Source organism: Streptomyces sp. AJS327 (assembly GCF_013450295.1).
GTDB lineage: Bacteria > Actinomycetota > Actinomycetes > Streptomycetales > Streptomycetaceae > Streptomyces.
This window is the reverse complement of record NZ_SKBR01000001.1, coordinates 417,671-475,341: the sequence shown is the minus strand read 5'-3', so window position 1 is coordinate 475,341 and position 57,671 is coordinate 417,671. Positions and strand designations below refer to the sequence as shown.

The 57,671-nt window shown below is 73.7% G+C and carries 41 protein-coding genes, 2 tRNA genes and 1 pseudogene (1 of these 44 cut by a window edge); 24 read left to right on the top strand and 20 right to left on the bottom strand.

Annotation, left to right across the window (positions count from 1 at the left end):
* Positions 1 to 190, bottom strand: partial view of a sugar phosphate isomerase/epimerase gene (locus E0L36_RS01835; RefSeq protein ID WP_180927089.1) — the start only. 635 nt of this gene lie to the left of the window's left edge; 190 of the gene's 825 nt are visible here — the first part of the coding sequence; it begins with the start codon at positions 188 to 190; its stop codon lies beyond the left edge, outside the window.
* Entirely contained in the window at positions 187 to 1,377 is a 1,191-nt protein-coding gene (locus E0L36_RS01830; RefSeq protein ID WP_180927088.1) for a Gfo/Idh/MocA family protein, read from the bottom strand. The genes E0L36_RS01835 and E0L36_RS01830 overlap by 4 nt, the downstream gene beginning before the upstream one ends.
* A gap of 299 nt (positions 1,378 to 1,676) precedes the next feature.
* Between E0L36_RS01830 and E0L36_RS01825 the strand changes: the two genes are divergently transcribed.
* The 3 genes from E0L36_RS01825 (at position 1,677) to E0L36_RS01815 (ending at position 4,979) form a co-directional block, all read left to right on the top strand.
* Positions 1,677 to 2,834, top strand: a complete 1,158-nt coding sequence (locus E0L36_RS01825) for a LacI family DNA-binding transcriptional regulator (RefSeq protein WP_180927087.1) — start codon at positions 1,677 to 1,679, stop codon at positions 2,832 to 2,834.
* A 241-nt stretch (positions 2,835 to 3,075) separates the two neighbouring features.
* Positions 3,076 to 3,900, top strand: a complete 825-nt coding sequence (locus tag E0L36_RS01820; protein ID WP_180927086.1) for a sugar phosphate isomerase/epimerase — start codon at positions 3,076 to 3,078, stop codon at positions 3,898 to 3,900.
* A gap of 350 nt (positions 3,901 to 4,250) precedes the next feature.
* Positions 4,251 to 4,979, top strand: a complete 729-nt coding sequence (locus tag E0L36_RS01815) for a hypothetical protein (RefSeq protein ID WP_258015864.1) — start codon at positions 4,251 to 4,253, stop codon at positions 4,977 to 4,979.
* Positions 4,980 to 5,232: 253 nt separating this feature from the next.
* Here E0L36_RS01815 and E0L36_RS01810 read toward each other — a convergent pair whose 3' ends face one another.
* On the bottom strand, positions 5,233 to 6,654 hold the full coding sequence (locus E0L36_RS01810; protein WP_180927085.1) for a S28 family serine protease: 1,422 nt from the start codon (positions 6,652 to 6,654) through the stop codon (positions 5,233 to 5,235).
* Positions 6,655 to 6,942: 288 nt separating this feature from the next.
* On the opposite strand from E0L36_RS01810, the gene E0L36_RS01805 reads away from it, so the two are divergent.
* Positions 6,943 to 7,437 (top strand): NUDIX hydrolase, encoded by a 495-nt coding sequence (locus E0L36_RS01805; protein ID WP_180927084.1) that lies wholly within the window; start codon positions 6,943 to 6,945, stop codon positions 7,435 to 7,437.
* A gap of 120 nt (positions 7,438 to 7,557) precedes the next feature.
* Here the strand turns inward: E0L36_RS01805 and E0L36_RS01800 are convergent, their stop codons facing one another.
* Together E0L36_RS01800 and E0L36_RS01795 are read right to left on the bottom strand one after the other, a co-directional pair.
* Positions 7,558 to 11,442 (bottom strand): ABC transporter ATP-binding protein, encoded by a 3,885-nt coding sequence (locus tag E0L36_RS01800; protein WP_180928528.1) that lies wholly within the window; start codon positions 11,440 to 11,442, stop codon positions 7,558 to 7,560.
* Between the two features lie 813 nt (positions 11,443 to 12,255).
* Positions 12,256 to 12,540: a helix-turn-helix domain-containing protein gene (locus E0L36_RS01795; RefSeq protein ID WP_180927083.1), complete on the bottom strand. Its 285-nt coding sequence runs from the start codon at positions 12,538 to 12,540 to the stop codon at positions 12,256 to 12,258.
* A 71-nt stretch (positions 12,541 to 12,611) separates the two neighbouring features.
* Between E0L36_RS01795 and map the strand changes: the two genes are divergently transcribed.
* A complete protein-coding gene (map, locus tag E0L36_RS01790) occupies positions 12,612 to 13,379 on the top strand; it encodes a type I methionyl aminopeptidase (protein ID WP_180927082.1) in 768 nt (255 codons plus the stop codon).
* A 738-nt stretch (positions 13,380 to 14,117) separates the two neighbouring features.
* Positions 14,118 to 14,927: a phosphatase gene (locus tag E0L36_RS01785; protein ID WP_180927081.1), complete on the top strand. Its 810-nt coding sequence runs from the start codon at positions 14,118 to 14,120 to the stop codon at positions 14,925 to 14,927.
* A 135-nt stretch (positions 14,928 to 15,062) separates the two neighbouring features.
* Here E0L36_RS01785 and E0L36_RS01780 read toward each other — a convergent pair whose 3' ends face one another.
* The 3 genes from E0L36_RS01780 to E0L36_RS01770 form a co-directional block, all read right to left on the bottom strand.
* On the bottom strand, positions 15,063 to 15,950 hold the full coding sequence (locus tag E0L36_RS01780) for an acyl-CoA thioesterase II (RefSeq protein WP_180927080.1): 888 nt from the start codon (positions 15,948 to 15,950) through the stop codon (positions 15,063 to 15,065).
* Between the two features lie 145 nt (positions 15,951 to 16,095).
* The gene (locus E0L36_RS01775) at positions 16,096 to 17,253 is read right to left on the bottom strand and encodes an acyl-CoA dehydrogenase family protein (protein WP_180927079.1); all 1,158 of its coding nucleotides are present in this window, start codon (positions 17,251 to 17,253) and stop codon (positions 16,096 to 16,098) included.
* A gap of 260 nt (positions 17,254 to 17,513) precedes the next feature.
* The gene (locus tag E0L36_RS01770) at positions 17,514 to 18,191 is read right to left on the bottom strand and encodes a TetR/AcrR family transcriptional regulator (protein ID WP_374705477.1); all 678 of its coding nucleotides are present in this window, start codon (positions 18,189 to 18,191) and stop codon (positions 17,514 to 17,516) included.
* A gap of 102 nt (positions 18,192 to 18,293) precedes the next feature.
* Between E0L36_RS01770 and E0L36_RS01765 the strand changes: the two genes are divergently transcribed.
* The 7 genes from E0L36_RS01765 to glmS all read left to right on the top strand — a co-directional run bounded on the left by E0L36_RS01765 (position 18,294) and on the right by glmS (position 28,228).
* Positions 18,294 to 19,958 (top strand): carboxyl transferase domain-containing protein, encoded by a 1,665-nt coding sequence (locus tag E0L36_RS01765; protein WP_180927077.1) that lies wholly within the window; start codon positions 18,294 to 18,296, stop codon positions 19,956 to 19,958.
* A 73-nt stretch (positions 19,959 to 20,031) separates the two neighbouring features.
* Positions 20,032 to 22,218 (top strand): biotin carboxylase N-terminal domain-containing protein, encoded by a 2,187-nt coding sequence (locus E0L36_RS01760; protein ID WP_180927076.1) that lies wholly within the window; start codon positions 20,032 to 20,034, stop codon positions 22,216 to 22,218.
* Positions 22,215 to 23,180, top strand: coding sequence for a hydroxymethylglutaryl-CoA lyase (locus E0L36_RS01755; protein WP_180927075.1), 966 nt, complete (start codon positions 22,215 to 22,217; stop codon positions 23,178 to 23,180). The genes E0L36_RS01760 and E0L36_RS01755 overlap by 4 nt, the downstream gene beginning before the upstream one ends.
* 5 nt (positions 23,181 to 23,185) lie before the next feature.
* Positions 23,186 to 24,352, top strand: a complete 1,167-nt coding sequence (locus tag E0L36_RS01750; protein ID WP_180927074.1) for an acyl-CoA dehydrogenase family protein — start codon at positions 23,186 to 23,188, stop codon at positions 24,350 to 24,352.
* Positions 24,353 to 24,465: 113 nt separating this feature from the next.
* Positions 24,466 to 25,371: a DUF4429 domain-containing protein gene (locus E0L36_RS01745; RefSeq protein WP_180927073.1), complete on the top strand. Its 906-nt coding sequence runs from the start codon at positions 24,466 to 24,468 to the stop codon at positions 25,369 to 25,371.
* A 272-nt stretch (positions 25,372 to 25,643) separates the two neighbouring features.
* Positions 25,644 to 25,922 (top strand): hypothetical protein, encoded by a 279-nt coding sequence (locus tag E0L36_RS01740; protein ID WP_180927072.1) that lies wholly within the window; start codon positions 25,644 to 25,646, stop codon positions 25,920 to 25,922.
* A gap of 479 nt (positions 25,923 to 26,401) precedes the next feature.
* Positions 26,402 to 28,228 (top strand): glutamine--fructose-6-phosphate transaminase (isomerizing), encoded by a 1,827-nt coding sequence (gene glmS / locus E0L36_RS01735; protein ID WP_180927071.1) that lies wholly within the window; start codon positions 26,402 to 26,404, stop codon positions 28,226 to 28,228.
* Between the two features lie 831 nt (positions 28,229 to 29,059).
* On the opposite strand, the gene E0L36_RS01730 is transcribed toward glmS, so the two are convergent.
* Positions 29,060 to 29,581, bottom strand: a complete 522-nt coding sequence (locus E0L36_RS01730; protein WP_180927070.1) for a universal stress protein — start codon at positions 29,579 to 29,581, stop codon at positions 29,060 to 29,062.
* Positions 29,582 to 31,028: 1,447 nt separating this feature from the next.
* On the opposite strand from E0L36_RS01730, the gene E0L36_RS01725 reads away from it, so the two are divergent.
* The 3 genes from E0L36_RS01725 to E0L36_RS01715 all read left to right on the top strand — a co-directional run bounded on the left by E0L36_RS01725 (position 31,029) and on the right by E0L36_RS01715 (position 33,153).
* Complete coding sequence (locus E0L36_RS01725) at positions 31,029 to 32,315, top strand: helix-turn-helix domain-containing protein (RefSeq protein ID WP_180927069.1); 1,287 nt, start codon at positions 31,029 to 31,031, stop codon at positions 32,313 to 32,315.
* An 18-nt stretch (positions 32,316 to 32,333) separates the two neighbouring features.
* Positions 32,334 to 32,948, top strand: a complete 615-nt coding sequence (gene orn / locus E0L36_RS01720) for an oligoribonuclease (protein ID WP_180927068.1) — start codon at positions 32,334 to 32,336, stop codon at positions 32,946 to 32,948.
* A 132-nt stretch (positions 32,949 to 33,080) separates the two neighbouring features.
* A tRNA-His gene (locus E0L36_RS01715) sits at positions 33,081 to 33,153 on the top strand.
* Between the two features lie 969 nt (positions 33,154 to 34,122).
* Here the strand turns inward: E0L36_RS01715 and E0L36_RS01710 are convergent.
* The 7 genes from E0L36_RS01710 to E0L36_RS01680 all read right to left on the bottom strand — a co-directional run bounded on the left by E0L36_RS01710 (position 34,123) and on the right by E0L36_RS01680 (position 43,875).
* The gene (locus E0L36_RS01710; RefSeq protein ID WP_180927067.1) at positions 34,123 to 34,887 is read right to left on the bottom strand and encodes a heme ABC transporter ATP-binding protein; all 765 of its coding nucleotides are present in this window, start codon (positions 34,885 to 34,887) and stop codon (positions 34,123 to 34,125) included.
* Complete coding sequence (locus E0L36_RS01705) at positions 34,884 to 35,996, bottom strand: iron ABC transporter permease (RefSeq protein WP_180927066.1); 1,113 nt, start codon at positions 35,994 to 35,996, stop codon at positions 34,884 to 34,886. The genes E0L36_RS01710 and E0L36_RS01705 overlap by 4 nt, the downstream gene beginning before the upstream one ends.
* Positions 35,993 to 37,018 carry an ABC transporter substrate-binding protein gene (locus tag E0L36_RS01700; protein WP_180927065.1) on the bottom strand — a complete coding sequence of 342 codons (1,026 nt, stop codon included), beginning with the start codon at positions 37,016 to 37,018 and terminating at the stop codon, positions 35,993 to 35,995. Before E0L36_RS01700 ends, E0L36_RS01705 begins: the two co-directional genes overlap by 4 nt.
* 819 nt (positions 37,019 to 37,837) lie before the next feature.
* Positions 37,838 to 40,048, bottom strand: a complete 2,211-nt coding sequence (locus tag E0L36_RS01695; protein ID WP_180927064.1) for a serine/threonine-protein kinase — start codon at positions 40,046 to 40,048, stop codon at positions 37,838 to 37,840.
* 249 nt (positions 40,049 to 40,297) lie between these two features.
* Complete coding sequence (locus E0L36_RS28430; RefSeq protein ID WP_219636072.1) at positions 40,298 to 41,158, bottom strand: M23 family metallopeptidase; 861 nt, start codon at positions 41,156 to 41,158, stop codon at positions 40,298 to 40,300.
* A gap of 423 nt (positions 41,159 to 41,581) precedes the next feature.
* The gene (locus E0L36_RS01685) at positions 41,582 to 43,063 is read right to left on the bottom strand and encodes a HAMP domain-containing sensor histidine kinase (RefSeq protein ID WP_180927063.1); all 1,482 of its coding nucleotides are present in this window, start codon (positions 43,061 to 43,063) and stop codon (positions 41,582 to 41,584) included.
* A gap of 77 nt (positions 43,064 to 43,140) precedes the next feature.
* On the bottom strand, positions 43,141 to 43,875 hold the full coding sequence (locus tag E0L36_RS01680; protein ID WP_180927062.1) for a response regulator transcription factor: 735 nt from the start codon (positions 43,873 to 43,875) through the stop codon (positions 43,141 to 43,143).
* 143 nt (positions 43,876 to 44,018) lie between these two features.
* Here E0L36_RS01680 and E0L36_RS01675 point away from each other — a divergent pair, with 143 nt between their 5' ends.
* Complete coding sequence (locus tag E0L36_RS01675; RefSeq protein ID WP_180927061.1) at positions 44,019 to 44,630, top strand: hypothetical protein; 612 nt, start codon at positions 44,019 to 44,021, stop codon at positions 44,628 to 44,630.
* A gap of 291 nt (positions 44,631 to 44,921) precedes the next feature.
* Here E0L36_RS01675 and E0L36_RS01670 read toward each other — a convergent pair whose 3' ends face one another.
* Complete coding sequence (locus tag E0L36_RS01670; RefSeq protein ID WP_180927060.1) at positions 44,922 to 45,815, bottom strand: spermidine synthase; 894 nt, start codon at positions 45,813 to 45,815, stop codon at positions 44,922 to 44,924.
* A 483-nt stretch (positions 45,816 to 46,298) separates the two neighbouring features.
* Positions 46,299 to 46,745 (bottom strand): hypothetical protein, encoded by a 447-nt coding sequence (locus tag E0L36_RS01665; protein WP_374705500.1) that lies wholly within the window; start codon positions 46,743 to 46,745, stop codon positions 46,299 to 46,301.
* 749 nt (positions 46,746 to 47,494) lie between these two features.
* Here E0L36_RS01665 and E0L36_RS01660 point away from each other — a divergent pair.
* The gene (locus E0L36_RS01660; protein WP_374705499.1) at positions 47,495 to 48,889 is read left to right on the top strand and encodes a tetratricopeptide repeat protein; all 1,395 of its coding nucleotides are present in this window, start codon (positions 47,495 to 47,497) and stop codon (positions 48,887 to 48,889) included.
* A gap of 64 nt (positions 48,890 to 48,953) precedes the next feature.
* On the opposite strand, the gene E0L36_RS01655 is transcribed toward E0L36_RS01660, so the two are convergent.
* A complete protein-coding gene (locus E0L36_RS01655) occupies positions 48,954 to 49,550 on the bottom strand; it encodes a histidine phosphatase family protein (protein ID WP_180927058.1) in 597 nt (198 codons plus the stop codon).
* A gap of 254 nt (positions 49,551 to 49,804) precedes the next feature.
* Here E0L36_RS01655 and E0L36_RS01650 point away from each other — a divergent pair.
* The 6 genes and pseudogenes from E0L36_RS01650 to E0L36_RS01625 form a co-directional block, all read left to right on the top strand.
* Positions 49,805 to 50,680: pseudogene (locus tag E0L36_RS01650) on the top strand (phosphatase PAP2 family protein); the annotation flags it as partial.
* 289 nt (positions 50,681 to 50,969) lie between these two features.
* Complete coding sequence (locus E0L36_RS01645; protein ID WP_258015863.1) at positions 50,970 to 52,277, top strand: hypothetical protein; 1,308 nt, start codon at positions 50,970 to 50,972, stop codon at positions 52,275 to 52,277.
* Positions 52,268 to 53,884, top strand: coding sequence for a hypothetical protein (locus E0L36_RS01640; RefSeq protein ID WP_180927057.1), 1,617 nt, complete (start codon positions 52,268 to 52,270; stop codon positions 53,882 to 53,884). Before E0L36_RS01645 ends, E0L36_RS01640 begins: the two co-directional genes overlap by 10 nt.
* Positions 53,881 to 55,293 carry an AAA domain-containing protein gene (locus E0L36_RS01635; RefSeq protein WP_180927056.1) on the top strand — a complete coding sequence of 471 codons (1,413 nt, stop codon included), beginning with the start codon at positions 53,881 to 53,883 and terminating at the stop codon, positions 55,291 to 55,293. Before E0L36_RS01640 ends, E0L36_RS01635 begins: the two co-directional genes overlap by 4 nt.
* 86 nt (positions 55,294 to 55,379) lie before the next feature.
* A complete protein-coding gene (locus tag E0L36_RS01630) occupies positions 55,380 to 55,742 on the top strand; it encodes a hypothetical protein (RefSeq protein WP_180927055.1) in 363 nt (120 codons plus the stop codon).
* A 190-nt stretch (positions 55,743 to 55,932) separates the two neighbouring features.
* Positions 55,933 to 56,006 (top strand) — tRNA-Lys (locus E0L36_RS01625).
* Positions 56,007 to 56,066: 60 nt separating this feature from the next.
* On the opposite strand, the gene E0L36_RS01620 is transcribed toward E0L36_RS01625, so the two are convergent.
* Positions 56,067 to 57,350 (bottom strand): M6 family metalloprotease domain-containing protein, encoded by a 1,284-nt coding sequence (locus tag E0L36_RS01620; RefSeq protein ID WP_374705474.1) that lies wholly within the window; start codon positions 57,348 to 57,350, stop codon positions 56,067 to 56,069.
* Positions 57,351 to 57,671: the final 321 nt, after the last annotated feature.

The window sequence follows — 57,671 nt, the reverse complement described above, 5'->3', positions numbered from 1 at the left end:
CGCCCCGGCAGAGGGAGGTCACCCGCAGCCCGGCGTCCCGCACCAGCCGGGCCGCTTCCTGGAGGCCGTACGCCCGCACCGGCTCGCGCCACAGGCCCACCCCGTTGATGCCCGACTCGCGGCAGACCGCGACGAGTTCGGGGAGAGAGAGCTGCTCGACGGTGCGCTGGTTGATGGAGAGCCGGTTCACCGGGCGGACTCCCCGGCCGTGTCGTCCAGCTCCTCCGGGACGGTGCGGCGCTGGCCGTCCGCCGAGGAGGCCAGGGCGAGTTCGGCCAGCCGGACGCCCCGGGCCCCGGAGAACAGGTCCCACGGGCAGGGCTCGCCGCGCGCGGCGAGCCGCAGGAACGCCTCCCACTGGGCGAGGAAGCCGTTGTCGAACTCCCCGTTGTCCGGCACCTCCTGCCACTGGTCGCGGAAGGACTCGGTGAGCGGCAGGTCCGGGTTCCACACCGGCCGGGGCGTGGTGGCCCGGTGCTGGATCCGGCAGCGGCGCAGCCCGGCGACCGCCGAGCCCTCGACGCCGTCCACCTGGAACTCGACCAGTTCGTCCCGGTGTACCCGCACCGCCCAGGAGGAGTTCAGCTGGGCGACCAACGGCCCGTGTGGGCCGTCCACTTCGAGGATTCCGTAGGCGGCGTCGTCGGCCGTCGCCGGGTAGTGCGCGCCCTGTTCGTCCCAGCGGTCGGGCAGGTGGGTGGCGGCCAGCGCCCACACCGAACGCACCTGGCCGAAGAGGCCACTGAGCACGTACTCCCAGTGCGGGAACATGTCGGCGACGATGCCGCCGCCGTCCTCCGCGCGGTAGTTCCACGAGGGCCGCTGGGCCTCCTGCCAGTCGCCCTCGAAGACCCAGTAGCCGAACTCGCCGCGCACCGAGAGGATTCGGCCGAAGAAGCCGGCGTCCACCAGCCGTTTGAGCTTCCGCAGCCCCGGCAGGAACAGCTTGTCCTGCACGATGCCGTGCGTCACCCCGGCCGCCTCCGCGAGCCGGGCCAGTTCCAGCGCGCCCTCGGAGGTGGTGGCCGAGGGCTTCTCCACGTAGACGTGCTTGCCCGCGGCGATGGCCTTACGGACCGACTCCTCTCGGGCGGAGGTGAGTTGGGCGTCGAAGTACACCTGGACGCGGTCGTCGGCCAGCACCGCGTCGAGGTCGGTGGAGACCGCCGAGGGGTCCAGTCCGTACCGTTCGGCCAGCGCCCTCAGCGCCTCGGGCCTGCGCCCCACCAGCACCGGTTCCGGCCACAGCACCCGGCCGTCGTCCAGGGGCACGCCGCCCCGCTCGCGCAGGGCCAGGATCGACCGCACGAGGTGCTGGCGGTGGCCCATCCGCCCGGTCACCCCGTTCATCGCGATCCGGATCGTCTCGCGTTCCATCAGCCCGCTTCCTCTCCCCATCAGCCGTCGCCCACCGCGACAGTAAGCGCTTACTGTCCGGGTAACCTAGCCGGGCCGGACACGGCCGAACAAGGCGCCGAACCACGCCCGTTCGCGGACGGCACACCCGCGTGACCGCGAACGCCGGTGCGGGGGCGGCACGGTGGGACCGGGCCCGGCGAACAGGGCCGGGCGGGACGGGCGATACCCGACCGGGCTGGGCAGGCAGGGGCGGAGCGGGTCCGAACGGCGGGGAACGGCCCCCGCCGGGGCCGAGCGCGGCGGTGACGGAGGGCGCGATGGCAGTGACACTGGCGGAGGTGGCGGCGCGGGCCGGGGTGTCCACCGCCACCGTCTCCCGGGTACTGAACGGCAACTACCCGGTGGCGGAGGGGACTCGGGAGCGGGTGTTGCGCGCCGTCGCCGAGCTGGAGTACGTCGTCAACGGCCCGGCGAGCGCGCTCGCGAACGCCTCCTCCGACCTGGTGGGCATCCTCGTCAACGACCTCGCGGACCCGTTCTTCGGCATCATGGCCGCCGCCGCGCAGCGCGCGATAGGCGACCCCGGTCCGTCCGCGCGGCACGGCGGCCCCGGCCCCCGGAAGCTCGCGGTCGTCTGCGGCACCGAGGGCTCCCCCGAACAGGAGCTGGACTGCCTGACGTTGCTGCGCCGGCAGCGCGCCGCCGCGGTCATCCTCACCGGCGGGACGGTGGACAGCGCCGTGCACAGCGCCGCGCTCGCCGAACGGCTCCGCCGGATGGCGGCGGACGGCACCCGCGTCGTGCTGTGCGGCAGGCCCCCGCTCCCCCCGGCGGGCGCCGAGGGCGGCCGGGACCGTGGTGTGAAGGGCCCGGAGGGGCCGGGCGGCACCGGATCCGGCGTCGTCACCCTGGAGTTCGACAACCGGGGCGGCGCCCAGGCGCTCACCGAGCACCTACTGGAGCTGGGGCACCGCCGGATCGGCTACCTCGCGGGGCCGGAGGGGCGCACCACCACCCGGCACCGGCTGGAGGGCCACCTGCGCGCGCTGCACGGCGGCCGGGGACGGCCCGGGGACCTGCCGCCGCCCGTGGCGCACTGCGGGTACGACCGGGCTTCCGGCTACCAGGGGGCCCGCGAACTGCTCGGCGCCGCCCCGGGGTTGACGGCCATCGCCGCCGCCAACGACGCGGTCGCGCTGGGTGCCCGCGCGGCCCTGCGGGAACGCGGTCTGCGGGTGCCGGAGGACGTCTCGGTGGCCGGGTTCGACGACCTCCCGTTCAGCGCCGACGCCGCGCTGACCACCGTCCGGCTGCCGCTGCGGGAGGTCGGCGGCTGGGCGGGACGGCTGGCCGTGGGCCACCAACTCCCCCCGGAGGGCGGCGTCTCGACCGTCCGGGCGGAGCTGGTCGTCCGGGACACCACCGCGCCACCGCCCTCCACCCCACCCACCGTGGTGGCTTGGGCTGACGGCTGACCAACCTCCTGACGCTGACTACCAGTTGAGGGCTGGACGCGCGGGGCCGTGCGTGTCCGGGCCCGTCCCGTCGGCGTCCGGTCGTGGAGCGGAGCGCCACGGAGCCGCGATCCCGGCGCTGACGTGCGACAGCCGCCCGGCGGACACCGCCGCGTCACGAATCGGGCGCGTCCGGAGGTCGATCCGGCAGCGGTGCCGTCCCGGGCTTGTGGTCGGGGGCACGGTCTGCTCGGCTGACCCCATGCGACTCGCCTTCTCTACCCTCGGTGTTCCCGGTATGCCCGTTCCCGAGGTGGTCCGCCTCGCCGCCGACGGCGGCTTCGCCGGGGTGGAGCTTCGGGCCCACCCGGAAGAGCCCGTCCACCCGGGGCTCAGCCTGACCCAACGCGTCGACGTGGTGGAGGCGTTCAAGGACGCCGGAGTCGCCGTGCTCTGCGTCGCGGGGTACGCGCGGATGGCCGCCCCCGGCGCCGACGAGCCCGTCCTCGCGGAGACCCGGGCCCTGCTGGAGCTGGCCCGCGACCTCGGCGCCCCCTACGTGCGGGTCTTCCCCGGCGGCGGCGACCCGGCGGAGCCCGGGGCGCCCGGCCTGGCGGAGAGCGACGCGACGGCGGTGCGCCGCCTCTCGCTCGCGGCGCCGCTCGCCGCCGACCTCGGCGTCCGGCTGCTGCTGGAGACGCACGACTCGCACCGCTCCGGGGTCGACGCGGCGCGGGTGCTCGGCGCGGTGCGCCACCCCTCGGCCGGTGCGCTGTGGGACGTGCTGCACACCTGGCGGGCCGGGGAGTCGCCGGAGGCGAGCCTGGACGTGCTCGCCCCGCACCTGGGCTACGTCCAGGTCAAGGACGTCGGCTCGGCGGAGGACCTGACCCCGCTCGCGCCCGGGGACGGCGTACTGCCGCTGGCCGAGGTGCTGTCGGCGCTGGCTGGCCGGGGGCTGGGGGACGGCTGGGTCTGCTGGGAGTACGAGCGGCGCTGGTTCCCCGAGACGCCCGCGCTGCCCGAGCTGCTGCCCGGCGTCCGGCGGCGGCTGCGCGGCCTGCTGGAGACGCCCGCCGGAACCTGAGGCGGCGCACCGGCACCGGTTGACGGGCCCGGACACGGGCACGGGGTGACGGGCCGGGGCGGCGGGAGCGTACGTCGTGGGGGCGGCGGCGGAAACACCCGGCCGGGGAACGCGCGGATCGTGCGTGAGCGGGTCCCGGACCGGGCGCGGACCGGGCGCGCCAGAACGCGGTCATCCTCGGCCGAGACCGGTCAATTCCCGTCACGCTGTGGGCACTTCCCGTCGGTTCCGGGACGTGGGAGCCCGCGCCGTGCTCGGCTCGCCCCATTGACGTATGGCGCGCGGACGCGTCCGGCAGCACGCTGGGACGCGCACGGGCAGCCGGTACCGGGACGGCCGGAGGGTCGAAGATGGGAATCCGCGAGTCACCCACCCCGGCCACGGGGCGGGCGCGGTCGCCCCACCCGGCGGGGTGGACGGCGCGAGGGAGACGGACGGCGGCGGGCACCCTGGTCGCGCTGGCCGTACTCACCACCCCCGCCTGCACCGAGGTCACCCCCGGAGCCGAACAGGACGGCCTGATGGGCGACAGCACGCCCTCCTCGTCCGCCGTCCCCTCCGCACACCACGGTCCCGGCCTGCTGCGGCGCGGCGAGTGCGCCACCCGGCCGCCGTCCCGGGGCGCGGACGCCGCCGGCTCGGGCGTGACCGAGGTGCGCTGCGCCAGCGAGCGGGCCTTCGCCCGGGTCACCGTCCGGCACGAGGGCCGGACGAAGGGCGGCCCGAACTGCCCGGCCCGCACGGACTTCGTGCTGCACATCAACGAGCACCGCCCGGACGTCGACGAGGACGGGGACGGCGGCGTCCCTCTCGGCTACGCCTGTATGCGCCAGCTGGACGGCCCACATCCGGGCGACCCGGGCGCGGGCGGGGGGCCGAACACCATCAGCGGCGACTGTGTGTACACCACCTCGGGCCGCCGCGAGGTCAAGGAGACGCCCTGCGCCGGTGAGGGGGCGCGGGAGCCCGCCTACCGGGTCTTCCGGGTGGTGGAAGGCCGCGCCGACTGCCCGGAGTCCACGGCGCTCTTCGTCGACGTGGGCGGCGACCGCCCGGTGGGCTGTGCCCGCCGTCACTGACCAAGTACCGCCGCGTGGCGGGCCGTTGGCCGCGCAGCCCCACAACAGCGGGTCGCGAGCGGGCCGGAGCGGCTGTCGCGGGCGGCACTGTGCGCCCGGCCCGGGGGGGCGGTCGGCGGCGGAACCTGCCGCGTGACACCGGGAGTTCGCGGGGTTCGCGGGCGTCCCGGAGTCACCGTTCACCCGGGGTGCGCCGGGACGGGCACACGGGTGGGCGCTCAGCCCGGGGTGGCCCCGGGCTGAGCGCGGTGCCTCAGGGGCGGAGGGTCATCGACCGCTCCTGGGGCTTGTCGAGCGCCGGGTTGTGCTGGGTGAGCCGCTTGGGCACCGCCCCCGGCCTCACCTCCTGGTCCACCCCGGCCCACCGCAGCAGGGCGCGGGTGGCGGACTCCCGGTCGTCGGCCGAGAGTTTGGCGATGTTGGCGCCGTGGTTCTGGTCGGGCGCGGTGTAGAGGTACGAGTCCTCGGTGCCCGGTCCGAGCCGGAACGGCTCGGCGCTCCACGGGTCGTTCTCCCCGTTGACGAAGAGCATCTCGGAGGCGTCCTTGCGGACCCACTTGTCGATGTCCTTCATGGCCTTCTTGTCGAAGGACATGGGGATGTCGCGCGGGACGTACGTCCGGGGGACGTTGATGCCCGGGTACTTGCGCACGTCGTCCAGGAGCGGGTCCTCGTAGTCCGGGGAGCCCAGCTGGGTGCCGGCCTGGTAGTAGTACGGCGTGTAGGGGAGCATGCCCTGGTCGGTGCCCGCCTCCCAGCCGCCGATCTCGTTGGCCCAGGTATACAGCTCGTCGGTGGAGGCGTCCCGGGAGGGCACCTCACCGCAGTCGGCGTCCAGGTGGTACTGCCAGTAGCCCCACACCAGGTCCTGCGCGACGATCTCGAAGGCGCGGTCCGCGTCACCCGCCAGCTCGAAGGTGTGGCCCTCCTTCTCGGCCCACTCCTCGATGCGGGGGACGAACTCCTCGCGGCGCTCGAAGATCTCGTGCTGCACGCCGTTCAGCCGGTCGCGGCACTCCTTCGAGCCGACGTTGCGGAAGAACTCCTCGTAGGCGGAGTCCTCCTTGTTGTTCACGTCGTTCGGCGCGACATAGGCGACGGTGCCGTCCATGTCCTTCGGGTAGAAGCGCCGGTAGTAGGTGGCGGTCATGCCGCCCTTGCTGCCTCCGGTGGAGATCCACTTCTGGTCGTAGATGGAGCGCAGGGCGGTGGTGATGCGGTGCTGGTCGCTGGCGGCCTGCCAGATGTCCAGCTTGTTCCAGTCCGCCGGGTCGGGGCGCGACGGGGTGAAGTAGCGGTACTCCATGGAGACCTGGTTGCCGTCCACCAGCTGCGTCGGCTCGCTCCGCGCGGGCTCCTCCCGCAGGCCGTAGCCGGAGGTGAAGAAGACCGTGGGGCGGGTCTCCGAGGTGTGCAGGATGGAGATCCGCTGCTGGAAGGTCTTCCCGTCCGGCTTCCGGTGGTCCACCGGCTGCTCGTAGTTGAGCAGGAAGAAGCGGTAGCCGTCGTCGGTGGGCTGCTCCTCGATGAGGCTCATCCCGGGGACCGCGAGAATCCGGTCCTTGATGTCCTCCCGTGGTTCGGCGGCGGTCGCCGCCCCGGCCGTCAGGCTCCCGGCCCCCACGGTTCCGGCCACCATCGCGAGTGACAGCAGCCATCGGATGGTTCTTCGCATTCGTCCTCCCGTTCACACGGTTCACAGCGGTGGCGTGAACCTATCGGCGTACCGGAGGCTCCGCCAGACCCCCTTCGCACGCCCGCGCGCCGTGCGCCTCCGCTCCGCGCGCCCCCACCCCGAGCCTCCGCCCGGTACCTCCGTCCTGTGCCGTCGGGGACAGCAGGGGTGGCGTGGCGGCGGACGCCAACTCCCCGTCCGCCAGGGGTCGCTGGCCCGGAGACGGACAGAACCGGGCGAGCCGGGAGCGGCCGGGCCGGGCGGCGGGGCCGGTACTAGGCTGCGGGCATGACCGACGCCACCCCGCCGTACCTGGCCACCGGCCCCCGTGGCATGACGCTGCGCGCCTTCCACCGGGTCCCGGAGCACACCCGCTTCGAGGACGCCCAGGTGGGCTACGCGCTGCTGGCGGTCTGGCACCGGGGGCGGGTGCTGCTGGTCCACGAGCGCGAGCGCGGCTGCTGGGAGCTGCCGGGCGGCGGCATCGAGCCGGACGAGACACCTCGGGAGGCCGCCGCGCGCGAACTGCGCGAGGAGACGGGCCAGTTGATCGCCCCTGCGGAACTGCGGTTCGCCGGGTTCACCAAGACCGGCGTCGGCGTGGAGCAACGGCTGCTGTACGGCGCGCTGTTCGTCGGTGAGGTGACCGAGGTGCGGCCGTTCGAGCCGAACACCGAGATCTCCGCGATCCATTGGCGGGCGCCCGGTGAACCGCTGCCGCCCTACGGGCAGGAGCAGACGGTGGACACGTACCTCGTCGCGCGCTGCGGTCCGCCGAGCTGACCCCGCCCGCGCGGCCACTCGCCACGAACTCACCGTTCGCGGGCGTCAGTTCGCGCCGGGCCTCCGGCAAGGGTGCGGTACCCGCGCTCGGGCCCGCACCCCCGCCGTCCCCAACCCCCCTCAGACGGTGACCGGTTCGCCGCCGCCGGAGAAGGTGCGCCACAGCTCCGCGTACCGGCCGTTGTCGGCCAGCAGCCGCTCGTGCGGGCCGTCCTCCACCACCCGCCCGTTGTCGAGCACCACGACCCGGTCGGCGCGCGCCGCGGTGGTCAGCCGGTGGGCGATGACCAGCGTGGTGCGGGTACCGGCGAGCCGGTCGGTCGCCTGGTTGACCAGCGACTCCGTCGCGAGGTCGAGCGCGGCGGTGGCCTCGTCGAGCAACAGCAGGCTGGGGTGGACCAGTTCGGCCCGGGCCAGGGCGATCAGCTGCCGCTGCCCCGCCGAGAGGTTCCGGCCCCGCTCGTCGACCTCGTGCAGGTAGCCGCCGCTGAGCGAGGCGATCATGTCGTGCGCGCCGACCGCCCGCGCGGCGGCCTCCACCTCGGCGTCGGTGGCGTCCGGGCGCCCGTAGGCGATGGCGTCCCGCACCGTGCCGGGGAAGAGGTACGACTCCTGCGGCACGACCCCGAGCCGGTGCCGGTAGGCGGTCAGGTCGAGGTCGCGCAGGTCCACCCCGTCCACCAGCACCGCGCCCGCGCTCGGGTCGTAGTACCGGGCGACCATCTTGACCAGCGTGGACTTTCCCGCGCCGGTCTCCCCGACGAACGCGACGGTCTGCCCGGCCGGGATGGTCAGGTCGACGCCGGACAGCGCCTCCTCCTCCCCGGGCAGACCCTCCGCCGTGGTGTAGCGGAACCGCACGTCCCGGAAGGTGACCTCGCCGCGCAACTCCGGTACCGGGCGGGGCCGTTCCGGCAGCGGCGTGCTGGTCTCCTCCCGCAGCAGGTCCTGGATGCGCCGGAGCGCCACCGCCGCCTGCTGGTAGCCGTCGAACACCTGGGAGAGCTGCTGCACGGGGGCGAAGAACAGCTCGATGTAGAGCAGGTACGCGACGAGCGCGCCCGCCGTCAGCGTGCCGCTGTCGATGCGCCCGGCGCCGACGATCAGCACCACCGCCGTCGACACGTTCGCCAGCAGCTGGACGAAGGGGAAGTAGACGGAGATCAGCCACTGGCCGCGCACCCGGGCCCGCCGGTAGCCGTCGCTGCGCTCGGAGAACCGGTCGGCGCCGCGCTCCTCGGCGCGGAACGCCTGCACCATGCGCAGCCCGGCGACCGACTCCTGGAGGTCCGCGTTGACGCCGCTGATCCGCTCGCGGGCCAGCTCGTACGCGACGACGCTGTGCCGCCGGAACACGATCGTCCCGACGACCAGCAGCGGCAGCGTCGCGAAGACGACGAGCGCCAGCTGGAGGTCGAGCACCAGCAGCGCCACCAGGATGCCGAGGAAGGTGAAGACCGAGACGACGGCGGTGACCAGACCGGTCTGGAGGAAGGTGGACAGCGCGTCCACGTCGGTGGTCATCCGGGTCATCACGGCGCCGGTCAGATGCCGTTCGTAGTAGTCCAGCCCGAGCCGCTGGAGCTGCGCGAAGATCTTCACCCGCAGTGCGTACAGCACCCGCTCACCGGTCCGTCCGGTCAGCCGCATCGACGCGAACTGCGCGGCCCACTGCGCGAGGACCACCAGCAGCGCCAGCGCGGACGCCGCCCACACCGCGCCGAGCGCGCCCCGCTCCACACCGTCGTCGATACCGCTGCGGATCAGCACCGGCAGCAGCAGCCCGAACCCGGCGTCCAGCGCGGCGAACAGCAGCGCCACGCCGAGCGCCGCGCCGAAGCCCCGCAGCAGCCGCCGCAGCCCGTAGGACCGCTCGCGGTGCTCGGCCCGCTCCTCGTCGACGTCCGGGGTGTCGTCGGCGGGCGGCAACGCGGCCACCTTGGCGAGCAGTTCGGGGCTGCCCGGCAGCGCGGCCAGCTCGGCGGTGACGCTGCCGGGCGCGGTGCGCGGCGGGGTCACCCCGGCCGTCCCGGCGCCGCCCCCGGCGCTCCCGGAGGCCCGGCCGGACTCCCGCACCCACAGCTCGGGGGTGACGCCCCCGACGCCGTCGGCCTCCCGGTGGTTGCCGTGCCCGGTCATGCCCGCGGGGTCGCGCGCGACCTCGCCCAGCTCGTCCGGGTCGGTCAGCAGCCTCCGGTAGAGCGCGCAGCGCCCGGTCAGCTCCTCGTGCGTCCCGACGTCCGCCAGCCGCCCGCCGTCCAGCACCGCGATCCGGTCGGCGAGCGCCAGGGTGGACTGCCGGTGGGCGATGAGCAGCGTGGTGCGCCCGGTCATCACCTCGCGCAGCGCCTCGTGGATCTCGTGCTCCACCCGGGCGTCGACAGCGGAGGTCGCGTCGTCCAGCAGCAGCAGCCGGGGGTCGGTGAGCAGCGCCCGCGCGAGGGCGACGCGCTGCCGCTGCCCGCCGGAGAGCGTCATCCCCTGCTCACCGACGACGGTGTCGTAGCCCTCCGGCAGCTCCGAGATGAAACGGTCGGCCTGGGCGGCGCGCGCCGCCTCGCGGATCCGCTCCTCGGTGGCGTCCGGGGCGCCGTAGGCGATGTTCTCCCGGATGGACGAGGAGAACAGGAAGCTGTTCTCGGGCACCAGCCCGATCGCGGAGCGCAGCGAGTCCAGGGTGAGGTCGCGCACGTCGTGGCCACCGACCCGCACCGCCCCACCGGTGACGTCGTAGTACCGGGGCAGCAGCATCGAGACGGTGGACTTGCCGCTGCCGCTCGTACCGACCACGGCCACCGTCTCGCCGGGCGCGATCCGCAGGCTGAAGCCGTCCAGCACCGGCCGCTCCCCCGCCCGGCGCCCCTCGGACCCGGCAGCCCCCGGGTCCGGCGGGTCCGAAGCCTCCGCCGCGCTGTCCGGCTCGCCCACCGGGGTGGCGGCCGTCGGGCCGTAGCCGAAGGTGACGTTGTCGAACTCCACCCCGGCCTCCGCGTCCGGCGGCAGCTCCCGCGCCCCCGGCCGCTCGGACATCTGCGGACGGGTGTCGATCAGCTCGTATATCCGCTCCACCCCGGCCCGCGCCTGCTGACCGACGGTCAGCATCATGGCCAGCATCCGCACCGGGCCGACCAGCTGCGCCAGATAGGTGGAGAAGGCGACGAAGGTGCCCAGGGTGATCGCGCCCCGGGTCGCCATCCAGCCGCCCAGCGCCAGCATCGCGACCTGCCCCAGCGAGGGGACGGCCTGGAGCGCCGGCGTGTACCGGGCGTTCAGCCGCACGGTGCGCAGCCGCGCCGCGAACAGCACCCGGCTGATCGCGCGGAGCTTCCCCGTCTCCTGCCGCTCCTGCCCGAATCCCTTGACCACCCGGACGCCGGTGACGGACCCGTCCACCACCGAGGCCACCGCCCCGGCCTGCTGCTGCGCGTACCAGGTGGCGGGGAACAGCCGGCTCCGGCTGCGGCCGGCTATCCACCACAGCAGCGGGAAGACGGCCACCGACACCAGGGTGAGCAGCGGTGACAGCACCAGCATCACGGCCAGCGCCACCACGAACAACAGGATGTTGCCGATCATCATCGGCACCATGAACAGCAGGCTCTGCACCAGCTGGAGGTCGCTGGTACCGCGCCCGACCACCTGCCCGGTGGACAGCTCGTCCTGCCGACGGCCGTCCAGCCGCAGCACCGCCCGGTGCATCGCGACGCGCATGTCGTGCTGCACGTCCAGCGCGAGCCTTCCCCCGTAGTAACGGCGCACGAAGGTCAGGCCGTAGATCACCACCGCCGCCGCGAGCAGCAGCCCGATCCAGACTCCGAGGCCGCCGTCCCCGCCGACCACCACGTCGTCGATGATCACCTTGGTGAGCAGCGGGATCAGCGCCATCACGGCCATCCCGGCCAGCGAGGCGCCCAGCGCGAGCACCGAGTCCCGCCGGTACCGCCAGCAGTTCGCCGCGAGTCGCCGCGCCCAGCCCCGCGGGGGCGCCGAGCCCTCCTGGGCCACCGAGCCCTCCGGAGCCGCCGGGCCACCGGAGGGCCCGGATATGTGCTCGGGCCGCTCGGCTCGCTTCTCCGTTGCCGCCACGCCACGTCCTTCCCGGTCACTGCCGCTCGTTCTGCCGTCAGGCGGCAACACCCGGGGGTGGGGTTTTCATCCCGCCGCGCCCCCGCGCCACCAACCCGCCACCCCACACCCCGACCGGACCCCGTTGGGACCCTCGCGCCACGGGCCGATCCCCGCCCGTCCGGCGGCCGGACCACCAGCCCACCAGTCCGGCCAACTCCCCGATCGGCGAGCTGACCCGTCCCCGCTCGGCGAGCCCGGAGCCACCCCTCGGGGACTCCCACGCCGCTGGGCCCCCCGGGACGCCGGGGGCTCGGGGACGCCGGGGCGTCCGCTCCTTCGGAGGCTTTCGGAAGCTTCCGGCGGCCTCGGGGTCTTCGGGGCTTCGGGGCCGCGCCTTCGGGGCTTCGGGGCCCGTTCGGTGGGGGCGCGCCCGCCCAGACCAGTGTGCGCCCGCCCCCCAGCGTGCGCTCGCGGGGGCCACCGCGCACGGGCGGCCGGGGGCGCGTCCGGAGCCCAGGGTCGCGGGCACCCCGGGAGCGGGGCGCGGTGGGGCGCTCAGCGGCGGCGCGACGCGGGCCCGTTCACCGGCCCGCGCCCCCCGTACACCCACCCGCGCGGCCCGTCGGCAGGGCCCGCGCCGTCGGCCGTCCGGGTGCCCCGAGTTCGAGGTCCCGGTGCCACCGGTCGTCGTGGGTCCGCCTCAGCGGCCGTACGCGCCGGGCCGCCGCCGCACAGTCGGCGGCCGGGTGTTCAGGCGGCCGCCCCGGACCCGTCGGGCAGCGCTTCGGCCTCCTCGGCGGTACAGCGTGCCGCCACCTCACCCAGCTCCAGACCGAGCACGGCGGCCAGGGCGGCGATGGTGAAGAAGGCGGGTGTCGGCGCCCGGCCGGTCTCGATCTTTCGCAGCGTCTCGGCGGAGATCCCGGCCTGGGCCGCCACCTCGGCCATCGTCCGGGTGCCGCGCGCGGTACGGAGCAGGACGCCCAACTGGCGCCCCCGCTCGCGTTCCAGGGGGGTGAGGGGGTTGCGAACCATGCCGTGATACTAATGCCGGTATAAGAATTGGCGGTATAAGAATTGGATACCGCGAAACCGGAGGGGAAACGATGGTGGAGATCAAGACCGACGCCGCGCTGGAGTCGATGCGCGAGGCCGGGCGGGTGGTCGCGAACATCCTGCGCGCGACCCGGGAGGTGGCCGCCGTCGGCGTCACGCTCCGCGAACTCGACGAGGTGGCCCGCGAGGTCCTGCGCGAGGCCGGGGCCAGCTCCCCCTTCCTGGGGTACCGGCCCACCTTCGCCCCCACCCCCTTCCCGGCGACCATCTGCACGTCCGTCAACGACGCGATCGTGCACGGCGTCCCGGACGGCTACCGGCTGCGGGACGGCGACCTGCTCGGCGTCGACTGCGGGGCCACCCTGGACGGCTGGACGGGCGACGCCGCGACCAGCTTCGTCGTCGGCACCCCGCGCCCGGAGGACGCCGCCCTATTGCGGACCGCCGAGGCGGCCCTGGCGGCCGGGATCGCGGCGGCACGCACCGGCGGCAGACTCGGCGACATCTCACACGCGATCGGCCGGACGACCCGCGCGGCCGGCTACGGCATCCCCGCCGGGTTCGGCGGCCACGGCATCGGTCGCCGGATGCACGAGGACCCGGACGTGCCGAACGAGGGCCGCCCCCACCGGGGTTTCCCCCTCCGCCAGGGGCTGACGCTCGCCATCGAGCCGATGCTGCTGGCGGGCGGAGGCGACGCCTTCCACACGGCGCCGGACGGCTGGACCCTGCGCACCACGGACGGCCGCCGGGCCGCGCACGTCGAGCACACCGTCGCGCTGACCGACGAGGGCCCGTGGATACTCACCGCCCCCTGAGAGCGCGCCCCCACGCCCCGCGAGCCAAGCCCCCGAACCCCAAGCCGCCGGACCCCCGGAAGCCGCCGGCTCCCCGGACGAACCCCGAAACGAGACGAACCCGAAACCGGACGAACCCGCACTTCGAGCCCCCGAACCCGCCGGAACCCGGCACCGGTCACCCCCCAACTCCCGGGCGCTCAGCCCCCGGAGCCAGGGCGGCGAAGTGTCGGCAAAGCGGCCGGGGCGCCCGGTGGGATAACCCGGGCACCCCGGCCGTGGCGGTCTGCGGGTGCGGACAGGCGGGCACCCCCCACGAGGCCGGCTCTGCCGCCCACGGCGCAACACCGCCACCCCGCGGGACTTCGCACCGAAGTCTGCCGACAACCGCCATGCGACGCACATCGACCGAACAGATTCAGTAACGATGTGTGGTAATCACGCATCACTCCGTAATGAACTCCCCGCGCGGCGCCGCTTCCCGCCCGCCGCGCCCACCAGCCGCGCTCCGCGTCGACGCGCTCTTCACCCTTCCCTCACACCCCACGAACACCACCCCGGTATCGACGGTGAATACGGCCGGAAACCACGCGGTCACCGCCCGGGCACACCGGACCCGGGCGGATCGGGAGCAACCGGCCCGCCACCGGGGGCACTTCACGCCTCGCGCGGCGAACCGGCCCGGGGACACCGGCCCCGGCGATCGCCACCTTTCGGACTCCCCGTCCATCAACCACCCCTACGGGCGACAATGGCCGCATGTCACTGCCCTTGCCTCATCGGCTCCCCGCGGCCCCCAGCCGTGCCGAGCTGGTCGAACACCTCGTCCGGACCCGCATCGCGGGCGAGGTCGCCACCCCGCGGGAGAACAACCTCGCCCACTACCGCAAGCTCGCCAACGGCGACCGGCACTACTGGCTCGGGCTGGAGCTGGGCGACCGCTGGGCGGACGAACAGGACGTGCTGGCGGTGATGGCCGAGCGGTGCGGCGTCGTCGACGACCCCGGCCACCGCTCCGGACAGGACACCATCGACCCCGAGTTGACCGTCGCCGCGCTGGACCGCGCCGCGGCAGAGCTGCGCAAGGCGGCCGAGGGGCGCCAGCGGGTACTGCTCGCCACCGGCCACCCCGGCGCGCTGCTCGACATGCACGGCGCGTTCGCGATGGCGCTGAGCGCCGCGGGCTGCGACATCGTCCGGGTGCCGCTCGGACTCTCCGGCGACCCGGGCGTGATCGTCCAGTTCACCGGGGTCGCGGTGCACGAGGGCGGCGCGACGCTCTGGCACACCCACTCCCCGGAGCCGATGAACACCGTGCTGGACGCGCTGGACCGGGAGGGCGAGCCCCCGCCCGACCTGGTGGTGGCCGACCACGGCTGGGCGGGGCGCGCGGGCCAGCGCGGGATCGAGGCGGTCGGCTTCGCCGACTGCAACGACCCCGCGCTCTTCCTGGGCGAGGCCGAGGGCACACTGGCGGTGGTGGTCCCGCTGGACGACCACGTGGTCAACCCGCGCTACTACGAGCCGATGACCGCCTACGTACTGCACGCGGCGGGGCTCGACGCCTGACCGCCCCCACACGGCGGCCGGGCTGACGCGTCCGAGGCCGCCCGCCGCCACGCGCCCCGCCGCCACACACCGATACCCGGAGACGGGGACAGGGGATACGGGAGCCACAGCGATACGGGGTACGGGGACGCGCCATCAGCTCCCGCGCGGCACCCGTACGACGCCCTCCTGGATGACCGTGATCGCCAACTCGCCCTCCCTGGTGTAGATCCGGCCCTGGGCGAGCCCCCGGCCGCCCTGCGAGGTCGCACTCTCCTGGTCGTAGAGCAGCCACTCATCCGCGCGGATCGGCCGGTGGAACCACATGGCGTGATCCAGGCTCGCGCCCACCACGTCCCCCACCGTCCAGCCGCCCCTGCCATGCGCCAGCAGCACGGAGTCGAGCAGCGTCATGTCCGAGACGTACGTGGCGAGGCAGAGATGCAGCATCGGGTCGTCCCGCTCGCCGTCCAGCTTCCCGTTGGTGCGGAACCAGACCTGCGAACGCGCCTCGCGTGGCTCGCCCTTGCTGGCGAACGGCGGCGCCTCGACGTACCGCAGGTCCACCGCGCCCCGCGCCTCCCGCAGCCGCCGCGCCACTCCCGGATCGTGGAAGAGGTGGGCGTAGCGGTCGAGGGTCGCCTCGGAGGTGGGCAGCGTCTCCGGGTCCGGCGCCGCCGGCATCGGCTCCTGGTGCTCCAGCCCCTCCTCGGCACTCTGGAAGGAGGCGGAGAGGTGGAAGATCGGCGCTCCATGCTGCACCGCGACCACCCGCCGGGTGGTGAAGGAGCGGCCGTCCCGGATCCGGTCGACGGTGTAGACGATCGGGGCCCCGGCGTCCCCCGGGCGCAGGAAGTACGCGTGCAGCGAGTGCGGCAGCCGCCCCTCCGGCACCGTGCGGCACGCCGCCACCAGCGCCTGCGCTGCCACCTGGCCGCCGAAGACCCTGGGCACCACGGACGCACGGCTGCGTCCCCGGAAGATGTCCCGCTCGATCCGTTCCAGGTCCAGCAGGTCGAGCAGCGAGGACAGTTCTTGGTTCATGCACGCGATTCTGCCCGGCGAAGGGCACCTGGGCTCGCGTCCCGTGCCACTGCCGGGGCGACGACCGCGTCACACCGGCCACCCGCCCGTCCGACAGCGCGGCCGCGCACCACCGCCTCCGTCACCGCGCCCACGGCCCGCGCGCTCACAGGCCCATCGACTTCGCGATGATCGACCGCATGACCTCGCTGGTGCCGCCGTAGATCCGGGTGACCCGGGTGTCCGCGTACAGCCCGGCGATCGGGTACTCCAGCATGTAGCCGTAGCCGCCGTGCAGTTGGAGGCAGCGGTCGATGACCCTGGCGGCCAGTTCGGTGGTGAACAGCTTCGCCGAGGCGGCGTCGGCGGCGGTCAGCTCCCCCGCGTCGTGGGCGTCGAGCGCGCGGTCGACGACCGCCTGCATCGCGTCCACGTCCGCCTTGCAGTCCGCCAGGACGAACTTGGTGTTCTGGAAGGAGGCGACCTCCTTACCGAAGACGGTCCGCTCCCGGACGTACTCGTGCGCGAAGCGCACCGCGGCGGCCGACTGCGCGTACGCGGAGACGGCGATGCCCAGCCGCTCCTGCGGCAGGTTGTGCGTCAGATAGCCGAAGGCCAGCCCCTCCTCGCCCAGCCGATCCTCCACCGGGACCCGCACGTCGGTGAAGGACAGCTCCGCGGTGTCCGAGGCCCGCAGCCCCAGCTTCTCCAGCTTCCGACCGACGGCGTAGCCCTCACTCCGGGCGTCCACGGCCAGGATGGTGATCCCCGCCCTGCGGTCCTCCGGGGTCGGCGGGGCGGTGCGGCAGCACACCAGCACCCGGTCGGCCTGCGCACCACCGGTGATGAAGGTCTTCGTGCCGTTCAGCACGTAGTGCCCGCCGTCCGCGGAGAGGGTGGCGGTGGTCCGCATCCCGGCGAGGTCGGAGCCCGTACCGGGTTCGGTCATGGCGATCGCCGTCATCATCCGGCCCGAGACGAACTCCGGCAGCCAGCGCTTCTTCTGCTCCTCGGTGCCGTACGCCAGGAGGTAGGGCAGACAGAGCGCGGTGTGCACACTGGAGCCGCCGAAGCTGACCCCTGCCCGGGCGCACTCCTCGGTGAGGATCGCGTTGAACTTGAAGCTGGACTCCCCGGCGCCGCCGTACTCCTCCGGCACCTGGATCCCGAAGATCCCCAACTCGCCCAGCCGGGCGTAGAACTCCCGGGGCACTCGGCCCTCCCGCGCCCAGTCCCCGAAGTGCGGGACGACCTCGGACGCGATGAACTCCCGCAGGGTGGTCCGGAACGCCTCGTGGTCCTCGTTGAACACCGTACGCCGCACAGTTCGCCTCCTGTCACCGTGGGCTAAGCGCTTGCTCAGTTGTCGACGGTACCGAGGCCCACCCGGGCTGTCCAGAGCCGTCACACCCACGGAGCAACGCCGGACCGGCGGCGGGTCAGCGCCGGATCGGCACCCGCCACGGCGGCGCCCGAGAACCCGGACACGGGAGAGCGAGCGGGGACGATCCGGCTGGCCCGGCGGATCCGGAACCGGCCTGGGCGACGGCGGAGCCAGCCCGGACGGTCACCGGGCGGCACCCCTCAGGAGGAGGCCGGAGCGCCGCCCCCGGGATCGACGGAAGGAGCGTCGGCGGCCTGGGCGGGCGCGGCGGCGGCGAGCGCCCCCCGCGCGAGCCGGTGCAGCAGAGCGGCCATGGTGGCCCGGCCGGGCAGCGCGGAGGCGCCGCTCAGGTGCGGCGTGGAGTTCAGCAGCCCGAAGACGGTGTGCACCGAGACCCGCGCCTCCAGCTCGGTCAGCCCCGGATACAGTGCCCGCACCGCGTCCACCCACAACTCGACGTACTGCCGCTGGAGCTGCCGGACCCGCCGCCGGTCGCTCTCGCGGAGCCGGTCCAGCTCGCGGTCGTGCAGGGTGATGAGGAAGCGGTCGTCGAGAGCGAAGTCGATATGGCCGCGGATCAGGGAGTCCAGGGTGGCCTCCGGATCCAGGCCGTCCGCGACGGCCGCCTCCATCCGCTCCCGGCCGCCGCGCTGGAGCCGCTCGCTGATGCCGACCAGCAACTCGGCCAGCATCGCGTCCTTCCCGGCGAAGTGCCGGTAGAGGCCGGGGCCGCTGATGCCGACGGCCGCCCCTATCTCGTCCACCCCCACGCCGTGGAAGCCGCGCTCGGCGAAGAGGCGGGCGGCCTCACGGAGGATCTGCTCGCGGCGGCTGGACCCGGGAGGGTGCACGGGGGGATGGGTGCGCATGCCCACCATTGTAGACAGGGGCGTTAATGAACGTTAACCTGCTGGCCGGTGGTTAACGTCCACTAACTGCCGTGGTCAGGTCGTGGTCAGTGGGTAAGGGGGCGTGTGGAGATGGCGGAACGGACCGTGGCGCTGGAGCGCGGAGGGCCGGTGCTGAGCAGCGCGGTCGATCCGGCGTCCGAGGCCGCCCGGGCGAACGAGACCGCACACCGCGAGCTGGTGGCCACCCTGCGCGAGAAGCTCGCGCGGGCCCGGCTGGGCGGCGGCGAGCGGGCCCGGGAACGGCACACCGCGCGCGGCAAGCTACTGCCCCGGGAGCGGGTGGACACCCTGCTCGACCCGGGCTCCCCCTTCCTGGAGCTGTGCCCCCTCGCGGCCGAGGGGATGTACGGGGGCGCGGCCCCCGCCGCCGGGGTGATCGCCGGGATCGGCCGGGTCTCCGGCCGTGAGGTGCTGGTGGTGGCCAACGACGCCACCGTCAAGGGCGGCACCTACTACCCGATGACGGTCAAGAAGCATCTGCGCGCCCAGGAGATCGCGGCGGAGAACCGGCTGCCCTGCGTCTATCTCGTGGACTCCGGCGGCGCCTTCCTCCCGATGCAGGACGAGGTCTTCCCGGATCGCGAGCACTTCGGGCGGATCTTCTACAACCAGGCGCGGATGTCCGGCGCCGGGATTCCACAGATCGCGGCGGTGCTCGGCTCCTGCACCGCCGGAGGCGCCTACGTCCCGGCGATGAGCGACGAGGCGGTGATCGTCCGCGAGCAGGGCACCATCTTCCTGGGGGGACCCCCGCTGGTGAAGGCCGCCACCGGGGAGGTCGTCACCGCGGAGGAGCTGGGCGGCGGCGAGGTGCACTCCCGGATCTCCGGGGTCACCGACCACCTCGCGGAGGACGACGCGCACGCCCTGCGGCTGGTGCGGCAGATCGTCTCCACCCTCCCCGGCTCCCCCGGCCCGTCCGAACTGCCGTGGGAGGTGCGGCCGGTCGAGGAACCGGCCGTCGATCCGGCCACGCTCTATTCCGCCGTCCCCGCCGACTCCCGCACCCCGTACGACGTCCGCGAGGTCATCGCCCGCGTGGTGGACGGCTCCCGGTTCCACGAGTTCAAGGCGGAGTACGGCACCACCCTGGTCACCGGCTTCGCCGCGATCCACGGCCACCCGGTGGGTGTGGTGGCCAACAACGGGATCCTGTTCGCCGAGTCGGCGCAGAAGGGCGCGCACTTCGTCGAGCTGTGCGAGCAACGCGGTATCCCCCTGCTCTTCCTCCAGAACATCTCCGGCTTCATGGTCGGCAGGGACTACGAGGCGGGCGGTATCGCCAAGCACGGCGCCAAGATGGTCACCGCCGTCGCCTGCGCACGGGTCCCGAAACTGACCGTCGTGATCGGCGGCTCGTACGGAGCGGGCAACTACTCGATGTGCGGCCGGGCCTACAGCCCCCGCTTCCTGTGGATGTGGCCGAACGCGAAGATCTCCGTGATGGGCGGCGAGCAGGCCGCCTCGGTCCTGGCCACCGTCAAGCGGGACCAGTTGGAGGCGCGCGGCGAGGAGTGGAGCGCGGAGGACGAGGAGGCGTTCCGCGCTCCGGTGCGGGCGCAGTACGAGGAACAGGGCAACGCCTACTACGCCAGTGCCCGGCTCTGGGACGACGGCGTGATCGACCCGATGGAGACCCGGACGGTGCTGGGGCTGGCCCTCACCGCCTGCGCCAACGCGCCGCTCCCGCGGCGCGATCCGTCCGCGCCCGGCTTCGGCGTGTTCCGGATGTGAGGGGGCCGCGGTGCCGGAGGAGCGGGGAATGACGGCGCGTCCGGAAGGACCGGAGAGAGCGGAAAGAGGAGCCATGTTCGACACGGTGCTGGTGGCCAACCGCGGGGAGATCGCGGTGCGGGTCATCCGTACGCTCCGGGCGATGGGCATCCGCTCCGTCGCCGTGTACAGCGACGCGGATGCCGGGGCACCGCACGTACGGGCGGCCGACACCGCGGTGCGGCTGGGTCCGGCGGCTGCCTCGGAGAGCTACCTCTCCGTCGAGCGGCTGCTGGAGGCCGCCGCCCGCGCCGGCGCCCAGGCGGTCCACCCGGGGTACGGCTTCCTCGCGGAGAACCCGGCCTTCGCGCGGGCCTGCGCGGAGGCCGGGCTGGTCTTCGTGGGGCCGCCCGCCGAGGCGGTGGAGCTGATGGGCGACAAGATCCGTGCCAAGGAGACGGTGCGTGCCGCCGGGGTGCCGGTGGTGTCCGGCTCCTCGGGCAGCGGTCTGGACGACGCCCAACTCGCCGCCGCGGCCCGGGAGATCGGCCCGCCGGTGCTCCTCAAGCCGTCGGCGGGCGGCGGTGGCAAGGGCATGCGGCTGGTGCGGGAGCTGTCGGGGCTGGAGTCCGAGATCGCGGCGGCCCGCCGGACGGCGCTCGGCGCCTTCGGGGACGGCACCCTGCTGGTGGAGCGGTGGATCGAGGGCCCGCGGCACATCGAGATCCAGGTCCTGGCCGACGGTCACGGCACCGTGCTGCACCTCGGGGAGCGCGAGTGCTCGCTCCAGCGCCGCCACCAGAAGATCATCGAGGAGGCCCCCAGCCCGCTGCTGGACCCGGCCACCCGTGCCGCGATGGGCGAGGCGGCGGTGGAGGCCGCCCGGTCCTGCGGCTACCGCGGGGCGGGCACCGTGGAGTTCATCGTCCCGGGGGGCGATCCGGGGGCGTACTCCTTCATGGAGATGAACACCCGCCTCCAGGTGGAGCACCCGGTGACGGAACTCGTGGTGCGGCTTCCCGGCGGGGAGGCGCTGGACCTCGTGGAGTGGCAGCTGCGGGTCGCCGCCGGCGAGCCGCTGCCCTGGCGCCAGGAGGACATCACCCTGAGCGGGCACGCCGTGGAGGCGAGGATCTGCGCCGAGACCGCCCGGCTCGGCGCCGAGGAGGGCGGGGGCGAGCGCGTGGACTTCCTCCCGGCCGCCGGTACCGTCCTGCGCCTGCGGGAGCCGCGGGGCCCCGGAGTTCGTACCGACTCGGGTCTCGCCGAGGGCACCGAGGTCGGCACGGACTACGACCCGATGCTCTCCAAGATCATCGCGCACGGCCCGGACCGCGCCGCGGCGCTGCGGGCGCTGCGGGCCGCGCTGGCCGACAGCGCGCTGCTCGGCGTCGACACCAACACCGGGTTCCTGCGGCGGCTGCTGGACGAACCGGCGGTGCGCGCGGGCGAGTTGGACACCGGCCTGGTGGACCGCGCGGCCGCCGCGCTGGTCCCCCGGGAGGTTCCCGAGTCGGTGTACGCGGCGGCGGCGCTGCTGCGCCAGGCCGCGCTGGAACCGGAGTCCGGCGCCGGGTGGGTCAGCCCGTTCGCCGCCACCTCCGGCTGGCGGCTGGGCGGTGAGCCCGCCTGGACGCTCCACCCGCTGCGGGTGCCCGGGCACGAGCCGGTCACCGTGGCGGTGCGTGGCTCGTCCCGGGATGCCGAGGTGCGGGTCGGCGCCGCGGAGCCGGTGTCCGCGGGCCTGTCGACGGACGCCGCGGACCCGGGCGAGGTGTGGCTGCGCTGGTCCGGCGTCACCCGGCGGTTCGGTCACGCGATGGTGCGGGACGGGTGCTGGCTGGGGTGCGAGGGCGACGCCTGGCAGGTCCGGGACGTCGACCCGGTGGAGGCGGCGTTGCGGGACGCGGCCTCGGCACACGGCGCCGACGCGCTGACCGCGCCGATGCCGGGCACCGTCACCGTGCTCAAGTCGGCGGTGGGGGACGCGGTCACGGCCGGTCAGGGGCTGCTGGTGGTCGAGGCGATGAAGATGGAGCACGTCATCACCGCCCCGTTCGACGGCACCGTCACCGAACTCGACGTCACCGTCGGCAGCACGGTCGCGATCGACCAGGTACTCGCCGTCGTGGAGCCGCACGAACCGGCCGCCGCCGGCGAGGACCCCCCGGCGCCCGGAGGCGCGGCACGGCCGGCCGGCGAGGTCCCGCCACCCGGTTCGGGTCCGGGCGACGCTCCCCGGGGGGCGTCCCGTGAGGCGGTCAAGGAGGCGGACGCATGACGGCGCAGGGACTTCCCACCCCCGTGCGGGCCGAGGGGCTGCCCTCTCACGTGGAGATCTACGAGGTCGGCCCGCGGGACGGCCTTCAGAACGAGTCCGCGACCATCCCGGTGGAGGTCAAGGCGGAGTTCATCCACCGCCTGACGGAGAGCGGGCTGCGCACCGTGGAAGCCACCAGCTTCGTGCACCCCAAGTGGGTTCCGCAGCTGGCCGATTCGGCGGAGCTGTACCCCCGGCTCACCGGGCTCGCGGGCGTCCGGCTGCCGGTGCTGGTGCCGAACCTGCGCGGTCTCGACCGCGCGCTGGAGCTGGGCGTCCGGGAGATCGCGGTCTTCGCGAGCGCGACCGAGTCCTTCGCCCGGGCCAACCTGAACCGCACGGTCGACGAGTCGCTGGCCATGTTCGAGCCGGTGGTGCGCCGCGCCGCCGAACACGGCCTGCCGGTCCGCGGCTACGTCTCGATGTGCTTCGGCGACCCGTGGGAGGGCCGGGTCCCGGTCGAGCGGGTGGTCCGGATGTGCCGGGCCCTGCGGGACATGGGCTGCGGCCAGTTGAGCCTGGGGGACACCACGGGCGTCGCCACCCCGGGGCAGGTGGTGGCGCTGCTGCGGGCGCTGGACGAGGCCGGGCTGCCGCCCGGCGGCCTCGCGGTCCACTTCCACGACACCTACGGACAGGCGCTGGCGAACACCCTCGCCGCGCTCCAGTCCGGAATCACCACGGTCGACGCCTCGGCGGGTGGCCTGGGCGGCTGCCCGTACGCCAAGAGCGCCACCGGGAACCTCGCCACCGAGGACCTCGTGTGGATGCTGAACGGCCTCTCCATCTCGACCGGTGTCTCCCTCGACCACCTCAGCGCCACCAGCGCCTGGCTGGCGCGGCGGCTGGGCCGTCCCAGCCCCTCCCGTACCGTCAACGCGCTCACCGGCGCGTCCTCCTCTCCTGACTCCCAGAAGGAGTGAGCACCATGGCTCTCGACCACCGGCTCTCCGCCGAACACGAGGAACTGCGCCGCACCGTCGAGCAGTTCGCGAACGACGTCGTCGCGCCCAAGATCGGCGCCTACTACGAGCGGCACGAGTTCCCGTACGACATCGTGCGGCAGATGGGCGAGATGGGCCTGTTCGGGCTGCCGTTCCCCGAGGAGTACGGCGGGATGGGCGGCGACTACCTCGCCCTCTGCCTGGCGCTGGAGGAGCTGGCGCGGGTGGACTCCAGCGTCGCCATCACTCTGGAGGCCGGGGTCTCGCTCGGCGCGATGCCGATCTTCCGCTTCGGTACCGAGGAGCAGAAGCGCGCCTGGCTGCCGAAGCTCTGCTCCGGCGAACTGCTGGGCGCCTTCGGGCTGACCGAGCCGGAGTGCGGCTCGGACGCGGGCGGCACCCGCACCACCGCCGTGCTGGACGAGGAGCGCGGCGAGTGGGTGATCAACGGCTCCAAGTGCTTCATCACCAACTCGGGGACGGACATCACCGGGCTGGTCACCGTCACGGCCGTCACCGGCCGCAAGGAGGACGGCTCGCCCCGGATCTCCACCGTGATCGTGCCCTCCGGCACCCCCGGCTTCACCGTGGCCGAGCCCTACTCCAAGGTCGGCTGGAACGCCTCGGACACCCGGGAGCTGTCCTTCTCCGACGTGCGCGTCCCGGCGGCCAACCTGCTGGGCGAGGAGGGCCGGGGCTACGCCCAGTTCCTGCGCATCCTGGACGAGGGCCGGATCGCCATCTCGGCGCTCGCCACCGGGCTGGCGCAGGGATGTGTGGACCAGTCCGTGGAATACGCCAGGACCCGCACCGCGTTCGGACGCCCCATCGGCACCAACCAGGCGATCCAGTTCAAGCTGGCCGATATGGAGATGCGCGCGCACACCGCGCGGGTCAGCTGGCGGGACGCGGCCTCCCGGCTGCAGGCGGGTGAGCGGTTCAAGAAGGAGGCCGCGCTGGCGAAGCTGTACTCCTCCGAGATCGCGGTGACCAACGCGCGGGAGGCCACGCAGATCCACGGCGGGTACGGCTTCATGAACGAGTACCCGGTGGCGCGCATGTGGCGGGACTCCAAGATCCTGGAGATCGGCGAGGGCACCAGCGAGGTCCAGCGGATGCTGGTGGCCCGGGAGTTGGACCTGCCGAGGTAACGCCGGACGGCTCGCGGTGACCCGGCCGGGGAAGCCGGGTCACCGCCCCGACCACCCCACGGATCAGTTCCTCACGGCCACACGGATCCGTGGGACGTCGGATACTCGTTCCCATGGCGGAGATTCTTCAGCGGACGGGCTCCTGGACCTTCGACGGCGACACCCTGCGCATAGTCCCCGGCAGCGGCAAGCAGGTGCAGCCGTTACGGAAGTCGCTCGGCGAGGTCGCCGTGCCGCTCGCCGCGATCAGCGGGATCTCCTTCGAACCGGGCGGCAGGAAGCCCGGACGGCTGCGGCTCCGGATGCGGCGCGGCGCCGATCCGGTCACGGAGGTCGCCGGGACCAAGCTGCCCGACGCCTCCGACCCGTACCAACTGCCGGTGGAGCGGGACCGTTCCGGCGCCGCCGAGTACCTCGCCGACGAGGTGCGTTACGCGCTGCTGCTGGAGCAGGTCCCCGTCAACGAGCCCTGTGACCGGTTCCTCCTGCCTGGCCCAGCCATCCCGATCACCGCCAACGGCACCGACGGCAGCGCCACCTTCGACGGCGAGCACGTCCAGCTCACCTGGAACTGGATGGCGGAGGACACCAAAACGACGGCGGGCTCCCGGAAGATCGCCCTCGACGACCTGCGCGCGGTGGAGTGGACCCCGGCTATCGGTCTGGAGCACGGCAGCGTCCGCATCCATCCCGTGGGGGACCAGCCCGCGCTGAAACCGGAGCACGACCCGAACTGCCTGCTGCTCTGGGGAATACGCCAGGCCCGCGAGACGAGCGACGCGGTCCTCTTCGCCGCCGCCGTCACCGCGTGCCTGCCCCATCCGCACGCCCCCACCCCCGAGAGCGCCCCCACCGGCGAGGCGGCACAGCCGAAGGCGCTGGAGGACGGCGGCGCGTCCGGCGAGGAACACGACGTACTCCTGCGGCGCCTGGAGGGGCTCGCCAGACTGCACCGCGGTGGGGTGCTGACGGACGAGGAGTTCAGCGCCGCCAAGCAGGCCGTCCTCAGCCACTTCTGAACCATCCCGCCCCACCAGCCGACAGGAACCCCGCCCCGTCTCCCCGCCGGCCTCCCCCGCGTCGCTCCTCCACCCCTCCACCAACGGCACCTATCACCCATAACGACGCACACCCCGGACAGCGCTCCACTAAGCCGCAACACCGCATCAGACTTCCGATACCACCCATATCCCCCCACCGCACGCACCCTCTCCGAGCGATATCGCACACACCTGCCCGAAAGCGGGCAGATTTCTTGCTATCTCCCCCGCCGAACGTCGAGTATCGAGGGATGCCTTCGGCCCACCCGTCCACCCATGACGACCTCATCGACCACCTCGCCCGCTCGACCCCCCTCCAGCGAGGCGAGGCGGCCCGGGTCGTCCTGGACGTTCTGGCGTACTTCAGCGAACCGGCCGAGGAGTTCGTCCGTCGGCGCCACCGCGAACTCCAGTCCCGGGGGCTGACGAACACAGTGATCTTCGAGCGCATCGCCAGCGAACTCCCACACCGCGCGGTGGCGCCACCGGAGCTGTCGACACGGCAACTGCGCCGCATCGTGTACGGCTGAACGACCGGAGGCGGCCCGGCCGTCCACACCCACGCCCGTCCCACCCAACCAGCCCGGCCCCGCCCTCGGGCCCACCCCGACGGCAGAGCGCCCCCGACAGGCCACGGGCACCCCACGGGGCGCGAACACGGGGCACCGACATGACCGGACCACCGGGACCGAACGGGATAATCCCGAAACAGCGAACCCGACGAACACGGTGAACACCGCGAACACCGTGAATTACCGCGAACGCCGTGTACGGGGCAAGCACAGCGAGAAGAACAACCAGGGCAGATAACCCAAGTAGGACAGACAGAACGAACACCGCAGGCAGAGCAAGCAACGACCGTAGGTAGAGCAAGCGGACCAGCACGGCGGGTAGCGCGCGTACGGCGCGTCACCGCGCCGGATCGGGGTTCTCGGCGGGCGAGCACGCCCAGGTCGAGCCGGGCCCGTCAGCACCACCGTCACGTCGAGGGAGAGGCAGGCAGAACAGCATGTGCGGAATCGTGGGGTACATCGGCAAACGTGAGGCCGCTCCGCTGCTGCTGGAGGGGCTCCAGCGGCTGGAGTACCGAGGCTACGACTCGGCCGGTATCGCCATCCACAGCAGCGGCACCGGCCGGAGCGCGGGCCTCAAGACGGCCAAGACCAAGGGCCGGGTGCGGGACCTCGGCGACCGGCTGCCGAAGCGGTTCGCGGGCCGTACCGGCATCGCGCACACCCGCTGGGCGACCCACGGGGCCCCGAGCGACACCAACGCCCACCCCCATCTGGACGCCGACGAGAAGGTCGCCGTCGTCCACAACGGGATCATCGACAACGCCTCCGAGCTGCGGACGCGGCTGGGTGCCGAGGGGGTGACGCTGGTCTCGGAGACCGACACCGAGGTGCTGGCCCACCTCATCGCCCGCTCCGAGGCGGACTCGCTGGAGGCGCGGGTGCAGGAGGCGCTGCGGCATGTCGAGGGCACGTACGGCATCGCGGTGCTGCACGCCGACTTCCCGGACCGCGTCGTGGTGGCACGCAACGGTTCGCCCGTGGTGCTGGGCATCGGCGAGCACGAGATGTTCGTCGCCTCGGACGTCGCGGCCCTCGTCTCGCACACCCGTCAGGTGGTCACCCTGGACGACGGCGAGATGGCCACCATCACCGCCGACGACTACCGCACCTACACCACCGAGGGCTCGCGCACCTCGGCCGCTCCGGAGACCGTGGAGTGGGCCGCCGAGTCCTACGACATGGGCGGTCACGACACCTACATGCACAAGGAGATCGCCGAGCAGGCCGAGGCGGTCGACCGGGTGCTGCGCGGGCGTATCGACGACCGGTTCGCCACCGTGCACCTGGGCGGGCTCAACCTGGACGCCCGCGAGGCGCGCACCATGCGCCGGGTGAAGATCCTCGGCTGCGGCTCGGCGTACCACGCGGGGATGATCGGCGCCCAGCTGATCGAGGAGCTGGCCCGGATCCCGGCGGACGCCGAGCCCGCGAGCGAGTTCCGCTACCGCAACCCGGTGGTCGACCCGGACACCCTCTACATCGCGGTGAGCCAGTCCGGCGAGACCTACGACACCCTCGCCGCCGTCCAGGAACTCAAGCGCAAGGGCGCACGGGTGCTCGGGGTGGTGAACGTCGTGGGCTCCGCCATCGCCCGGGAGGCGGACGGCGGCGTCTACGTCCACGCGGGGCCCGAGGTGTGCGTCGTCTCCACCAAGTGCTTCACCAACACCGCCGTGGCCTTCGCCCTGCTCGCACTGCACCTCGGCCGCATCCGCGACCTGTCCGTCGCGGACGGCAAGCGGATCATCGCCGGGCTGCGCAGGCTGCCGGAGCAGATCGCCCAGATCATGGGCGAGGAGGACGGGATCGAGGCGCTCGCGCAGGATTACGCGAAGGCCCAGAGCATGATGTTCGTGGGCCGGGTCCGGGGCTTCCCGGTGGCGCTGGAGGCGTCGCTCAAGCTCAAGGAGGTCTCGTACATCCACGCCGAGGCGTATCCGGCCTCGGAGTTGAAGCACGGGCCGCTCGCGCTGATCGAGCCCGCCGTGCCGACGGTCGCGATCGTCCCGGCCGACGAGCTGGCGGACAAGAACCGCGCCACCCTGGAGGAGATCAAGGCCCGCAGCGGCACCATCCTGGCCATCGCGCACGAGCAGCAGGAGAAGGCCGACCACACGCTGGTGGTCCCGCGCAACGAGCCCGAGCTGGACCCGGTGCTCATGGGCATCCCGCTCCAACTGCTCGCCTACCACACCGCGTTGGCGCTCGGCCGGGACATCGACAAGCCCCGCAACCTCGCCAAGTCCGTGACGGTGGAGTAGCGACGACCCGGCCGCCCGGCCGCTCCGGCGAACCCGGCGGGGCGGCGCTGGCACGGCCCTGGGCCGCACGGTGGGGGACGCACGGTCGCGGGACGGCACCCGGCCCCGTGGCGTCCAGGCGGTCAGCTGACCGTCGAACGCCCGCTCCCACGGACCCGGTTGACGCTCCACGGCCCCGCCGCCGGGACGGGCGGGGCCAGGGCCGGAGAAAGCGATAGGCGGAATCCCGCGCAGGCCACCAACTGCGCGGGATCCCGCCTCCCCTGTGCCGGCGTCGCCCATTACGCCGGCGGTGGGCTGCTGGACAGGACCGTCACCTCCTGCCCGGCAGCACGCCTCACGTGCGGTCGCCGCCCGGTGGCGGGCGGCCCTGCCTGCTATATGCCCCTCCTCACAAGCGCACAACCCACCTGCGCGCACCGCGAGTTGGACACGCCTCCGGTTCCGGTACCACCCGGCGGCGCCCCCGGGAGAACCGGGACGTCAGAGGCCCGGGGGACGGTTGGGATCTCCCCGGTCCGAACTCCACGACGAAAGCGGAACGCCTGCCTCAACGCCGCGCACCCCCGTACGCCCCACCGTCCACCGAACCGACACCCAACGAACCGCACCCCGACGGGCGATGACGGACCGGCGATGGCGGCCACGAGGAGCGCGAGCACCGGCGGACGGGCACGGAGAGCGGATGGGGCGAACGAACCCGGCGAACGGGCACGGAGAGCGGACGGGGGCGGAGGGGACGGACACCGAACGCCCCGGCGGGGAACCGGCGTTGGGCGCACGGAGGCGCCAACGGCCCCACACGACCCGGGGAGCACGGCGAGGCGCGGCTCAGGGGATGACGACCACGGGGCGCTGGGCCCGGCGCGCCAGCCGTCCGGCGACCGAGCCGAACATCCGCCCCACGAGCCCCTGCGTCGAGCCGACGACGATGGCGTCGGCCTCGTACTCCCGCCCGACCTCCTCCAGTTCGTGGCAGATGTCGCCGCCGCGCTCCACCAGGATCCAGGGCACCTCGGCGAGATGGTCGGCGCAGGCCAGCTCCAGTCCGAGCACCTCCGTCCGGTGGTCGGGCACCTCCACGAAGACCGGCGGCTCGCAGCCCGCCCAGACGGTGGTGGGCAGCCGGTTGGCGACGTGGACGATGATCAGGCCGGAGCCGGAGCGGCAGGCCATGCCGATGGCGTAGGCGAGGGCACGTTCGCTCGACGTGGAGCCGTCGAACCCCACGACGACTCCGTGCTGGAACGCCGGATCGACGGAGTGCCGCTCGTCCTCCGCCGTCTCATGCTGGGCCGTCGGATCAGCAAGCTGCTTGCGGTCCGCTGGGTCGGGAATCTCGTGTCCGGCCATGGCTGTCTCGACGAAGGGCTGCCTCTGCGTGGAGGGAACGGATGAACCTGCCGGATCCGTAGGACCCGCGCGAACTCGCACGAGTCTGTTCGGACCTGAGAGCTTCTGGTGTTGTCGCTGACCACCTGGTGGTGGGTTCTTACGGCTGTGCGGTGAAGCTGGGGCGGGGGAACAGCCGCGGGACGGATGAAACACCCCAACCGGGCTGTTACCCCCAGAGTACGGTCGCACTCCTCCCATGCCCAGGCTTCCGCCGAGGGCCCGGGGAAGCGGACCGGACCCGGAGCATGCCCCAGCAACGGGCGGCACGCAACGTACCGCCGTGCTCCTTACAGCCCATCCACCGCCCTCCCGCGGCCCGGCGGGGACACGAGGCGCCCGCGACACCGCTCCGACCGGCGCCGCGCCGTCGACTCCCCCGGCACGTCCCGGCGGCCGTCCACCGAGGCGCCAGCGGACGCTCCCCGCACCCCGGAGCGCCAGACACCCGCGCCCGCCGCGCGCCCGCCGGGCCCCCGCCCACGCGCCGAGCCGTCTCCCGTCCGCCCGGCGGCCTCGCGCGCGCCGGTGGCACCTCGGGCCCGCACCGGGCCGCCGGGGGCGGTCAACCGCTGACGGAGGGCCGCACGCCCCCTCCCGGCGGGCTTTCCGTCATCTGTTCCCATCGGAGGACCCCTCCGGGCTGGGTGAGGCGGACACTCGGGGCCGAGCGGTGGACACGGAGTGTCACCAACTCGGGCCGCACGGAGGCCGGATGCGGCGCGCGGGGAAGAGCGGCGGGGCCGCTCGCTCGCGGAGGGTGCGGCTCCCGTCACGGAGTGCGGCCACCACCCGCGTACGGCCGGGGCGGCGGACCCTCTCGCAGGTCCGGGCGGCGGAGGCGAACCCGGGACGGGAGGCGGCCGACGACGGGAGCGGAGGCGGGGCCACCCGCCCACGGGTAACCGGAACCTCCCGGAGGCGCGATGGACGCGCGGCGGGGGACGCCGAGTTGGCGTTACGCAGTGTCGGCGCGAAACGTCGCAGAGTACCCCGACACCCGGGTCGGAGCACAGGGCAGGCGCAGAGGAGCGCCGGGGGCGCACGGGGTTCGATGTCCAGAACGTGCAACTGAACCCCCGTTATTTTCAGCCAACTTACAGCCAGCGAAACCCAGTTCCGGAATCCTTGCCCCCACACCCTGTCACCAGGAATGAAGGGAGCGAGGGGCGCGTGTGCGCCGTACGAGGGCGGGGCATGCACGGCATGCGCACTTCCCAGCGGGCCCGCCGGATGAAACGCTTCGTGATCGAATGCTTTACGCCAAGTTCCCTTATCGACATAGCGTCGGGTGCCGAACTTGCATCGCCGGGCTCGTCCGACCCAGTAGATTCGATCTTGGCTATCGCTGCGGGGGAGATGTGTATGGACCGAGAGGAACGCGACAATTGAGGGGGGCTTAGTTCCAATGAGCCAGGACTCCACGAACGGCCCAGTTGAGACCCGCAAGCTGGCCGCGCGCCGACGGCGCGAGATCGTGGCGGTGTTGCTCTTCAGCGGCGGTCCCATCTTCGAGAGCTCCATCCCGCTCTCCGTCTTCGGTATCGACCGCCAGGACGCGGGAGTTCCTCGCTACCGCCTGCTGGTGTGCTCGGGCGAGGACGGACCACTGCGTACCACCGGCGGGCTCCAACTGAGCACGCCCTTCGGGCTGGAGGCCATCGCGCGAGCGGGGACGGTGGTGGTGCCCGCCTGGCGCTCCATCAGCCAGCCGCCGCCGGCGGCCGCGCTGGACGCGCTGCGCCGCGCGCACGAGGAGGGCGCCCGCGTCATCGGGCTCTGCACCGGGGCCTTCGTACTCGCCGCCGCGGGGCTGCTGGACGGCCGCCCCGCCACGACCCACTGGATGTACGCGCCGACGCTCGCCAAGCGCTACCCGGCGGTCCACGTCGATCCGCGCGAACTGTACGTCGACGACGGCTCCATCCTCACCTCGGCGGGTACCGCCGCCGGGATAGACCTCTGTCTGCACGTGGTGCGCACGGACCACGGCGCCGAGGCGGCGGGCGCGCTCGCCCGGCGGCTCGTCGTCCCGCCCCGGCGGGGCAACGGCGCGGAGAGTGGCGGGCACCCCCGGCACCTCGACCGTTCATTACCAGAGGAGATCGGGGCCGATCCGCTCGCCGAGGTGGTCGCCTGGGCGCTGGAGCACCTGCACGAGCAGTTCGACGTGGAGACGCTCGCCGCCCGCGCCTACATGAGCCGCCGCACCTTCGACCGGCGCTTCCGGTCGCTGACCGGCAGCGCCCCGCTCCAGTGGCTGATCACCCAGCGCGTACTCCAGGCCCAGAGACTCCTGGAGACCTCCGACTACTCGGTGGACGAGGTGGCGGGCCGCTGCGGCTTCCGCTCCCCCGTCGCGCTGCGCGGGCACTTCCGCCGCCAGCTGGGGTCGTCCCCAGCCGCCTACCGGGCCGCCTACCGGGCCCGACGCCCGGAGGGGAACACCGCGGAGGAGTACCGCGGCGCGGAGCCCCCGGCACCGGTGGGGCCGGAGCCGGGCAGACCGGTGAGCCCGGTCGGCGCGGTGGGACAGGTCACCCCCGGACGGCCCGAGTCCGCCCGGGAGCACCGGGAGGTACGGGACATCCGGGACCTGCGGGAAGCTCGGGAGCACCGCGGTGAGCTGGGCAAGCCGGAGTCGGACAGCTACGCACCCCGGCTACCGGGGCAGCGCGGTCACGCGCCCGGCTGACCGTCGTAGGGTGAGCGCATGAACGATCGCATGGTGTGGATCGACTGCGAGATGACGGGGCTCTCGCTGTCCGACGACGCGCTCATCGAGGTGGCCGCGCTGGTCACCGACTCGGAGCTGAACGTGCTCGGGGAGGGCGTGGATGTGGTGATCCGCCCGCCCGAGGGGGCGCTGGAGGTGATGCCCGAGGTGGTGCGCGAGATGCACACCGCCTCCGGGCTGCTGGAGGAGCTGCCCTCGGGCACCACACTGGCCGACGCCGAGCGGCAGGTGCTGGAGTACGTCTGCCGGCACGCGCCCGACCCCCGCCGGGCGCCGCTCTGCGGCAACTCCGTGGGCACCGACCGTGGTTTCCTCGCCCGGGACATGGCGGAGCTGGAAGCGCACCTGCACTACCGCATCGTGGACGTCTCCTCGATCAAGGAGCTGGGGCGCCGCTGGTACCCCCGCGCCTACTACAACAGCCCGAAGAAGAGCGGCAACCACCGGGCGCTCGCGGACATCCGCGAGTCGATCGCCGAGCTGCGCTACTACCGCGAGGCGATCTTCGTCCCGGACCCCGGCCCGGACTCGGAAACCGCCCGGCGGATCGCCGCGCGCCACCAGGTCCGCCCGGCCGGGGCCTCCGGCTGAGGGCGTTCCGCGCCACCACGGCGGGGGTTTCCCGGTCACCGGGAAACAGGTGCGCGAGCAGTCCCACGAACCCTGTACACTCGTAGCCGCCGGTGAGGGAAGCCCCAGGGAATCCCCGTCACACCGGTCGTGGTGGATGTAGCTCAGTTGGTAGAGCACCTGGTTGTGGTCCAGGATGTCGCGGGTTCAAGTCCCGTCATTCACCCTTCGCCGAGAGGCCCGTGATCCGCGGATCACGGGCCTCTTCGCTGTGCGCGGTGGCCACACGGCCGCCGCCCGCGGCCTGGCCCTCGAGCGAACTCCGGCGAGGGCGACGATCAGGAACCGAGTGCGGAAGCGACCACCCCCTGTCCCAGACCATCCACGGCACACGGTCCGACCAGGCAATACCGGGCACCATCGGAAACCTCACGGCCGAGACCGTTCAGGATGGGATACGGGGCCAGGAGGCCCGGGCGGAGGGGTCCTGGAGCGCCGAGGAAGAGGTGGCTCCGTCAACCGGCCTCACCCAAGTCCATAGCCAGTCGCCACGGGCTGCCGTGGTGCGTCGTGCGGGCCGCCGTGGACACCGGCGCGCCGCCGCGTTCCAAGAACTGCCGCCCCGGAACCCGACTTCCGCGTACCGACGACCAGCCGACCGACGAGATGGTCTTCCCCGAACACGAGGAGTACCAGCACATTCGCCACCGCATCGAGGATCCGGGAGCACGCGACCTCGCAGACCGGCTCGTCGGTACGGGCATGGCGCTGGGGACAAGCCACCGCACTCCAGGTCGGCGATCTGAAGCTCCAGGGGGCCCTCGCCCACAGCGAGCGTCCAGCGAGCCTGGAGAAGAGCGCCCAAGGACTTGGAGCGGTCCTTCTTCCCCGGCCCTCCGAGGGACCAGAAGGCACGCCGCCCGGTGGCCCTGGCACCGATCCCTTGGACAACCCGGTGCCACTCGCGGGGATCCCGGGAGAACGAACTTGACACCACGTCACGGCTGAGCCGCTCAGCATCCCGGTCTGGTCCGCATACTTCGACCACACCATCCCGACGAGGCGCGTGTGGCCTTCACCGAGCGACTCCTTGACAGCCTGGATAACTGCTTCGCCACCGCATCCCTGGGACGCCCGTCTGGTTCGCCTCCAGGCCGAAGGCCGAACGCGGGTTGCCCTGGCCAGACTGGCCCGGTCAGTCGGTGGTGACGATCAGCGGGCAGCTGCGTGTCGGATGGTTGGTGACGAGCACCTCCTGGCGGTAGACCCTCTTGATTCGTTCGGCGGTGAAGACGGTGCTGGGTGGGCCGTCGGCGACGACCTTGCCGTCGTGGAGCATGATCACGCGGTCGGAGTAGGCCGAGGCGAGGTTCAGATCGTGTAGCACGACCACCACGCAGGCACCGTCGTCGCGCAGTCGGCGGGCGTGGCGCAGCACGGCCTCCTGGTGACGCAGGTCCAGGGCCGCGGTCGGTTCGTCCAGCAGCACGATCGGGGTTGTCTGGGCCAGGGTCCGGGCGAAGGCGGTGCGAGCCATCTCGCCGCCGGAGAGGGTCTGCACGTCGCGGCGTCGCATGTGGCTGACCTCCGCGGCGTCCAGACTCTCGGAGACGACCTTCTCGTCCGTGGCCGGGTCGGAGGGGTGGGAGAGCCGTGCCAGGTGAACGACTTCCTCGACGGAGTAGGAGAAGCGCACCAGATGGTCCTGCGGCAGCACGGCTCGCCGCAGGGCCAGTTCCTTGGGCCGGTAGGTCCGCACCGGGGTCCCGTCCAGCAGCACCTGGCCGCGGGTGGGTTCCAGGTCCCCGGACAGGGCGGCGAAGACCGTGGTTTTGCCAGCCCCGTTGGGGCCGACCAGGGAGGTGAGCTCGCCGGGGCCGATGTCGATGTCCAGGTTCTGGAGGATGTGGTTACCGGCCAGGACCACGTCCACGCCTGAGGCGGCCAGTCGCCCGGTCACGCGCGCATCTCCGTGCGGCGGTGGAACAGCAGCCAGAGGAAGAACGGGCCGCCGACCAGACCGGTGAACAGACCGATCGGGACCTCCGAGGGCGGATTCAGGGTGCGGGCACCGATATCGGCCATCACCAGCATGAGCGCCCCTCCCAGGGCGGAGATCGGTAGCAGCCATCGGTGGCCGGGGCCTACCAGCAGCCGCACGATGTGCGGAACGACCAGGCCGACGAAGCCGATCGAACCGGCCAACGCGACTGCCGCGCCGACCACGAGGGCGGTGGCGACGATGAGCAGGATGCGGGTGCGCTTGACGTGCAGGCCGACGTGGTGTGCCTGACGTTCGCCGAGGGCGAGGACGTCCAGCGATCTGGCCAGGCACAGCACCGTGACCATGCCGGTGACGTAGAGCGGCAGTCCGGTCACGAGGGTCGTCCAGGAGGCCCGGTTGAGTGAACCCATCGACCAATACGTGATGGACTCCAGCTCGGTCGTGTCGGCGATGTAGGTGAAGAATCCGTTGGCCGACCCGGCGATCGCGGTGATGGCGATGCCCACCAACAGCAGCTGGACGGTGCCGCGTCCCTGGCCAGGGCGTGCCAGGACGTAGATCAGCCCGGTGGTGGCCAGTCCGAAGACGAAAGCCATGCCCGGCACGGTCCAGCTGCCGAAGATGGTCAGGCCCAGCACGATGGCGGTGATCGCACCGAGGGAGGCTCCGGCCGTGACGCCGATGATGCCGGGATCGGCCAACGAGTTGCCGAACAGGCCTTGCAGGGCGGCACCGGAGATGGCCAGGGCGGAGCCGACCAGGGTCGCCAGCAGCACGCGGGGGAAGCGGATCTCCCAGACCACGTTGACTTCGGCCACCGAATAGCCTGCCGCCTCGCCGATCCCCACCTTCGAGGCAATGATGTCGAGGACGTCCAGCGGTGCCAGCCTCAGGGGCCCGATAGCCACGCCAGCCACCAGCCCGACCAGCAGGAGTGCCGCGAAGATCCCCAGCACCAGCGGCCCGTGCGGGCGGCGGACGATGCCCTCGATCTCCTGGTTCTCGGCGGGGGATGATGACTCTTCCTCGACGGCGCGCGCCGCGGCGGCTTCCGACGTGGTCATGCGTCGGGGGAAAGCTGGGACTGCAGGTCGAGGATCCCCACGCCGGCGCTGACTCCGCCGCCCTTGATCCGCATGTCCTCCATGATGATCAGGGACTTCGTCTGGGCGGCCGGGGTTCCGCGCAAGCCTTTTACCCGGTCCCAGACGCCATCCTTGCCGCCTAGGTCATCGATCTCCGCGGCGGCTACGACGATGGCTTCCGGAGCGGCGGAGGTCAGGCCTTCGGCCGTGATCGACTGGTAACGGTCCAGCCCGGACTCGGCCCCGGTGTTCAGCCCACCGGCCTTGACGATCACCTGGTGGGCGGGGGTCTGCTCGCCGGCGGCTGTGGTCGCGCCGCTGTCACCCGCGCCGCTGGAGGAGAGGACCATCACCCGCGGGCGTTTGTCGACTCCCTTGAGACGGGCCGCGGCCTGGTCGAACTGTTTCTGGACCCGACCTCCGAGTTTCTGGCCGGCCTCGGGCACGCCGAGCACCTCGGCGGTGTCGCGGATCTTCTCCGGGGCCGACTGTGTGCCATCGATCAGCGTGGCAGGGATTCCGGCGTCCTGTAGACCTTCGATGACCTCAGCGTGCCGGGTCATGTTGGTGCCGATCACCAGCGTCGGCTCCAGGGCGACGACGCCCTCGACGGTCAGGCTGCCCCGGCCGGCCATGGTGATCCGTTCCTCGGCGTGGGCGGCGGCGTCTTCGACGAGGGAGGTATCGGGGGCGATGCCTATGGAATCGGCCATGCCGAGCGCGTCCATGATCTCCATGGTGGCGTCGTCGAGCACCATCACCCGGTCCAGGCTGGAGACCTTGATCTCGACGTCGTCGTCGCCGGTGAAGGTCACTGGCAGCTGCGGCTCGCCGGCATCGACCGAGGGCACCTTGGCAGCCGTACCGCCGCTGGTCGCCTTCCTGGAGGTGGCCTCGCCCGACGCCTCATCAGTGGTGGCCGAGGACCCGCAGCCGGCCACCGCCGCGAGCAGGGCCAGCAGAAGGGCTGGCAACAACAGACGGTATGAGGTTCGGGTCACGTTCTCTCCTCGGAAGACACGGATGTGGACGATCGGCCAGCCCGAAACGCATGGGAAGACCTCGGCAACCGCTCCGCCCGTAGGTTAGGTTAGCCTTGCCTTGCTGTCGAGGAGTCGCCATGATCCGGGCAGGATCCAGGGCAAGACGCGGTCTTCGACACCGACGCATTGGCGAGCTGTCTACGCCGGTGACCGACCTGGCCACCGCACCGCGCCTGGTGGCAATCCAGACGCTTACCTGCCGGACGTCCCGGATTACGCGGGACGACCGGCGGCAGCGGTTCCCCCGCGCCTACGACCCGTCGTCGATCCCCCGCGACTGGCAACGGTCTTCCTCGTCCCGACTGGCCCGCCTTCAGCCAGCGTCAACGAGAACTCACAGCGTCCTTCCTGGAGTCCAGGAGCCGCGTTCCGTGAGGAGCCGTTGGTTGCCGCAGATCGGCGGCAGCGCGTGCCGGGACGTTCATGGCTGTCGCCACAACCCACGCCCCGCCGACCCTCGAGAGCGCTCGGACCGCGCCCGCGGAGGGGCTCACCTTCCACTCAAAACCCGGCTCTGCCCGAATGGGGACCGCTGCGGCTCTCACGGCCAGCACTGACCCGCCAGGGTTCGAGACCTCCCGCCGGCTGGGACGGCTGTGGACCATCGACCGCGCCATGGCCCGGCTGGTCGGCCGCTGCCGACTCCACCGTCACGACGGGCGCGGGGCGGGGCGGTTCCTCGCCCCGCCCCCGTGCCGCCCGCCCCTCGTCCGCTCTCGCCACCGCACCCCACGGGCCGAGCCCTCAACACCCGGGCGGCCGTCGGGCTGGGCGCGCTCAGCCCTTCGGGCACTCCGTCAGGGCCGGAGGCTCGGGCGGGGTCTTGCTGTTCAGCATGCCGGCCAGGTGCTTGGTGTACAGGTCCTCCCAGTCCTTGCCGTCCATGACGTCCTTCAGCGCCCGGCACACCTCGTCCTTCAGCCCCCGGTTCTCGGGGAGCATGGCCACGCCGTACGCCTCGGCGCCCCGGATGTTGTTCAGCCGCCGCACCTTGCCCGGGTTGGCCTTCGCGTAGCCGGCGAGGACGACGTCGTCCGAGGCCACCGCGTAGACGTCGGACTTCACGTCCAACAGCTCCTCCTTGCAGCCCTCGTACGTGCTGGGCTGCGACTTCTTCATGGTGAAGCCCTTCTCGGCCAGCACCTTCCCGTACGTCGAGTTCCGCGCGGTGCACACCTCGACGCCCAGGTCGAGCAGGTCGCTGGAGTCCTTGATGTCGTACTTGCTGGACTTCTCGCGGACCAGGAACCCGCGGCCCGCCAGGTAGTACGGGCCCGCGAAGTCGACGCTGTAGTCGTCCGGCGCGGTGTTCTTCCGGTCGTCCGTGATGCTGTACGAGGCGATGACCAGGTCCACCTTCTTCCGCTTCAGGGCGGTGCTCCGGTCGTCGGTCGTCACCGGTGTGAACTCGACGTCCGCTTCGCGGTAGCCCATCCGTTCGGCGATCGCGTAGGCCAGGTCGACGTCGTAACCCGCGTACGTGTCCGTCTTCTTGTTGTACAGACTGAGGCCCGGCTGATCGTTCTTGACGCCGATGTTCAGCGTGGGCTTCGAGTCCTTCCACTTCTCCGCCGGGCCGCCGCCCCGGTCGTCCTGGCGTGCCTGATCGGCCTGGTCGGCCTTGCCGCCCGAGTCCTCGTTCTTCGTCACGAGCCAGCCGGCGGTGGCGAGCAGCGCCACGGACACGGCCAGCGCCGCCACCTTCAGCCCACGGCCGAAGCGGGGACGCTCGCCGCTCGGCGCCACGGGAGCCGGTGCGGGCGTCGCGGGGCCGGACACCGCGGGGCCCGGCTCCGGCACGGACGGCTCGGGGCTCGGGTCGGGATCGGGTGTGGACGCCGCGGGCGTGGCGGCCGGGGCGGGCTCCGTCCCCGTCCCTGGCTCTGGCCCTGGCTCTGGCGTGGCGGGGGTGGGATCCGGGCCGGGGTTGGGCGCCTCGGCGGCGGGCGCGGGCACTTCGGGAACGGGGTCGGGCTCGGACGCCTCGGCGGCGGGGGCGGGTTCGGGCGGCTTGGTCGGCGGGTGCGTGGCCGGTACCACCGACGGCGTGTGCGGCGCGAACGAGTCGCCGCCCAGCACCTCTCCCACCATCGCGTCCGCCGTGGCCGCGTCCAGGCGCTGGTCGGGGTCAGTGACCAGCAGCCCCCGGATGACCGGGGCGAGGGGCCCGGCATACCGGAACGCGGGTTCCGGGGACTGCCGGATACTCTCCTGGACCTCCCACACCTCCTGCCCGGCGAAGGGAGAGCGGCCCTCGACCATCTGGTAGAGCGTGACGCCCAGCGCCCAGAGGTCGGAGGCGGCGGTGGGGCCGACGGATCCGGGTGCGAAGATCTCGGGCGCCAGGTACGGGGGCGTGCCGATGACGCTGCCGACCCGGGTCACCTGGGCGGCGCCCTCGAAGGTCGCGATCCCGAAGTCCACGAGGATCACGAGACCGTCGTCCCGGACCAGCACGTTGCCCGGCTTCACGTCGCGGTGGACGACGGACGCCGCGTGCACCGCCCGCAGGCCCCGGAGGATCTGGAGGCCGATGTTCGCCGCCCGGGGAACGGCGAGGGAGCCCTCCGCGCGCAGCAGATCCGCCAGGGATCTGGCTTCGAGGAGCTTCATCACGATCCAGACCTGGTTGTCGGTCTCCACCTGGTCGTGGACCGACACCACGTTCTGGTGCTCGATCTTGGCGATCGCCTCCGCCTCCCGGCGCGCCCGCTGCATCGCCGCGACCTGGTTACCGGCGGTCATCGCGTTCGGGTCGAGCATGCCCTTCACCGCGACGAACCGGCGCAGCCGCCGGTCATGGGCCTTCCACACCTCGCCCATGCCGCCACTGCCGATCGGTTCCAGCAGTTCGTAACGGCCGTCGATCACCACGCTCGGCGCCCCCGCGTACGCGCGCCGGGGGTCCATCCCCGCCTGGGGGTCCCCGGGGCCGCCGGCGGCCCCGCCACCGGTTCCCCCAGCGCCGGATCTCTCTTCGTTGTTCATGTGTCCCCCTCGCTGACTGGATCACGTAACAATAGGCGGCCAGTCAGAAGTACACCCGGGCGCGCGAGTTGGTTCCCGTACCGGACGGTTCTCCCGGGCGGACCCCGCCCCTCGGGGTGCGGGCGCGGTCCGCCCGGGGCCTCTCGCGGGCGACGCCCGGCCGCCGTCCCCCGGAGAGGGGGCGGCGGCCGGGCGCGCCGGGTCGTCGGCCGTCGCGGCGCGGAGGCCCACGACGCGGTGGCGTACGGCTCAGAGCCGCACGCCGCGCTGGGCGAGGTACTTCCGCGGATCGATGTCGCTGCCGTAGCCCCGGGCCGCGCGCACCTCGAAGTGCAGGTGCGGGCCGGAGGACTGGCCGGTGTTGCCGGACTTGCCGATCAGGGTTCCGGCCCGGACCCGCTGGCCCTTGCGCACGTGGATCCGGGAGAGGTGGGCGAAGAGCGTGTACTTCCCGTCCCGCATCCGGATCGTCACGGCCTTGCCGTACGCGCCGGAGCGGCCGGCGAAGACGACCCGGCCCGCGCCGACGGACCGCACCGGGGTGCCCACGGGCACCGCGAGATCCACTCCGGTGTGATAGCCGGACGCCCAGCCGCCGCGCACCCCGTAGCTCTGGGAGATCCGGGCCGGGGAGCGCAGCGGACGGCTCCAGGACAGGCCGGTGCTGGCGCGCGCGAGGTCGGTGACGCTGGTGCGGTCCGGGGTTCCGGCGGGCCGGGGCGGGCCCACGGGGTCGAGCGGCGGGTCGTGGGGGTGGCGGGGCGGGATCTCCGGGTCCGCCAGGTCCGCCGGGACCCCGCCCTCGGCCGGGTCCGTCAGGGTCTCGCCGTCGGCGGGGCCGAACGGGACCTCGGCGGTGACCTCGTCCGCCGGGGGCGCGGGCTGGTCTGGGGGTGCCACGCCCCGGGGAAGGGGCGGGAGGTCCAGGCGGAGCTCGTCGGCCACGGGGGCCGGGGCGGCGGGGGCCGGATCGTCCGGGGCGCGGGGCGGGGTCGCTGCCCCGGCCCCCTCCACTCCCCCGACGGTCAGCGCGGCCGTGAGCGCTCCGCAGGCTATGAATCGGACTCGGTTCCGGCGCTGCCGCCGGGGCGTCGAAGCTGTGTCAGCCATACGGGAAGCCAAGGCGCGTACCGGAGCGTACGCATTCGGGAACGGTCCGTCAGGGTGACGGGTGGTCGCGGCACGCTCACCGTACGTCGCCTCGTCCGTGCGTCGCGCCCGCACGTCGTCTCGCCGGGCGGGGCACGGGACGGAACGGGGGGTCGACGGCTGGGCGGCGGCCTGGAACGGAGAGGCGGGGCGCGGCGGGTGGGGGGATGTGACCGCCGCGCCCCGCGGGGCCGGGACAGCACACCGGCCTGTGGTGGTCGCCGTTCAAGGGAGACGCTCAGTATGTTACTGACCGGGATCCCGGAAAAAGCCGCGAACCACTCGGAGGGCGACCACCTTAAGGCGCGCTTAAGGCGCGGGAAAGGTTCCGCTTCATCCGGCCCCGGGCGGGGCTCCGACGAGGGTGGGACGGGGCGCGGCGCGTCACTGGTGGCGTGCGTGGTGGCCGCGGGCGGCGCGGCCGGACGCCTTGTCCGTCCGGCGCCCCAGGTTCCCCAGACCGCCCAGCCCGACCCGGCCGGTACGGGTGGCGCCACGGCGCGCCCGGCGCAGGCTCTGCCGCGCGCCACGGGGCTCGCGGCCACCGGAGCCGATCCGGAGGCAGACCTCGGCACCGCCGAGCACCGAGCGCCCCACCGTCACCTCACCGCCGGTGGACTCGGCCACCCGGCGGGCGATGTCCAGGCCGAGCCCGGTGGAGCCGGGGCCGCCGTCGCCGTAGCCCCGGCGCAACGCCGCCCGGGGGTCCGGTATGCCGGGTCCCGCGTCGGAGACGAGCACGATGACGGAGTCCCCGGCGGCGCCCGCGTCGTACACGTCCACCGCGAAGCCGGTGCCCTCGGGGGTGTGCCGGAAGACGTTGCCCAGCAACGCGTCGAGCGCCGCGACCAGTTCGGCCTTCGGGACGGGCACCGGCACCGGCCCGTCCACCCCGGCCACCCAGGTGTCCCGCCCCTCGTCCTCCGCGAGCGCGGACCAGAAGGCCATGCGTTCCCGGATCACCTCGGCGGCGTCGGTGCCGGTGGTGACCGGCGAGGAGGCCGAGTTCTCCCGCTGCTCCCTGGCGGCGGTGATGATGCGGTCCACCTCGACCTCCAGCGTGGCGACGGCCTCCCGGGTCTGCTCGGCGTTGTCCCCGTCGCCGAGCGAGGCCGCGTTCAGCCGCAGGACGGTCAGCGGGGTGCGCAGGCGGTGCGACAGGTCCGCCGCCAGCTCCCGCTCGTTGTGCAGGAGCTGGACGACCTGGTCGGCCATGGAGTTGAACGCGGCGGCGGCCGAGCGGAGTTCGGCCGGGCCACGTTCCTCGACCCGCACGCCCAGTTCGCCCTTCCCCAGGTCGTGGGCGGCGTCCGCGAGCCGCTCGGCCGCGCCGACCATGTGGGTGCCGAGCCGGTCGGCGACCGCCACCGCGACGACGACCAGGGCGAGTCCGACCCCGGCGAGCACCATCCAGGAGGTGGCCACACCCCGGGTCACCTCGTCGTCCGGGATGAACACCTCGACCACCGCGACGCGTTCGTTGGCGATGGCGGTGGGCTGGAGCAGCGCGAACCCGCCGGGCACGGTGGAGGTCGACACCTGCCCCAGCCGCTGGGCTGTGCGCAGGTCCGCGCGGGGGGCCCGGCCCGGGCCGATGTCGACGGCGCGTCCGCCCTCCTCGGGTGCGGGGACGTGGACGGCGATCCGCCCGTCGGCGCCCGCCTGGGTGCTGGCCACGGCGCGTTGCAGCTGACGGCGGTCGGTGGTGATGGCCAGGGCGGGGCCCACGGCCGCCGCCTGCCGTTCGGCCTGCGCGAACGCCCGGTCGCGCGCCATCTCCTTGACGACCAGGGCGAGCGGGACGGCGAAGGCGACCACCACCATGACCGTCACCGCGAGGCAGACCCGGACCAGGGACCATCTCATCTCGTCGCTCCCCTCACTCCGGGCCGTCCGGTGCCGGGGGGCGCATCACCCGGCTCCCGGCGCGGGTGGTGGTGCGCTCATGTCCGCCGGTCCGTGGTGGTGGTGGCGGCGGTGCCGTCGTCGCCCGGGGGCTCCAGCTTCACGCCGACACCGCGCAGCGTGTGCAGATAGCGCGGCCGGGCGGCGGTCTCCCCCAACTTCCTGCGGAGCCAGGAGAGATGGACGTCTATGGTCTGGTCGTCGCCGTACGACTGCTGCCACACCTCGGCCAGCAACTCCCGGCGGGGGACGACCACTCCGGGCCGCTCCGCGAGGAAGGCCAGCAGGTCGAACTCGCGGCGGGTCAACTCCACGAGTACGCCGTCGAGTCGGGCTTGGCGGCGGAGCGGGTCGATGGCCAGTCCGCCGACCGTGATCACCCGGTCCTCGTCGGCGCCCGCCCGGTTGCCGGAGCGGGAACGGCGCAGCACCGCGGAGATGCGCGCCGAGAGGTGCTCGACGGAGAACGGTTTGACCAGGTAGTCGTCGGCGCCCTCGTTGAGCAGCCGGACGATCTCCGTCTCGTCGTCCCGCGCCGTGGCGATGATCACAGGCACGTCGGTGATGCCGCGCAGCATCTTCAGGGCCTCGCCGCCGTCCAGGTCCGGCAGTCCGAGGTCGAGGATGACCACGTCGAAGCCGACCTGCGCGACCTCGCGCAGCGCCTCCAGCGCCGTTCCCACGCTCCGCACCGCGTGCGCCGCCTCGGTGAGGTGCCGGATGAGGGCCGAGCGCACGAACGGGTCGTCCTCGACGACGAGCACACTTGCCATGCGCGGCACCGTACGGCATCGCACCCGGCCCGGAAACGGCGAAGGCGCCCCCCTCTTCCGCCGCCCCGCCGGGTTCCGGCACACGTCAGTGGGGGCCGCACACCCGGACGGGACCGCGCGGGACGTGCCCTAGGGTGCTGGGAATGGGTGCACTCACGCTCCGCCGCCGGGCCCTGCTGACCGGAGCCTGGTCGCTGGTCACCGGTGCCGCCGTGGCGCTCGCCTGGTTCGGTGTGCACACGGTGCTCGCGGGCACCACCTACGATCCGCCGCGCACGCTGCCGGTGAGCGAGCGGTCCGAGGAACCGGAGGTTCGGCCCCGCTCCTCGTCCACCCAGCGGCCGAAACCCTCCCCGAGCAGGACCGCCCGGCCGGACGACGCGCGCCCGAGCCGGGACGCGAGCCCCAGCCGGTCCCCCTCCGAGCGCCCCGGCGGCACGTCCCCCCGCCCCAGCGGCACCGGTGGATCGCCGACCCCGCCGGGCAGTCCGCCACCGGACGGCGGGACGGCGCCGACCGCCGACCCCGGGGTGGGGATCAGGGCGGTGGCGGTGCGCGGCGGCCGGGTGGTACTCGATCTGCGGGCGACCTCCGCGAGCCTGGTCTCGGCCACCCCGCAGCCCGGCTGGCAGATGCGGGTGTGGACCTCGCGGGAGCTGATCCGGGTCACTTTCACCAACGGCGCCCAGACCTCCACGGTGCTCTGCCACTGGAGCGCGTCCACCCCACCCCGCGTCCAGACGATCGAGAACTGACCCCGCTCCCCCCGCACTTCACCATCCCTTCGGTACCCCCGTGTACGGGTGCGGGAAGCCCGGCGGCCCTTCCGGCGTTGCGGTACCCCGGTCGGCGGCGTCGTCAACGCCCATCCCTTGGCGGCGGGTTGGCGCCCACCGGCCAGCCGCACCCGTCCGGCCGACGGACCTCCCGGCACAGGAGACGGACTGCCCGTGGTACGGGAACTCCCCGGTTCACGACGTGGAGTTGGCGTAGGGCGGGCGGCGGGGTCGCCGAACTCACCAGCGGAGACGGGGTGTTGGCGCCGGTCAGTCGAAGGTGCCGGGGGGCGGCGGGGGCGAGGCGACGGCGTCCGCGTCGGTCACCGGCGCGGCGCCCCCGGTGAGGTCCGCCAGCTCCCGACCCGCCAGGACCCGGCCCGGGTGCGGGTCGGTGGCCACCCCACGGGTCAGCTCGGCCACCGGCAGCGGGCGGCAGGAGGCGAGCAGCACCGCGTTCCCGAAGCGCCGCCCGCGCAGCACCGCCGGGTCCACCATGACGCAGCGTTCGGAGAACAGCGTGGCCACGGTGGCGAGTTGGGCCCGAAGGTGGGCGAGCGGCGGGCCGTCGGTGAGGTTCGCGGCCCACACCCCGTCCGCGGTCAGCACCCGCCGGGCCTCCGTCAGGAACTCGGCGCTGGTGAGGTGGGCGGGGGTGCGGGCGCCCCGGAACACGTCCGCGATGACGAGGTCGGCCCACTCGGACGGCGTCCTGGCCAGCACCTCGCGGGCGTCGCCGGTCCGGACGCGGATCCGCCAGCCACGCTCCAGCGGCAGCCGCTCGCGCACCAGGCGCACCAGCGCCGCGTCCACCTCCACGACCTGCTGGGTGGAGCGGGGCCGGGTGGCCGCCACGTAGCGGGCGAGGGTGAACGCGCCCCCGCCGAGGTGCAGTACGCGCAGCGGGCGGCCGGGCGGTGCGACGAGGTCGACGACGTGGCCGAGGCGCCGCTGGTAGGCGAAGTCCAGCCAGGACGGGTCGTCGAGGTCCACATGTGACTGCGGCGCCCCGTCCAGGGTGAGGGTCCAGGCGCGGGGGCGGTCGCGGTCCGGCTCCAGCCGGGCCTCGCCGCCGTCCACCCGCTCCGTCAGTACCTCGCGCTGCCGGGCCGCACCGCGTTCCCGCCCGCCGCCGTCAGCCCGCCGCCGTCTCTCCCGTGCCACCACCCCAGTATCCGGCCACCGCCCGGACGGCGGGACGGCGACCTGCCGGTCCGGCCCGCGCCCCGGTCCCGGGCATCGCCAAGTCCCCTACCGGCGGGGCCGGTTGGTGGGGCAACGTTTCTCCTCCTGGTACGAGGACCAGCCACCCACACCGCGCACCAGCGGAGCGGAGGGACGGAACACGGCAGAGCACGGGGGAACACCGGGGACGCGACGGGCGGAGACGCGAGCGGCGGAAGCGTGGGCGGGGGACCGTCGGGCGCGGCGGACGGGTGGCGCGGACCGCCGTGGTGGGGCGGACCCGGGGGTGCGGCGGACGGGGGTGGCCGGTCTCGCCGTACGGAGGGTCGAGGGGGCGCGGCGTCGGTGGGGAGGGGGTGGTCCCACGCCGGAGCGGCCGCGCACGGGGGTGAGGGGGACGCGGCGGGGTGGCCGGAACCGCCGAACAACGGTGCGGGTGGCGGACGGTTCCCCTCGATGGGCTCAACTCCAGTTGTCCGGGCGGCTGATGCGATGGTGCGAGCCGTCGGCGGCCTCGATGGTGCGCGCCGCCTCGCCCAACGCGGCGAGCAGTTGGGACGGTTCGGTGGCGCCGCCGTGGGCGCCCTCCGGGGGGACGAGCCAGCCGGTCCCGGCGACGGGTGGGTCGTACCCGGCGGTCGGTTCGTCGCCGGGGAAGGTCTGGGTGCAGGCGCTGCCGGGCAGGTCCCAGCAGTCGGCCGTGCCGGGCGGGACGAGGAAGCCGAGTGTGTCCCCCGCCCGGTCGTGCAGCACCGGGCCCACGCCCTGGCGGAGCCGCAGGATGTCGACCGCCTCCAGCCCCTGCCGGGCCGGGACCGTCACCAGGTCGCAGGGGGCGTCCTGCCGGTTCTCCCAACCCTGGCCGTCGCGGGGGTCCTTGCCGCCACGGCTCTCGCGCACCTCCCACAACTCACGCCGTTCCCGGGGCGGGGGGGCGCCCCCCACCGTCCCGGAGGGCTCGGCGCCCGGGGCCGTGGACCCCCACAGCGCCGACCCAATTGGGCCACCGGCCTTCCTGCCCATGCCTACGCCGGTCTCCAACACGAGGGAACCCTCCTCCGTAGCCGCACAGTCATTACGCATAGTCCAACGCGTCCGCGCGTCAACGGCTACGGTGACGGTCCCCTGCAAAGGGTGGCAGTTCATGGCGGATCGCGGGTGAGATATCCGGTTTGTAAACAAACCCGGGGTGCTGCGCACACAACACCCGGTACGGTCCCGCCATGACGTCGTCACCTTCAACGTCACCGGCTCCGCGCCGCGGGCCCAACGCCGCCTTCCGGCGGCTGCGGGGCACCCTCTCACCGGGGGAGTTCGCGGCGATGGTCCGCCGGGCGGCGCGGGAGATCGGGGAGCAGGTGGCGTGCGACGCACGCTATATCGGGCGGGTCGAGTCAGGAGAGATCCGGTGCCCCAACTACGCCTATGAGCGCGTGTTCCTGTACATGTTCCCCGGACGGACCCTCACCGATCTGGGGTTCGCCTCCCGGGAGAGCGTCCGGGGGCGCGCGGCGCGCGGGCCGGGCGCGCGAGAGGAGGGTTCGGCGCTCTGGACCCCCTCCGCTCAGCGCGTGGAACCCACCACGGGGTTCGACCGTCCCACGGGACACAACCCACCCCACGCGACCGACCCCCACCAGGCGCCCCGGGAACGCGCCGTGCCCCCATCCGCCCCCGTGAGTGACCTCCCCGGCGCCCCGGCCCAACCGGCCGCGTCAGCCGGGGCGCCCGCGTCAGACGAGGACCAGGTTGACAACGCGGGCGGTCGACCCGTCAACTTCCCCAGCGCGTCCGGTACATCGGCCGCGTCCGGCAACCCCCGCACCTTCCGGGCCGCCACCCCCCCGGGCGCGGACACCCACCGCCCGCCCGCCACCGCCACGGCGCCCCACCCGTCGCCCGGCACCGGCGACACCGAGTCCACCGGCGGCCCTCCCGGGTACCGCCACGCCTTCGGTGCCGCGCCCCCCACAGACACCACCGCACCAAACGAGTACGACGAGGAGAGCGACGTGCTACGCCGCGCGTTCATGACCGGCGGCCCCGCCGCCCTGGCCGCCGCCTCGCTCAGCGGCTCCCCGCTGGGATCGGCACACGCCGCGGTACCGGCGGCGTCCGGCCGCGCGGGAGAGGCCGAAGTCAGCTCCGTGGAGCGGACCGTGCGCCAGATCCGGGTGCTGGACGACCGGCACGGCGGGGACGGTCTCTACCGCCGCGCGGGCGACACCCTCCGCGCCGCCTACCGGCTGCTCGACGCCGACACCCACCGGCAGTCCGTCTCCGACCGGTTGCACTCCGGCGCGGGCGAACTCGCCATCTCCGTCGGCTGGTTGGCTCACGATTCGGGGCGGCTCCCGGACGCCCGCTCGCACTACGCGGAGGCGCTGGCCACCGCCCGGGTGGCGGGCGATCCGGCCCTGGAGGCACACGCGTTCTGCAACACCGCGTTCCTGGCGCGGGACGCCGACCGTCCGCGCGAGGCCGTCCGCGCCGCCCAGGCCGGTCAACTCGCCGCCAAGAGCCTGGGGTCGGGACAGTTACTCTCCCTCCTGGCGCTCCGCGAGGCCGGGGGCTGGGCCGGGCTCGGTGACCGCGGGGGCTGCCGCGAGGCGCTCACCCGCGCCCACCAGCTCTTCACGCGCGGCCCTTCCGAGGCCGATCCGGAGTGGATGTCCTTCTTCGGCCCGGCCGAACTCGCGGGCCTGGAGGCCCAGTGCTGGTCCGCGCTGGGCGACTGGAAGCGCGCCGCGGAGTGCGCGGAGCGCGCGGTCGCCCTCCAGGACCCGCACTTCGCCCGCAACACCGCCCTGTTCACCGCCGAGTTGGCGGGCAACCTCGCGGCGCAGGGCAAGCTCGACGAGGCGGCGGCGGCCGGCTCTCGGGCACTCAGCCTGCTGGAGCCGGTGCGCTCCAGCCGCATCCTCGGCATGCTGCACACCACCGCGCACCGGCTGCGGGGACACCAGGGGGACGCCACGGTCGCCGAGTTCCTCGACCGCTACCACCGGCAACGGGGGCCCGCCGGGGGCGGCGCCGTCCGCCACCCGGCCTGAGCCCCGGCACCCGCGCCCGGCCCGTCCGGCGCGCGCCCCGGCGTGCGGGGGCGGGGTGGCCGGGTCAGTCCAGGTGGCCGGTGTCGTTCCAGCGCTCGACGGCGGGGGCGCCGTACGCCCAGCCGAGGACGGAGAGCGAGGCGGGGGCCAGCCGCAGCCGTGCCGCGAACTCCAGGTCGGCGCCGAGCCAGCGGGCGCCGACGGCCCGCAGGACGTGCCCGTGCGCGAAGAGCAGCACGTCCCGGTCGACGGCGCGGGCCCAGGAGATGACCTCGTCCGCCCGGTCGGAGAGCACGGCCAGGGACTCGCCCTCGGGCAGCCGGTCGCGCCAGATGAACCAGTCCTCCCCGGCACGCTCGGCGATCTGCCGGGGAGTGAGCCCCTCGTACGCGCCGTAGTCGCGCTCCCGGAGGGCGTCCCACTCCCCCGCGCGCTCTCCGAATCCGGCCAGCGCACAGCTCTCGCTGGCCCGGGAGAGCGGGCTGGTGCGCACCTCGGCCGAGGCCAGCCCGGACCAGGGCGCCCGGTGCAGCCGCTCGCCGAGCAGTTCGGCGTCCCGCCGCCCCTCGTCCAGCAGCGGGACGTCGGTGTGGCCGGTGTGACGGCCGGTGACCGACCAGGAGGTCCGGCCGTGCCGGACCAGGAGAACGCGCGCTGCCATGAGGGACCTCTCGGTGCGGTGGTGCGGTGGTGCGGTCGCCGCGACGGCGGTGCCGCGGCTGCCCGGGCGCGCTCCGCCCGCTGTTCCGTACCGCGTCCCGATCCTCCTCGACCGTCCCGGCTCGTCCATTCTCGCTTGTCCGGAAGAGGCTCAACCCTCCAGGGGGCGTCGGCGTCTCTTCGCTCGGCATTCACCACGAGATCACCGTTCGCCTCGGTGACGCCTCGGTACGGACGGGCTGGAAGAGGGGGCACATGTCCATGGACCGCCGACCCCGGTGGTGGACGGAGCTTCCGCTGATCGCGGCCGTCTATCTGGCGTACTCCGCGGGACGGCTGCTGGCCAGGGGTGACGAGGACACCGCGGTCGAGAACGGACTGGAGATCCTCCGGCTGGAGCGGCTCGCCTCCCTCGACCTGGAGACCCCGCTCAACCGGCTGCTGACCGACCACGCCTGGGTCGGGGTGACCTCCGCCTTCGCTTACGCGACGCTGCACTACGTCGTCACCCCGGCGCTGCTCGTCTGGCTCTTCCGGCGGCATCCCGCGCGCTACCGGTTCGCCCGTGGCTGGCTGATGACCTCCACCCTGATCGGGCTGGTCGGCTTCACCCTGGTGCCGACCTGCCCGCCCCGGCTGCTGGACGCGGCCCACGGCTTCGTCGACAGCATGGAGCAGTACGCGGGGTACGGCTGGTGGGGCGGGGAGGCCAGCGCGCCTCGCGGGCTGGGCGGGCTGACCAACCAGTTCGCGGCGATGCCCAGCCTGCACGTGGGGTGGGCGCTCTGGTGTGGCGTGGTGCTCTGCTGGTGGGGGCCGCGCTCGCGGTGGCTGCGCGGACTCGCGGTGGCCTATCCGCTGGCGATCACCTTCGTGGTGATGGGGACCGCCAACCACTACTTCCTGGACGCCGCCGCCGGAGCCGCGACGATGGGGCTGGGCCTGCTGCTCACCCGTCCGCTGCTGGACACCGCCGACCGGCTGCGAGCCCGGTTCACCGCGCGCGCCCCCGCAGCCGCCCACGACCCCGCGAGTCCAGGTTCCGCGGGCCCCGGACCCGCCACCGCCGGAACCTCGGTGACGGCGGACACGGCCCCGGCGGCGCGGGTCCCCCGCGCGCGGGACGGAGCCGACGCGGACCACACGCGGGACGAACGGGCCGGAGACCACGGGTCTCGGCCCCGCCCCGGGCCACCGGCCGGAGCGCCCCTCGACGACCCGGCGCGGCGGCCGGCGGACGCCACGGCCCACGGCGAGGACCGGGCCGGGGACACCGGGAGCGCCGGGGCGGCCGGGACCGACACCGCCGGAGACCGGCCGGACGGCCGGGCCCTGGAGGGTTCGGGCGCCTCTCCCCCCGATGTCGGCGAGGCGTGCCAGACTGCGGCGGATCCTGCAATCTCCCGCGAGGCCACTGCCGATGACCACATCACCCGGCCCCACCCCCGCCCCACCCCGGTCGGCGGCGCCGAGCCGGACAGCGCCCCCTCCCGGCGGCCGGAGCGCGGCGCGGAGCACCCCCCGAGCCGACCGGACAGCCCTGCGGCAGCGGCTCGCTGAGCTGCGCGGCGGGGTCCGGGTACCGCCCCGGCCGCTGGACGCCCGGGCCATCGCCGCGCTCGCCGCCAACCCCGGCTGCCGGCGGCGCGCCCTGCTGGACGGCGCCGGGGTCGACAAGGCCGCCGTCGCCCAGGCGCTCGACGCGCCCGCCCCGTTCGGGCAGTCGCAGTTCGCCTTCATGCGCGGGCACGCCTTCGAGGCCCGCGCGAAGGCGGAGAACGGGGCCGAGCTGATCCGGCTGCTCTGTGAGCGGGTCGGCGCGGCCCGGCCGGAGGTGTCCGAGGTCGCGGTGCCGGACCTCACCGCCGACGGCCCGGCGGGGCGCGCCGCGCGCACCACGCTCGCGCTGGCCGCTGCCGTCGCCTCCGACGGCTGGACGCTGCTCGACCATCCGATGCTGACCCTTGAGGTGGCCGGGGCCACGGTCTACCTGGAGCCGGACGCGCTGACCGTGCAGCCGGACGGCACGCTGACCGTCATCGAGATCAAATCCTTCCCGATCCTGGACGGTTCGGCCGACCCGGCGAAGGTCGGCGCCGCCGCCCGGCAGGCGGCGGTCTACGCGCTGGCGCTGGAGGAGACGGCCGCCGGGCCGGAGTCGCGGGTGCGGGAGGCGGCGCTGCTGGTCTGCCCGCGCGACTTCGCCAACCTGCCGACGGCGGACACCGTCGACGTACGCAAGCAGCGCGCCGCCACCCGGCGCCAACTCGCCCGGCTGACGCGGCTGGAGGAGATCGCCGAAGTGGTGCCCGAGGGGTTGAGCTTCGCCCCGGACGCCTCCCCTGAGTCGCTGACCGAGGCCGTCGGCTCGGTGCCCGCCGCGTACGCCCCGGAGTGCCTGGCCAGTTGCGAGTTGGCGTTCCACTGCCGCGCGCGGGCCCGCGCCGACGGTGCCGTGGAGGCTCTGGGCAGGCCGGTCCGGGGCGAGTTGGGCGGGCTCACCGAGGTGGCGGAGGTGCTGCGGGCGGCACGGGAGGAACCGGCCCCGGGGGACGCGGCGGCCGAGGCGCTGCGGCGCGCGGCGCGGCTGCGCGCCGAGGCGCTGGACGAGGGCGCCCGGCGGCTCGCCGCCCGGGAGGTACCGTCCCCCTCGGGCCCGGCCGAGGTCCAACGGCCGCCGGTGGAGAGGGAGTCGGCCACCACTACCGGGGAGGTGCCGTGTCACTGATCTCGGCGCTGGCGCGGGTGGAGGCGGTGGCCGAGGGCCGGGCCCAGCCGCTGACCACGGTGCGCCACCGGCATATCGCCGAACACCCCCTGGTTCTCGTCCCGTTGGCGACCGCCGGCGATCCGGGGGCGCCGCTCGGCGCGCTGCTCGGCACCGACCGGGCGGCGCCGGTGCTGCTGACGGTCGCCCAACCCCGCAACCTTGACCTGCGGTTCGCGTTCCTGGCGGAGCTGGCCGAGGCGCTCCTGCCCCATCTGGAGTCCACGCTGGACGAGGTGGAGTACGAGGAGCGCACCGCCCCCGACCCGGAGACCGGCAAGCGGACCACGGTGCAGGTCGAACTCTGCGTTGACGCACCGCAGTTGCTGGTGCCGAACACGCCGGGCGCCGACTTCGTCCGGCTGCTGGGCCGCTCCACGCGCTTCCGGCGCACCGCCGAGGACGATCCGCTCAACCCGTATCCGGCGCCCGCGCGCGTACCGCTGCTGGGCCGCTGGCTCACGCACTACGGCGAGCGCGCCCGGGTCCCCGGCTCCTCGCTGCTGCTGCCGATGACGCAGCTGCTCTCCCGGCACTGGGCCACCGGCCAGAGTCCGCTGGAGGACCAGCACCTCGGGGCGCTGCTCGCCTGGATCGACCCGCCGCCCCGCGACCCGGCCACGCCCGACGGCCCCCGGGAGAACGGGGAGCGGGCCGCGTTCCGCGCCGAACTCGGCCGGGACGCGGCGGGCCAGCTGCTGCGCCCGCCCGCCGGGCCGACCACCGACCCGGCCTTCGACAACGCGCTGCTGGCCCCGGCCATCCGGCGCTTCGACGCGGGGCTGCCGGGCGCGGCCGAGGAGGTACGGGAGCTGATCGCCGGCCAGCTGCTGCCCACCTGGGAGGCGATGTGGCGCGCGGTGGACCTCCTGCGCGGGCTGCCGGAGGCCGGGCGGGTCGCGGAGCGCTGGAAGCGGGACCGCTGGTCCTACACCGGCCACCGCGACCGGCTGCGCGCCGGGGAGCCACCGCAGCCCCGGCAGGACGACGCGGTCACCGCCGCGCGGAAGCTGGCCTCCCGCGAGCAGGCCCAGGCACAGCTGGCCGCGCAGGAGGCGCTGGACGATCCGCTGGTGATGGCGGGGCGACGGCTGGCCGGTGAGGCCTTCCAGGGGGAGGTCGTCGAGGTGGAGATGGCGTTCTCCGGCGGCCCGGAGGAGCGGGACGCCGTGTCCGGCGCGGGCGCACCGGCGTCCGGGGGCCGGGGGAAACGGGCCAGGCCACGCCCGCTGGTGACCCTCCGTACCGAGGACGCGCCGCAGATGACGGAGGGCGAGCGGGCGCACCGGGCGCTGCCCGGCGGGGGCACGCAGAGCGCCCGGCTGGTGGCGGGCTCCGGCGGCCCGCTGCTCACGCTCCAGCTGGTCAACGGTATGGGCCGGGGCAAGGAGCCCGCCCCGGGCAGCGTCCCGGAACCGGGCGACCGGCTGTGCTGGACGCTCTTCGAGCATGCGCCCCGGGGCGGGCCCGGACTGCCCGAGCCGGAGGACACCCCGTGGACGCACGGCGGTCCGCCCGAACCGGCCTCCACCGCTCCCGACCCCGTGACCAGCGAGGACCAGCTGTGACCGAGACCGAGACCGAGCGCGCGGGGTTCCCCGCGCCCGACCCCGCCGCCGGGCCCGGCGGCCCGCCGGATCAGGGGGAGGTGGCGGACCCCGGGGAGGCGGCGGCGCGGGCCACCGAGGCGATCCTGCGGGACACGCTGAGCGGCACGCGCCGGGGCGTCGTGGTGGACTCCCCGCCGGGCGCGGGCAAGTCGACGCTCGTCGTCCGGGCCGCGCGTGAACTGGCCGCCGCCGGGCGTCCGCTGATGGTCGTCGCGCAGACGAACGCGCAGGTGGACGACTTGGTGGACCGTCTGGCGCGGGCCGATCCGGCACTGCCCGTCGGCCGTCTGCACAGCAGCGACCCCCAGCCGTACGACCCGGTGCTGGAGGAGCACCCCGCCGTGCGGACCTCCGCCAAGCCGGCCGATCTGGAGGGGCTTCCGGTGGTGGTGTCGACGGCCGCGAAGTGGGCGTGGGTGACGGCGGGCCCGGGAGGCGCGCCCTGGCCGCACGCCATCGTCGACGAGGCGTACCAGATGCGGTCCGACGCGCTGCTCGCGGTGGCGGGGCTGTTCGAACGGGCGCTGTTCGTCGGGGACCCGGGGCAGCTCGACCCGTTCAGCCAGGTCGGCGCGGAGCAGTGGGCCGGGCTCTCGCACGATCCGGCGAGCAGCGCGGTCGCCACGCTCCTCGCGCACAACCCGGACCTCCCGCAGCACCGGCTGCCGGTCTCCTGGCGGCTTCCCGCCTCGGCGGCGCCGCTGGTCTCGGCGGCGTTCTACCCCTTCTCCCCGTTCCGCAGCGGCACCGGACCGGGTGAGCGCACGATGGGCTTCGCCACCGCCTCCGACGGCTCCCCTACCGACCGGGTGCTGGACGAGGCGGCGGAGCACGGCTGGGGGCTGCTGGAGCTGCCAGCCGGGCACGTGCCGCGCACCGACCCGGTGGCGGTGGACGCGATCGCGCGACTGGTGTGCCGGATGCTGGAGCGGAGCGGGTGGACGCGCGGCGAGCGCTCCGACGAGGGCACGCTAGGCGCGGACCGGATCGCCGTCGGCACCGCCCACCGCGACCAGGCCGCGGCGGTGCGCGACCGGCTGGCGGCGCTCGGCGCCCCCGGAGTGACGGTCGACACCGCGAACCGGCTCCAGGGCCGGGAGTTCGACGTCACGGTGGTGCTGCACCCGCTCTCCGGACGGCCGGACGCCACCGCCTTCCACCTGGAGACGGGGCGGCTCTGTGTGCTCACCTCCCGCCACCGGCACGCCTGCGTGGTGGTCTGCCGTGCCGGGGTGCCGCGGCTGCTGGACGACTACCCGGTGACGGAGCCGGTCCAGCTCGGGGTCGCGGTGGACTTCCCGGACGGCTGGGAGGCCCATCAGGCGGTGCTGGGACACCTCGCGGAGCACAGAGTCCGCGCCTGGTGAAGGGCCTGCTGTCCGCCCGGCGCGAACGCTTGCTACCGCTGCGTACGGGGGACAATGGACGTCGCCCACGACACAGGAGGTCTTGCATGGCTGAGCCGCCTCCGGCTCCGGACCCCTCCGGCGGTGCCCCCCGGCCGCGGCGCCCCGCGCCCCTGCTCTTCGAGCCGTCCGAGGGCGCCCAGGACGAGGAGCACTTCTTCGGACTGGAGTCGGTGACCGACCCCCGGGATCTGCTCGACCGGGCGACGGAGCTGACGCTGGCCTTCCGCGCCGCGGCGGACCGGGCGATGGAGTTCCAGGCGATAGCCGCGGCCCAGCTGGCCGACCCGCGGCGCTTCGACCGGCTCTCGGACGCCGCGATCGCCGACCGCGGGGAGTGGGCGGAGGACTACGCCCGGAAGATGATCGAGTTCGGCCGGGCGTTGCAGGAGCACCGCGGCCCGGAGTGAGGGCGGGCCGGGGCCGCGCCGGGGTGGCGTCGCGCCGTCCGGCGGCGCGGTTCCCACCCTGGGCGTCCCACGGGCCCTCCGCGCGCACGGTGCGTGTCCGGACGCTTCCTCGCAGGTCGCGGCGGGGGCCGTCCGAACTATCGATTTTCACTCTGGTCCCTCGTGGTGCTAAGGTCTACGGCGTCAGCAGGCGCCGCTAGCTCAGTTGGTTAGAGCAGCTGACTCTTAATCAGCGGGTCCGGGGTTCGAGTCCCTGGCGGCGCACCGACATCCGAAGACCCCTCGCCACACGCGAGGGGTCTTCGGCGTTCCCGCGCCACCTCGCTACTCCCGGGTCACCTTGATCTCCCAGGCCCCGTCGGAGGCGCGCGAGGTGACCTCCACCCGCAGCCCGTCCAGCGTGTGGCTCTCGCCCACCCGCAGGGGCGCGTCCGCGAGGGGCGGGTGCACCGAGGTCCCGTGGCAGGCGGTGGTGGCCGGATGGCCGTCCACCACCTCGACGGGTCCGTGGGTGGAGGCCCGGTCGCTGCGGACCCGGTAGAGCAGCACCCCGTCCCGGCACACGTCCCGGTCGTTGCCGATCCGCCCCCGGGCCTCGATCGCGAGCGCGTGGGTCTCGCTCGTCCGCACCACCGCGAGCCGGGTGTCCCGCGTCCCCCGGGCCCAGCCCGCCCGGTTGTCCAGCGCGGCACCGAGCGGGCGGAGGCTGTATCGCGTCGTTCCCGGACCCTCGGGTACGCATTCCACATTCCGCTCGTCGAGCCAGCCGAGTTTCCACTTGTGCCAGCCGAAGGGATCGGGCGCGAGTCCGAACTGGCTGCCCATCATGTCCCAGTCGCCGACGCGGGAATCCCAGTCTCCCTTGCCGTCCCGGGGACGCTCGTAGAGGTCAGGCAGGTCGAACACGTGGCCCGTCTCATGGGCGAGGACATTGCGGTCGGGCGGGCTCTGCTCGAAGAGCGTGACGACCCGCCGCAGATCAGCCCCGTCCACACGCAGTGGCTCCGCGAAGTTGACCACCTTGGTGGCGTCCGGAAGGACGCCCGGGGCGTCGGGATCGGCTATCAGGTAGACGATGTCGTAGCGGCTGAAATCCACGCGCGGGTCGGCCGCCCGTATGGCGTCCCGCAGATAGGCGCCCCGCCGTTCCTCACCCCAGTCCCGCTCTATGCCGTACGAGGTGGAGGGCGCGGGCATTTCGATCCACTCGCCGTGCGGGCGCGGCCGGAGATCGAGTGCGCCGTATGAGGCGCGGGAGAAGAACTCGGAGGTGGCCGGAAAGTGGTCGGCGACGAGTTCGGCGGGGGTGGAAAAGGGCCGGGAATCGGGAAAGGAGAGAAAGAGCAGTGCGGCGTCGAGTCGCGACTCCGGCCGCGGGTAGGAGGTGTTCCAGGTGTCCATACCCAGCGAGTGGTGCGCTCCGGTGCGGGCGAGCGCGCAGGGGGCCGCCGCCAGGGCGGTCCGCACCGGCCCCGCGATCAGCGACATCCCCGCGAACGCGAGGAAGGCCGTGCTGATCGCCGCGATCCGGTGGGCGCGCCCCGCCGTGCGGCGCGTGCCACCCCGCCCGGCCGGCCCCTCAGGTATGTGCGGTTCCAGTTTCCCCACGGTGCGACCTCACCCGATCAGGAGCGACGGGCCGCCGGGTCCGGGTGGCCGCCGCCACTCCGGCCAGCCCCGTCGCTTGTGTCGGCCATGCCGGTTTCAGCTGCTGTACACACCTTGCGCGGGCGCCGACGGCGGCAGCCCGTTCTGGTAGGCCGGACGGGTAGGCCGAACGCGATAACGGACAGTGATACCTGATCGTGAGTGATCGGAGTCGTCGCAGCCGCGGACGGAAGCGGTCACGGGGGTGTTCACCCCGCCGTCCGCTCCCCGGGATGCCCGGACCGCGGCCCGTCGACGCCGCCGGGACGCTGGCTCCGTTCC

Coding starts and splice junctions, on each gene's coding strand:
- E0L36_RS01705 (WP_180927066.1), bottom strand. CDS start 35,996: ATGACCACGTCGGAAGCCGCCGCGGCGCGCGCCGTCGAGGAAGAGTCA.
- E0L36_RS01685 (WP_180927063.1), bottom strand. CDS start 43,063: ATGAGATGGTCCCTGGTCCGGGTCTGCCTCGCGGTGACGGTCATGGTG.
- E0L36_RS01825 (WP_180927087.1), top strand. CDS start 1,677: ATGGCAGTGACACTGGCGGAGGTGGCGGCGCGGGCCGGGGTGTCCACC.
- E0L36_RS01755 (WP_180927075.1), top strand. CDS start 22,215: ATGACGGCGCAGGGACTTCCCACCCCCGTGCGGGCCGAGGGGCTGCCC.
- glmS (WP_180927071.1), top strand. CDS start 26,402: ATGTGCGGAATCGTGGGGTACATCGGCAAACGTGAGGCCGCTCCGCTG.
- map (WP_180927082.1), top strand. CDS start 12,612: ATGGTGGAGATCAAGACCGACGCCGCGCTGGAGTCGATGCGCGAGGCC.
- E0L36_RS01815 (WP_258015864.1), top strand. CDS start 4,251: ATGGGAATCCGCGAGTCACCCACCCCGGCCACGGGGCGGGCGCGGTCG.
- E0L36_RS01680 (WP_180927062.1), bottom strand. CDS start 43,875: ATGGCAAGTGTGCTCGTCGTCGAGGACGACCCGTTCGTGCGCTCGGCC.
- E0L36_RS01780 (WP_180927080.1), bottom strand. CDS start 15,950: ATGAACCAAGAACTGTCCTCGCTGCTCGACCTGCTGGACCTGGAACGG.
- E0L36_RS01725 (WP_180927069.1), top strand. CDS start 31,029: ATGAGCCAGGACTCCACGAACGGCCCAGTTGAGACCCGCAAGCTGGCC.
- E0L36_RS01695 (WP_180927064.1), bottom strand. CDS start 40,048: ATGAACAACGAAGAGAGATCCGGCGCTGGGGGAACCGGTGGCGGGGCC.
- E0L36_RS01630 (WP_180927055.1), top strand. CDS start 55,380: ATGGCTGAGCCGCCTCCGGCTCCGGACCCCTCCGGCGGTGCCCCCCGG.
- E0L36_RS28430 (WP_219636072.1), bottom strand. CDS start 41,158: ATGGCTGACACAGCTTCGACGCCCCGGCGGCAGCGCCGGAACCGAGTC.
- E0L36_RS01795 (WP_180927083.1), bottom strand. CDS start 12,540: ATGGTTCGCAACCCCCTCACCCCCCTGGAACGCGAGCGGGGGCGCCAG.
- E0L36_RS01810 (WP_180927085.1), bottom strand. CDS start 6,654: ATGCGAAGAACCATCCGATGGCTGCTGTCACTCGCGATGGTGGCCGGA.
- E0L36_RS01675 (WP_180927061.1), top strand. CDS start 44,019: ATGGGTGCACTCACGCTCCGCCGCCGGGCCCTGCTGACCGGAGCCTGG.
- E0L36_RS01750 (WP_180927074.1), top strand. CDS start 23,186: ATGGCTCTCGACCACCGGCTCTCCGCCGAACACGAGGAACTGCGCCGC.
- E0L36_RS01820 (WP_180927086.1), top strand. CDS start 3,076: ATGCGACTCGCCTTCTCTACCCTCGGTGTTCCCGGTATGCCCGTTCCC.
- E0L36_RS01655 (WP_180927058.1), bottom strand. CDS start 49,550: ATGGCAGCGCGCGTTCTCCTGGTCCGGCACGGCCGGACCTCCTGGTCG.
- E0L36_RS01740 (WP_180927072.1), top strand. CDS start 25,644: ATGCCTTCGGCCCACCCGTCCACCCATGACGACCTCATCGACCACCTC.
- E0L36_RS01805 (WP_180927084.1), top strand. CDS start 6,943: ATGACCGACGCCACCCCGCCGTACCTGGCCACCGGCCCCCGTGGCATG.
- E0L36_RS01745 (WP_180927073.1), top strand. CDS start 24,466: ATGGCGGAGATTCTTCAGCGGACGGGCTCCTGGACCTTCGACGGCGAC.
- E0L36_RS01770 (WP_374705477.1), bottom strand. CDS start 18,191: ATGGTGGGCATGCGCACCCATCCCCCCGTGCACCCTCCCGGGTCCAGC.
- orn (WP_180927068.1), top strand. CDS start 32,334: ATGAACGATCGCATGGTGTGGATCGACTGCGAGATGACGGGGCTCTCG.
- E0L36_RS01785 (WP_180927081.1), top strand. CDS start 14,118: ATGTCACTGCCCTTGCCTCATCGGCTCCCCGCGGCCCCCAGCCGTGCC.
- E0L36_RS01645 (WP_258015863.1), top strand. CDS start 50,970: ATGACCACATCACCCGGCCCCACCCCCGCCCCACCCCGGTCGGCGGCG.
- E0L36_RS01765 (WP_180927077.1), top strand. CDS start 18,294: ATGGCGGAACGGACCGTGGCGCTGGAGCGCGGAGGGCCGGTGCTGAGC.
- E0L36_RS01830 (WP_180927088.1), bottom strand. CDS start 1,377: ATGGAACGCGAGACGATCCGGATCGCGATGAACGGGGTGACCGGGCGG.
- E0L36_RS01760 (WP_180927076.1), top strand. CDS start 20,032: ATGTTCGACACGGTGCTGGTGGCCAACCGCGGGGAGATCGCGGTGCGG.
- E0L36_RS01730 (WP_180927070.1), bottom strand. CDS start 29,581: ATGGCCGGACACGAGATTCCCGACCCAGCGGACCGCAAGCAGCTTGCT.